The 49,752-nt window shown below is 45.8% G+C and carries 42 protein-coding genes; 24 read left to right on the top strand and 18 right to left on the bottom strand.

Annotation, left to right across the window (positions count from 1 at the left end; genetic code table 11):
* Positions 1-157 precede the first annotated feature (157 nt).
* The 3 genes from QUA50_RS19210 to QUA50_RS19200 all read right to left on the bottom strand — a co-directional run bounded on the left by QUA50_RS19210 (position 158) and on the right by QUA50_RS19200 (position 1,658).
* Positions 158-973 (bottom strand): PD-(D/E)XK nuclease family protein, encoded by an 816-nt coding sequence (locus tag QUA50_RS19210; protein WP_333265932.1) that lies wholly within the window; start codon positions 971-973, stop codon positions 158-160.
* Between the two features lie 110 nt (positions 974-1,083).
* Complete coding sequence (locus QUA50_RS19205) at positions 1,084-1,392, bottom strand: type II toxin-antitoxin system RelE/ParE family toxin (RefSeq protein WP_333265930.1); 309 nt, start codon at positions 1,390-1,392, stop codon at positions 1,084-1,086.
* Positions 1,389-1,658: a type II toxin-antitoxin system ParD family antitoxin gene (locus tag QUA50_RS19200; protein ID WP_333265928.1), complete on the bottom strand. Its 270-nt coding sequence runs from the start codon at positions 1,656-1,658 to the stop codon at positions 1,389-1,391. The genes QUA50_RS19205 and QUA50_RS19200 overlap by 4 nt, the downstream gene beginning before the upstream one ends.
* Before the next feature lie 155 nt (positions 1,659-1,813).
* On the opposite strand from QUA50_RS19200, the gene QUA50_RS19195 reads away from it, so the two are divergent.
* Positions 1,814-4,906: a type ISP restriction/modification enzyme gene (locus QUA50_RS19195; protein WP_333265926.1), complete on the top strand. Its 3,093-nt coding sequence runs from the start codon at positions 1,814-1,816 to the stop codon at positions 4,904-4,906.
* A gap of 316 nt (positions 4,907-5,222) precedes the next feature.
* On the opposite strand, the gene QUA50_RS19190 is transcribed toward QUA50_RS19195, so the two are convergent.
* Complete coding sequence (locus QUA50_RS19190; RefSeq protein ID WP_333265924.1) at positions 5,223-5,807, bottom strand: PAP/fibrillin family protein; 585 nt, start codon at positions 5,805-5,807, stop codon at positions 5,223-5,225.
* A 256-nt stretch (positions 5,808-6,063) separates the two neighbouring features.
* On the bottom strand, positions 6,064-7,740 hold the full coding sequence (locus QUA50_RS19185; RefSeq protein ID WP_333265923.1) for a glycosyltransferase family 4 protein: 1,677 nt from the start codon (positions 7,738-7,740) through the stop codon (positions 6,064-6,066).
* A gap of 412 nt (positions 7,741-8,152) precedes the next feature.
* Between QUA50_RS19185 and QUA50_RS19180 the strand changes: the two genes are divergently transcribed.
* The 9 genes from QUA50_RS19180 (at position 8,153) to QUA50_RS19140 (ending at position 18,553) form a co-directional block, all read left to right on the top strand.
* Complete coding sequence (locus tag QUA50_RS19180) at positions 8,153-8,392, top strand: DUF3134 domain-containing protein (protein WP_333265920.1); 240 nt, start codon at positions 8,153-8,155, stop codon at positions 8,390-8,392.
* 130 nt (positions 8,393-8,522) lie between these two features.
* Positions 8,523-9,638: a phospho-N-acetylmuramoyl-pentapeptide-transferase gene (mraY, locus tag QUA50_RS19175; RefSeq protein WP_333265918.1), complete on the top strand. Its 1,116-nt coding sequence runs from the start codon at positions 8,523-8,525 to the stop codon at positions 9,636-9,638.
* Positions 9,639-10,051: 413 nt separating this feature from the next.
* Positions 10,052-11,038 carry a glycosyltransferase gene (locus QUA50_RS19170; protein WP_333265916.1) on the top strand — a complete coding sequence of 329 codons (987 nt, stop codon included), beginning with the start codon at positions 10,052-10,054 and terminating at the stop codon, positions 11,036-11,038.
* A 500-nt stretch (positions 11,039-11,538) separates the two neighbouring features.
* Positions 11,539-13,398: an NAD(P)H-quinone oxidoreductase subunit F gene (locus tag QUA50_RS19165; protein WP_333265913.1), complete on the top strand. Its 1,860-nt coding sequence runs from the start codon at positions 11,539-11,541 to the stop codon at positions 13,396-13,398.
* A gap of 104 nt (positions 13,399-13,502) precedes the next feature.
* Complete coding sequence (locus QUA50_RS19160) at positions 13,503-14,222, top strand: carbonic anhydrase (protein WP_333265911.1); 720 nt, start codon at positions 13,503-13,505, stop codon at positions 14,220-14,222.
* A gap of 290 nt (positions 14,223-14,512) precedes the next feature.
* A complete protein-coding gene (locus QUA50_RS19155) occupies positions 14,513-16,027 on the top strand; it encodes an NADH-quinone oxidoreductase subunit M (protein ID WP_333265910.1) in 1,515 nt (504 codons plus the stop codon).
* A 301-nt stretch (positions 16,028-16,328) separates the two neighbouring features.
* Entirely contained in the window at positions 16,329-16,658 is a 330-nt protein-coding gene (locus QUA50_RS19150) for a NirD/YgiW/YdeI family stress tolerance protein (protein ID WP_333299489.1), read from the top strand.
* Positions 16,659-16,767: 109 nt separating this feature from the next.
* On the top strand, positions 16,768-18,090 hold the full coding sequence (locus QUA50_RS19145) for a CO2 hydration protein (protein WP_333265906.1): 1,323 nt from the start codon (positions 16,768-16,770) through the stop codon (positions 18,088-18,090).
* Positions 18,091-18,346: 256 nt separating this feature from the next.
* The gene (locus tag QUA50_RS19140) at positions 18,347-18,553 is read left to right on the top strand and encodes a hypothetical protein (RefSeq protein WP_333140518.1); all 207 of its coding nucleotides are present in this window, start codon (positions 18,347-18,349) and stop codon (positions 18,551-18,553) included.
* Between the two features lie 41 nt (positions 18,554-18,594).
* On the opposite strand, the gene QUA50_RS19135 is transcribed toward QUA50_RS19140, so the two are convergent.
* The gene (locus tag QUA50_RS19135) at positions 18,595-19,065 is read right to left on the bottom strand and encodes a hypothetical protein (RefSeq protein WP_333265904.1); all 471 of its coding nucleotides are present in this window, start codon (positions 19,063-19,065) and stop codon (positions 18,595-18,597) included.
* A gap of 181 nt (positions 19,066-19,246) precedes the next feature.
* Here QUA50_RS19135 and QUA50_RS19130 point away from each other — a divergent pair, with 181 nt between their 5' ends.
* From QUA50_RS19130 to QUA50_RS19120, 3 genes are all read left to right on the top strand, one after another.
* Positions 19,247-19,459, top strand: a complete 213-nt coding sequence (locus tag QUA50_RS19130; RefSeq protein ID WP_006631307.1) for a helix-turn-helix domain-containing protein — start codon at positions 19,247-19,249, stop codon at positions 19,457-19,459.
* 92 nt (positions 19,460-19,551) lie between these two features.
* Positions 19,552-19,770, top strand: coding sequence for a helix-turn-helix domain-containing protein (locus tag QUA50_RS19125; RefSeq protein ID WP_293135490.1), 219 nt, complete (start codon positions 19,552-19,554; stop codon positions 19,768-19,770).
* 155 nt (positions 19,771-19,925) lie between these two features.
* Complete coding sequence (locus QUA50_RS19120) at positions 19,926-20,120, top strand: hypothetical protein (protein ID WP_236506337.1); 195 nt, start codon at positions 19,926-19,928, stop codon at positions 20,118-20,120.
* Between the two features lie 48 nt (positions 20,121-20,168).
* Here the strand turns inward: QUA50_RS19120 and QUA50_RS19115 are convergent, their stop codons facing one another.
* From QUA50_RS19115 to psaA, 5 genes are all read right to left on the bottom strand, one after another.
* On the bottom strand, positions 20,169-20,336 hold the full coding sequence (locus tag QUA50_RS19115) for a hypothetical protein (RefSeq protein WP_333265901.1): 168 nt from the start codon (positions 20,334-20,336) through the stop codon (positions 20,169-20,171).
* A 60-nt stretch (positions 20,337-20,396) separates the two neighbouring features.
* The gene (locus QUA50_RS19110; RefSeq protein ID WP_333265899.1) at positions 20,397-20,936 is read right to left on the bottom strand and encodes a sunset domain-containing protein; all 540 of its coding nucleotides are present in this window, start codon (positions 20,934-20,936) and stop codon (positions 20,397-20,399) included.
* Between the two features lie 12 nt (positions 20,937-20,948).
* The gene (locus QUA50_RS19105) at positions 20,949-21,155 is read right to left on the bottom strand and encodes a hypothetical protein (RefSeq protein WP_333265897.1); all 207 of its coding nucleotides are present in this window, start codon (positions 21,153-21,155) and stop codon (positions 20,949-20,951) included.
* Positions 21,156-21,462: 307 nt separating this feature from the next.
* Positions 21,463-23,691, bottom strand: coding sequence for a photosystem I core protein PsaB (gene psaB / locus QUA50_RS19100; RefSeq protein WP_333057331.1), 2,229 nt, complete (start codon positions 23,689-23,691; stop codon positions 21,463-21,465).
* Positions 23,692-23,801: 110 nt separating this feature from the next.
* Positions 23,802-26,096, bottom strand: a complete 2,295-nt coding sequence (gene psaA / locus QUA50_RS19095) for a photosystem I core protein PsaA (protein ID WP_333265895.1) — start codon at positions 26,094-26,096, stop codon at positions 23,802-23,804.
* A 644-nt stretch (positions 26,097-26,740) separates the two neighbouring features.
* On the opposite strand from psaA, the gene QUA50_RS19090 reads away from it, so the two are divergent.
* From QUA50_RS19090 to QUA50_RS19075, 4 genes are all read left to right on the top strand, one after another.
* Positions 26,741-28,369 (top strand): hypothetical protein, encoded by a 1,629-nt coding sequence (locus tag QUA50_RS19090; protein WP_333265894.1) that lies wholly within the window; start codon positions 26,741-26,743, stop codon positions 28,367-28,369.
* Positions 28,370-28,454: 85 nt separating this feature from the next.
* Positions 28,455-29,423: an arsenosugar biosynthesis arsenite methyltransferase ArsM gene (gene arsM, locus QUA50_RS19085; protein WP_333265893.1), complete on the top strand. Its 969-nt coding sequence runs from the start codon at positions 28,455-28,457 to the stop codon at positions 29,421-29,423.
* A 259-nt stretch (positions 29,424-29,682) separates the two neighbouring features.
* Complete coding sequence (locus tag QUA50_RS19080) at positions 29,683-30,333, top strand: DNA (cytosine-5-)-methyltransferase (protein WP_333265887.1); 651 nt, start codon at positions 29,683-29,685, stop codon at positions 30,331-30,333.
* A 2-nt stretch (positions 30,334-30,335) separates the two neighbouring features.
* The gene (locus QUA50_RS19075) at positions 30,336-30,719 is read left to right on the top strand and encodes a DNA cytosine methyltransferase (RefSeq protein WP_333265885.1); all 384 of its coding nucleotides are present in this window, start codon (positions 30,336-30,338) and stop codon (positions 30,717-30,719) included.
* On the opposite strand, the gene QUA50_RS19070 is transcribed toward QUA50_RS19075, so the two are convergent.
* The 3 genes from QUA50_RS19070 to QUA50_RS19060 all read right to left on the bottom strand — a co-directional run bounded on the left by QUA50_RS19070 (position 30,716) and on the right by QUA50_RS19060 (position 32,510).
* Positions 30,716-31,408 (bottom strand): MAE_28990/MAE_18760 family HEPN-like nuclease, encoded by a 693-nt coding sequence (locus QUA50_RS19070; protein ID WP_333265882.1) that lies wholly within the window; start codon positions 31,406-31,408, stop codon positions 30,716-30,718. The two genes, QUA50_RS19075 and QUA50_RS19070, sit on opposite strands and share 4 nt — an antisense overlap.
* A 2-nt stretch (positions 31,409-31,410) precedes the next feature.
* Entirely contained in the window at positions 31,411-31,668 is a 258-nt protein-coding gene (locus QUA50_RS19065; protein ID WP_333265880.1) for a hypothetical protein, read from the bottom strand.
* Positions 31,669-31,778: 110 nt separating this feature from the next.
* Positions 31,779-32,510 carry a DUF262 domain-containing protein gene (locus tag QUA50_RS19060; protein WP_333265877.1) on the bottom strand — a complete coding sequence of 244 codons (732 nt, stop codon included), beginning with the start codon at positions 32,508-32,510 and terminating at the stop codon, positions 31,779-31,781.
* A 317-nt stretch (positions 32,511-32,827) separates the two neighbouring features.
* On the opposite strand from QUA50_RS19060, the gene QUA50_RS19055 reads away from it, so the two are divergent.
* Both QUA50_RS19055 and QUA50_RS19050 read left to right on the top strand, forming a co-directional pair.
* Positions 32,828-33,457, top strand: a complete 630-nt coding sequence (locus tag QUA50_RS19055; protein ID WP_333265875.1) for a thioredoxin family protein — start codon at positions 32,828-32,830, stop codon at positions 33,455-33,457.
* Between the two features lie 129 nt (positions 33,458-33,586).
* Positions 33,587-34,744: a DNA cytosine methyltransferase gene (locus QUA50_RS19050; RefSeq protein ID WP_333265873.1), complete on the top strand. Its 1,158-nt coding sequence runs from the start codon at positions 33,587-33,589 to the stop codon at positions 34,742-34,744.
* On the opposite strand, the gene QUA50_RS19045 is transcribed toward QUA50_RS19050, so the two are convergent.
* Both QUA50_RS19045 and QUA50_RS19040 read right to left on the bottom strand, forming a co-directional pair.
* Complete coding sequence (locus QUA50_RS19045; RefSeq protein ID WP_333265870.1) at positions 34,707-35,456, bottom strand: hypothetical protein; 750 nt, start codon at positions 35,454-35,456, stop codon at positions 34,707-34,709. The genes QUA50_RS19050 and QUA50_RS19045 overlap by 38 nt on opposite strands.
* On the bottom strand, positions 35,434-35,832 hold the full coding sequence (locus QUA50_RS19040) for a helix-turn-helix transcriptional regulator (RefSeq protein WP_333233785.1): 399 nt from the start codon (positions 35,830-35,832) through the stop codon (positions 35,434-35,436). The genes QUA50_RS19045 and QUA50_RS19040 overlap by 23 nt, the downstream gene beginning before the upstream one ends.
* A 65-nt stretch (positions 35,833-35,897) precedes the next feature.
* On the opposite strand from QUA50_RS19040, the gene QUA50_RS19035 reads away from it, so the two are divergent.
* The gene (locus QUA50_RS19035) at positions 35,898-37,538 is read left to right on the top strand and encodes a thioredoxin-like domain-containing protein (RefSeq protein ID WP_333265869.1); all 1,641 of its coding nucleotides are present in this window, start codon (positions 35,898-35,900) and stop codon (positions 37,536-37,538) included.
* A 289-nt stretch (positions 37,539-37,827) separates the two neighbouring features.
* Here the strand turns inward: QUA50_RS19035 and QUA50_RS19030 are convergent, their stop codons facing one another.
* Together QUA50_RS19030 and QUA50_RS19025 are read right to left on the bottom strand one after the other, a co-directional pair.
* Positions 37,828-38,628: a circadian clock KaiB family protein gene (locus QUA50_RS19030; RefSeq protein ID WP_333265867.1), complete on the bottom strand. Its 801-nt coding sequence runs from the start codon at positions 38,626-38,628 to the stop codon at positions 37,828-37,830.
* Positions 38,629-38,689: 61 nt separating this feature from the next.
* The gene (locus QUA50_RS19025) at positions 38,690-39,964 is read right to left on the bottom strand and encodes a type IV pilus twitching motility protein PilT (protein WP_333265935.1); all 1,275 of its coding nucleotides are present in this window, start codon (positions 39,962-39,964) and stop codon (positions 38,690-38,692) included.
* Between the two features lie 306 nt (positions 39,965-40,270).
* On the opposite strand from QUA50_RS19025, the gene QUA50_RS19020 reads away from it, so the two are divergent.
* From QUA50_RS19020 to QUA50_RS19005, 4 genes are all read left to right on the top strand, one after another.
* Positions 40,271-41,668, top strand: coding sequence for an amidase (locus QUA50_RS19020; RefSeq protein WP_333265865.1), 1,398 nt, complete (start codon positions 40,271-40,273; stop codon positions 41,666-41,668).
* 450 nt (positions 41,669-42,118) lie between these two features.
* Complete coding sequence (locus QUA50_RS19015) at positions 42,119-44,878, top strand: NHL repeat-containing protein (RefSeq protein ID WP_333265864.1); 2,760 nt, start codon at positions 42,119-42,121, stop codon at positions 44,876-44,878.
* A gap of 692 nt (positions 44,879-45,570) precedes the next feature.
* Positions 45,571-47,574: a cation:proton antiporter domain-containing protein gene (locus QUA50_RS19010; RefSeq protein ID WP_333265863.1), complete on the top strand. Its 2,004-nt coding sequence runs from the start codon at positions 45,571-45,573 to the stop codon at positions 47,572-47,574.
* Positions 47,575-47,949: 375 nt separating this feature from the next.
* Positions 47,950-49,608, top strand: coding sequence for an alpha/beta hydrolase (locus QUA50_RS19005; protein ID WP_333265861.1), 1,659 nt, complete (start codon positions 47,950-47,952; stop codon positions 49,606-49,608).
* Positions 49,609-49,752: the final 144 nt, after the last annotated feature.

The following is a 49,752-nucleotide window of genomic DNA, read 5'->3' as shown; positions in this document are numbered from 1 at the left end:
GTGTCTGCGGTTCGATAGCCTGCATTTTGCGGTTTGATAGCTTGTCTCTTTTAAGATACAAGGGGCGGGTTCACCAACAATCTTTCATTCACATCCACAATATCTATAAACCCGCCCCGACCGGGCGACTAATAGTTGGCATAGTAAAAAATTTGAATTAAATCGAAATTTCCTCAATGATAGCAAGATTTGGCAGCCAATCTGTGGGAGTTTCTACGGAAAGATTGGGTGAGGAAGCTTGGGTGTCTGCTGTGCGGTTGCAGCGAGTGGCGAATTGACAGGAATCGCAAAGATTGGAACTAATTTCTACTTGGGGTAAGAATTCGCCGCCTTCGGTATAGCGCTGTCGCCAGTCGGTTAGCTGCTGCAATAGGTGGGTTAAATCTTGTTTTGTGCGATCGTGTTCTGTTTGGTTGTAATAAAATGTGAGTTTTTGCGGCGGTTCTTCTCCTTGCAATTGTACAAACCAGTATGTCATGGAAACTTGTTCGGGGGAATAGTCGCTGGTTTCTACTAAGACGTATAAATAGAGCCGAGTTTGCCAACTTTCGGCTATCCATTTTGATTTTTGAGGGCGGGGATAGGTTTTCCAGTCGAGAATTTGGGCGGAGTTTGGTTCGGCTATTAGCAAGTCATAGATAACGGTGAATAGGTAGTCTTGGAAAATTAGGGTGCGGGGGTGTTCGGCTTGGCGGAAAATGTTGTCGCTATTTTCTGAATTGGCGAAAAGTTCGGGTGCGGTGTTGATAAATGCTGCCACACATCGTCCCAGTTCGGGGTCTTGTTGGATGATAAATTCAATGGGAAGTCCGAGTTCTCGCTGCTGCATTAATAGGTGAAAGTGGCTTCCCCATGTGAGTTTTTCTTTGTGTTCTGGGGAGGCGGTGGTGGCGAGTAGTTCGAGGTAGCTGTGTTGAAATTTGCGGGGGCATTCTTCGAGGATTTTGAGTTGGGTTTGGGAGAGTCGGAGCATTTTTGGGTGTGATTTTGTTGGGGTTTTGGTATGGTTTTGTTATACCGCTTATGAAAAATTCGTAACAGTTTGTGCGCCCAAATTATCTCTTGTTCTGAGATGAATTAAATTCAATCATCAACATCGGTGAACAGGGCTGATAAATCTCGATAACCACTGACAACTCGAAATATTTCTACATCCTGTCCGATCGGCATATAGAGTATAAGATAGTTATCCATCGGGAGACTGCGTAGACTTGGTAAAATCTCGTCTCGTTGTCGTCCAAGGTTGGGAAACTGAGCAATTTTGGCAAATTTTGCGTCGAGATTGCTTAAAAATCGATCGGCTTTATCGAGTCCCGATTGACGAGCGATGTAGTCTGCAATTTGCTCGATATCTTGAATTGCAGGTTCGGTGAGGCGAAATCGTGGAGTCATGCTTCTGATGAAGTGTAGCGCGATCGCAAGTTGGCGCGGATTTGTGACATTGCGGTTGCACCGTCTACGACTTCACCGCGTTGGGATGCAAGATGTCCAATTAGTGCGTCTCGTTGGAGTTCTTGCAGTCTTCCTTGATAAATGTCTTCCTGTTGTTCAAGCAGTTGAATGGCTGCGAGGATGACTTCGATCGCACTTTTGTATTTGCCAGTTGTGAGTTGACGCTGCACGAGGGCTTCGACTTCAGGTGACAAAACAATTTGCATAGCGCTTGAGAGGAGAAGTGTTGATTCTATTGTAGGCGATTCCCTACGGGATAGCTGCGCTCGCGCGTACTTCAGTTAGATTTTTTGGATGAAAGGGCGATCGCCCTACACTTACCATTATTATATAATGATTCATACCGTTAACCGCGAAGCAAATGCGTTTTGATACCTACATCCAGTCAATTCAGAGCAATCTATTGCGGGGAAGCGAGCGCACCCATTACCCAACTATCAAGAATTTACTCGATAATCCGGCGGCTAGTTTGGTAGCAATCATAGAAGAAAAAGGTAATAAAGCTGGTGTTCCAGATTTTACTGTCAGGCGCAGGGATTTACTCGTCGGTTATGTGGAAGCTAAGGATGTCGGGTTAGATTTGAATCCTGTTGAAAAAACAGAACAATTGCAGCGATATCGAGAATCGTTAAACGGTAATTTAATTCTCACGAATTATCTAGAGTTTCGCTGGTATGTTGAGGGGAAAGTCAGATTAACAGCAGTTTTAGCCGAAAGAACAGGAAACGAAATTACTCTCTGCAATTCTGACAAAACTCTTGAATTAATCGAGGGATTTCTTAATTTCGCCGGTGCAGCCATTAACAGTCCTGAAGATTTGGCAAAGCAGATGGCGCGCTTAACTAAATCAATTTTACTCGCTACAGAATCAGCTTTGCAAATCGAAACTGAAACCGGAGAATTACATCAACTCAAGCGCGGTTTTAATGAGATATTGCTGCCGGATCTCAACGATGCGGCTTTTGCAGATATGTACGCTCAAACTATTTCCTACGGTTTATTTGCAGCGCGAGTCGGTCACGCTCAAAATCCCGGAAATCAAGTTTTTGACCGCCGGACAGCGGGTACGTACATCCCAGCCACTAATCCGTTTTTGCGGCGATTATTTAACAGTATTATCGAGACGGATTTACTCAGTAAAATTAATTGGGCAATAGATGATTTAGTCGAGCTACTAGGGCGAGTTGACATGACTGCTATTCTGGAAAACTTTGGTAGCCGCACTCGGCAATCCGATCCAGTTGTTCATTTTTACGAAACCTTTCTGGCAGCTTATAATTCAGCTTTGCGGAAAAGTCGCGGCGTTTATTATACTCCTGAACCCGTTGTTTCGTATATTGTTCGCTCTGTCGATGCTATCCTGAAAAACCGTTTTAATCTACCTTTAGGATTGGCAGATAATAGCAAAAATCCAGATACGCAACAGCCGCGAGTTCAAATTCTCGATCCGGCAACGGGTACGGGTACTTTTCTTTACGGAGTTGTCGATCGCATTTATCAAAATTTGGCAGATATGGGAATATCTGGGAGTTGGAATCAGTATGTACAGGAGAATTTATTAAACCGATTATTTGGTTTTGAGTTGTTAATGGCTCCCTATGCCATAGCACATCTCAAACTCGGTTTGCAACTGCAAAATCTCGGCTATGAGTTTAGCAGCAAACAGCGTTTAGGAGTTTATCTCACGAATACTTTAGATGAAGCTTTAAAAAAATCAGAGGTTCTCTTTGCTCAATTTGTGGCGCAAGAAGCTAATGAAGCTTCAGCAATTAAGCGGGATGTCCCGGTGATGGTTGTGTTGGGAAATCCTCCTTATTCTGGTCATTCTGCTAATAAGAGTGAATGGATAGCAGGATTGGTAAAAGATTACTATTATGTTGCTGGTGTACCGCTGAAAGAGCGCAATTCTAAATGGCTGCAAGATGATTATGTAAAATTTATTCGTTTTGGACAGTGGCGAGTTAGTCAAACGGGGTTTGGTGTTTTGGCTTTTGTGACTAATCACGGTTATCTCGATAACCCGACTTTTCGGGGAATGCGTCAAAATTTGATGCAAACTTTTACTGATATTTATGTTTTAGATTTGCACGGTAATTCTAAAAAGAAAGAAGTTTCTCCTGATGGTTCATCTGACCAAAATGTGTTTGATATTCAGCAGGGAGTCAGTATTGGCATTTTTATCAAAGAACCTGGTAAGTCTACTCCGGCAAAAGTTCATCATGGGGAATTATGGGGAAGTCGAACTTCTAAATATGAAGCTTTAAATTTCCTAGATGTTGACTCAACTGAATGGAAAATAATTCATCCTCAATCACCTTTTTATTTATTGGTTCCGCAAAATCGAGATTTATTTGCTGAGTATAACGAGGGCTGGAAAATCACAGATATCATGCCTGTAAACTCAGTTGGTATTGTAACTGCTAGGGATGATCTGACAATCAAATGGTCAGTTCAACAAGTAAAAGAAACAGTTAAAGATTTTGTGTCACTTCCTGTTGAGGAAGCTAGGAAAAAGTATGAACTGGGGAAAGATTCGCGAGATTGGCAAGTATCACTTGCTCAAGATGATTTACGCAGCAATAACCTTGAAGACTCTAAGATTGTCCCTATCTTATACCGTCCTTTTGACAAACGCTACACCTACTATACGGGAAAGACGAGAGGCTTTCTGTGCATGCCTCGCTTTGAAGTAATGCGTCATATGCTGACAGGTGAAAACTTAGGAATGTATATGTGCCGTCAGATCGTAAGCGAATCATGGCAGCATTCTTTAGTAACCAATAATTTTACTGATGATTGTTACGTTTCTAATAAGAGCCGAGAGCGCGGTTATCTGTTTCCTCTCTATACTTACCCCGATACTAAAAACGAACAAGGTAATTTATTTACCGATCGCACTCCCAATTTCTCCCAAAACTTTCTCAGTGCAGTTCGTCAAAAACTAGGCTATGTACCAACTCCCGAAGCAATCTTTTATTACGCCTATGCTGTCTTTCACAGTCCTACCTACCGCCAGCGTTATGCAGAATTCCTGAAAATAGACTTTCCCCGCTTACCGTTAACTTCCGACAATGAACTTTTTCAAACACTCGCCAATAAAGGTGAGGAATTGGTAGCACTGCACTTGATGAAATCGAAAAAATTAAATAAGGTAATTACTAAATATCCTGTGAGTGGCGATAATGCTGTTACTCAAGTTACTTACAATGAATCAGAACGGCGGGTTTATATTAACAAACAGCAATATTTTGAAGGTGTTTTCCCCGAAGTTTGGGGGTTTAAAATAGGTGGATATCAAGTATTAGATAAATGGTTGAAAGACCGCAAAAAAGCCAATCGCAGTTTATCTTTTGATGAGGTGTTGCACTATCAGCGCGTCGTGGTTGCTTTGAAAGAGACAATGCAAATTATGGCTGAAATTGATGAGGTGATACCGGATTTTCCTTGGGAATAGCTATCCCTTTGGGTTCCCAGAAACCGGGTTTTTGCGAAAATATTCGTTACACCACAAAAACCGCAAAAAACCCGGTTTCTTTGATTTTGATGCGGTGTTTATCGAATTTATTATATAAGTAAAGTCTTGTAGGGGTGGGTTTTACAGACAATAATTATCTCAAATCGATAATCTTTTAAACCCGCCCCCACCCAAGGGCAAATCCCATCTACCTGTAGGGTCTGTTTATGAAGCAATTGGGCCGGGGCGGGTTTTTGAGATTGTTGGTTTGAGGCGATGATGGTTGGTAAAACCCGCCCCTACAGCCAATAATAAGTCACTCTTTTGTCAATACAAAAACACTGTCTTTATTCCCCCGTCCAATCCGCAAATCTTTATCCAAATAAGTAATATCCAGCCATCCCTGCTGTTCGCGAGTATCCAGCCCGAAATCTACAGCAGCGAACTTTTTCCCAGACTCAATCTCATCGATAAACTTCCCCGGATATTCATAGCCAATCAACCTGCTTAAACCTACTATAGACCGCTCAAACTTCACCTGCACTCGCCGTTCGGAAGTAGGCTCAAATCTTGCCGCTACACTGACAATTCCTTCCAGATAAGGCAATCCGTAAAGTTCGCCAATGTTGTAAATTTTAGATTCTTTGACGCGGATAGATTGATAAATTTGACCCAATTTCACCAATGGAAAACTGTCGAGATTCAGGAGTTCGCGGCTGGTGGTGTACAATAACCGCCAATCACCATTTAAAAGCTCTCCGGCTTCCACAGGGCGTGGTGTGGGGTTGTAATCTTCCAATTGGGCGATCGCACTTAAAATCGCTTGTCTGTCGCTAGCCGTAGCCAGCAAACCTCGATTCTTACCAGCAATTATCTCTAAGAGTGCAGATTTTCTCAGCATGATTTTTTAAGAAGGAAGAACACGGATTTTGACACGAATACACGGATTAATTATCGAAGGTGAGGCAAAAGTCAGACCGATCTTTTCTTCTGTCTCAAGCGAGAGGGAGGAAATTTTGTGTAGTAGCGATATTAATCGCCGAGTCCGCAGAGTATTAAGCTGTTGTGCATTTAAATAGAATGTCAAAAAACAATCTAATTCTTGTGGGGTGGGCCGTCTAGCCCGCCCTGAATATGCAATTTAAATGCGTGACAGCTTAACAACTAATTACTAAGATACCAAATTTCACCAGATAGAGCAAAGTCCGATACAGGTCGGCTAATTGTTGCTCGTTTTTAACGTAGCGTCGGATAAGTTCTCCCACGCCGATCGCACCTTCCTGCTTAATTGTGTCCAATATCTCCATCTGAATGCTAACAGATGTTCTCCTATCCTCACCAAAACTGGTAAACCTAATTGTCTGTACCTGCTTGAAAAGTTCTGGTGTGGCGATCGCACCCAGATTCAACATCATCTCCTTGCTTAAACTTCTAGTCGCATAATTACCCAATACCCGAAACGGATCGTCGCCTAGGGGATAAGGCGGCTTCCCGGGTTTTAAAGGTGCTGACTCCGGTGCCGCAAGGCGAATTTCTGCTAATTCCCGCCACAATTGTTCGTAAGCAGCAATTACTACTTTCCAATCATAAATTTCCCTCGCCCTTTGTCTGGCATTTTCCCCCATCCGCTTTCTCAATTCGGGGTTTTCAATTAATTGGCACAACGCGCGGGTGCAAGCATCAATGTCAACTGCTGTGGCGAGGGAAGTGTGACCCATGTAAGTCGGCCAATTTAAGCTGCCATCAAGATAATTTAGGGCTAAATCTAAACAAGATTCCGGCGGCGGGATGAGTGTGGGAATGCGGAAGCCGTCTATTTCGTGGCGTACAGATTCTTTGTATCCGTTCCAGTCGGAGACTATGGCGGGCAGTCCGTTCGCCATGGCTTCTATGGGTGTGAGTCCGAAGGATTCTTGAATGTTGTCGGACAGCGAAATGAAAATGTCTGCCGCCGACCAAATATTTATTCTAATTTCCGGGTGTCTCCCATCTAAAAAAATAGCATTCACCGACGGACAAAATATTTGTGCGCTATTTTTAAAGTCGGGTTCTTCTCTCGGATCTTCTATCCAACCGGCTTGAATTAAGTGGATTTTGGCTTTTGTCTGTTGTGCGGCCCGTTCTAGGGCGATGTACATGGGTACCGGATGAGCTTTTGCAGAAAAAGTCAATCGACCGACAAATAACACCACAATATCTTCGGGAGAAATGCCGAGTTCTTGTCGCAGTTGGCGGCGACTATTAACTGCTTCCACACCCTGCGGAAACGCGCTGCAATCGACTCCGAGGGGAATAACGGGGAATTTGACCAAAATTTCCGGTTTACCGCCGTTGCGCTGGGCTAAATATTCAGACCACTCCGTCATAACTCCTTCTACTGCTGTTTTCACGGCGGTAGAGGTGCAGATCAGGGCGTCCCAAGGCTGCATGGGTGCGGCGATCAAATCGCCGATCGCCTCCATGATGTATTTTGTACCGATGGTGTGAGTAACGCCGCAAACGCTGTAGGCCCGCTGATCGACAAATCTGCGCGCCCACACCATCTGCGACAGAACCGGATCGGGTCGGTAAATTGTGCCCGGTTGAGATAGCAAATCCGGTCGTTTCATGGGAATCCAGCGGACTTTTCGAGGTGTTTGCAGCCAAGGTTGGATGTGCGAACAAAACTGTTTAAAGGTTGTTTCGCTATCGGCGCAACAGTAGAGAGAGTCGGCGGTTCCGTGTTGGACTAAGCTTTTGAGAAACCCTTCTCCGGCTGAATGACGCCCCAGAAGTTTTTTGCCTCCGGTGTGGTATCCCTCTTTGTTGTATAAAACCGCTGCCGTTGTATCCATTCTGAGATTTATTGCTTGAGAGTTGACTGAAGAAGCCAGAGGGCATTCGGGCTCAGGCTTTGATGAAAATCCAGGAGACTGTTGTGAATCAACCCCTTGCCGTTAGGGAGGCTTGCAGAACAGGATCGCCCTGTGTCTGGCGATATCTTAAAGACGATCGTCTTAGAGTACAATGCTTACGGCTAAAGAAGGATTGGCAAGAGCGGATTTTAGTGCTATCCTCATGCCCATGCTTGGGGGCGATCGCCTTTTGGGTCTCCCATCTTATCCGATCCGGAACCAAACAGTGCCTGTGGTATAATGCTTTAGCCTTGCTAAATGCCCGATTTGCAAGTGCTCGATCGCAGCAGCAGTTCGCCGGCAAAACGTTACCTCTACTCGATCGCGTCTTTGTCATTAAAAACCGATAATCATGTACAACCCATCTCTGCGTCAAATTCCTCGCCATTTACCTGCGGATGTAATTCCATTAAAACAGCAATCTTCTCTTTTAGACTGGTTGGAATCTAACAATCGCCTGTTAGCAAGGGATGTCCAAGAACCCGACTATCTGCACGAAGAAGAAATTTCTGAACTGATGGCAGTTGACGACAGTCCTTACGATGATTTAGAAGAGGAAGTAGAAGAGGATGTGAGTATAGGCGAAGAATAACGGGTAGAAGGGTGAAGAAATCAACCGGAAACAGGGAATAAAAACTCAGAGATTTCTCAATCTCCTGTATCGCACCCTATTCCCCAATTGTCAATTGCTTATTCTCAAATAGTGTGTGGTGAGGAGTGTTATGGATAACTTTTTGGATGAGAAAATCCCTTTAAGTCTGCCTTTAAAACTTACAGGCAAGAATTTATTCATGCTGCTGGGTTTGGGGCTCGGCACTGTAGCGATCGGTTTAGATGTAGCAGCGGGTAGATTTTTGAATTTACCTGCATCGCTATTTATGCCGCTAGTTGTTTGTGCTGTAGTTGCGTCGGGTTTGGGCTATGCAGTTGTGCCCGTACTCCAGCAACTAAAAGCAGGACAAATAATTCGCGAAGACGGCCCCCAAGCCCATTTGAAAAAAGCGGGAACCCCGACAATGGGAGGCATCTTTTTTATACCAGCAGGGGTAGCAGTCGCTTTACTTTGGTCTAAGTTTAACTCAGATGTTGTTGCCGTATCGGCTTTAACTTTAGCTTACGGTTTCATTGGCTGGCTCGATGACTGGCAAATTCTGCGGCGCAAGTCGAACAAAGGTATTTCACCTCGGATGAAATTGGCTTTGCAAATAGGTTTTGCTGCTCTATTTTGTCTGTGGCTGATGTTTCATCAACCTGCAATTTCTACGAATGTTGCTTTGCCTTTCGGTTGGGTATTGCCATTAGGTTTGCTATTTTGGCCTCTGGCGGGTTTTGTGCTAGTTGCCGAAAGCAATGCTACTAATCTTACCGATGGTGTTGACGGTTTGATGGGAGGTTTGGGGGCGATCGCACTTTTGGGATTGGGCGCATCTGTAGCCTCAACTTCGCCAGAATTAATGATATTTTGCGCTTGCATTAGCGGCAGTTGTTTCGGTTTCTTAGCACACAACCGCAATCCAGCCAAGGTGTTTATGGGCGATACAGGTGCTTTAGCTTTGGGGGGTGCGTTGGGTGCGGTAGCTTTATTAACAAATAGCCTTTGGATATTATTAGTTATCAGCGGAATTTTCTTTGTTGAAACGCTGTCAGTAATTGCTCAAGTAGGTTATTACAAAGCTACAAAAGGCCCGGATGGAATCGGCAAGCGTCTGTTAAGAATGGCTCCGCTGCACCATCATTTAGAGTTGTGCGGCTGGTTGGAAACTCAGGTTGTTGGCATTTTTTATATAACTAACGTGGCGTTAGTGTTAATGGTTCTGATGTTTGCGGGGAAGAGTTGAAAAGAGATTGCGTGACGGATTGCACAGGGGATGTAAGAGATATTTTCTACTATTTCAAAGAAACAGGCAAGATGCCTGTTCCACAAGAACTGAATGCAGTTGTGGAACAGGCATCTTGCCTGTTTAAGGGAAAGAAACAGGCAAGATGCCTGTTCCACAAGAACTGAATGCAGTTGTGGAACAGGCATCTTGCCTGTTTAAGAGTCCGAAGTTATAATTTTGACAAGTTATATCCCCGTTAATGCCATAAAACTTAATAACGGTTTTTAATTATTTGAAGAACCGCGAAGACGCTTATAGGACAAAGGAAAAACTACATTTGCTTATTTATCTTCCTTAGCGTCCTTAGCACCTTCACCGTTCGTTTAATCTTACTCAATATTAGTTATGCTATCGTTTACGGTTGTGGGTGAATGACTAAAACGTTTTTACCGCAAGTTTCGGTGGTTGTGCCTGTTTACAACGGCGAGGGGGATTTGCCGGATTTAATTGAGTGCCTGCGATCGCAAACTTATCCGCCACAAAGTGTAGAATATCTCATAGTAGACAACAACAGTCGCGATCGCACTTCAGCAATTATCCAAACAGCTACAAACTTGAACCCCCCCTCAGTCCCCCCCTTAGTAAGGGGGGGAGGCAATTTGGATAGAATAATTATTCGCCACCTCACCGAAAATCAGATTCAAAGTTCCTACGCCGCCCGCAATCTTGGAATTCGCGCATCCACAGGCGAAATCATTGCCTTTACCGATGCAGACTGTCGCCCGGAATCTGACTGGCTGGAAAATTTAGTTAAGCCATTTGTTGACTTAGAAGTAGGAATTAGCGCTGGGGAAATACTGGCATTGCCCGGTAAAACTATCTTAGAACAACACGCCGATCGCCAAAATACTTTATCTCAAAAACATACACTCGCTCACCCTTTTTGTCCCTACGGCCAAACCGCCAATTTAGCTGTACGCAAGCAAGTTTTAGAAACAGTAGGTTTGTTTCGCCCGTATCTCACCAGCGGCGGCGATGCTGACTTGTGCTGGCGGATTTTGCGGGAAACATCCTATAAAATGTATTTTGCCGAAAATGCGATCGTCCGACACCGCCACCGTTCTACAATAAAACAGTTGCAAAGTCAATGGTATCGGTACGGCGAATCTAATAAATATTTGCACGAACTCCACGGTGTCGATTTGATGCGAGAATTGACAGCACCGGAATATTTTTATCGGCTGGCTAGATGGCTGTTAAAGGAATTGCCTGTGGCTGCTGCCAAAAGTGCGATGGCCCAAGCCGATATGGTAGATTTGTTGAATACGCCGATCGGTCTAGTGAATGTTAGGGCAAGGGCGATCGGACAGCGCCAAGCCAAACTTCCTTTAGCAGCTTGGCAGATTGAACGATTTTAATATTTCAGACCATAAGCATTTCACGGGCGGGGAGGATGCCCAACTCCTACTCCCCACAAAAAAATTGAATTCTTTGTGGAACAGGCATCTTGCCTGTTCTAAATAAGCATTTCACGGGCAGGCAGGAAGCCCAACCCCCACTCCCCACAAAAAAATTGCACGATTTTGAGGAACAGGCTTTTGGGCCTGTTCCTCAAAATCGTGCAAGATGTGCGTGCGACAAATATTCGTGTGTACACAATCCTCCCCTATATATACCTATAAGTAGAGTTTATCGGTACAGATAAATATGCTGAATCAGAAATATGAAAATTTAAGGCAATACTTAATATAAAATTAATAAGTCTATTCTGAAGCGCTAGGTTTGACGAGGGGAAGAAACTCAGAGGCAAACCCCAAAATTTTCTTTACTTCTGCCTTCGGGCTTTCACTGCTGTCGTCAGCGCGATCGGAATTATTCTCATAATTTTAAATTTTTGTAACCTTTACAAGTAATGCCAATGGCTCAAATCTTACTCCAGACGGTTTGGTTTATACCTTGCTATCCACTCATCGGCGGAGTTCTGTCGATGCTGTGGTTTCCAGCAGTTACCCGCCGCACGGGGCCAAGACCATCCGGTTACGTGAACGCCATATTAACCTTGTTCGCTTTCTTACACGGCGTCATCGCCCTCGCAGCTATTTGGAACCAACCAGCGCAACACCAGTTGATTCCCTGGCTAAATGTAGCAGGTTTAGACTTAACCATTCCCGTAGAAATCTCTGCTGTCACCGTCGGGGCGACAGTTTTGATTACCGGACTGAACTTGCTGGCGCAGATTTATGCTTTCGGTTACATGGAAATGGACTGGGGCTGGGCTCGGTTCTTTTCCCTGATGGGGCTGTTTGAAGCGGGGATGTGCGGCTTGGTACTGTGCAATTCCCTATTCTTCAGCTACATGATTTTAGAAGTTCTGACTTTGGGCACTTACCTGTTAGTCGGGCTGTGGTTCAATCAGTCTTTGGTGGTGACAGGAGCCCGCGACGCTTTCTTAACAAAGCGGGTGGGTGACTTATTCCTGCTGATGGGGGTAGTCGCAATTCTGCCGCTGGCTGGAACTTGGAATTTTGACGAGTTGGCTGTTTGGGCCCAGACTGCAAAGCTTGACCCCACTGTAGCGACGCTGTTGAGCTTGGCTTTGATTGCCGGCCCGATGGGCAAATGCGCCCAGTTTCCCTTGCACCTGTGGCTGGATGAGGCGATGGAAGGCCCGCTGCCGGCGACAATTTTGCGGAACACCGTAGTTGTGGAAACTGGTGCTTGGATTTTGATTAAGTTGCAGCCGGTGATTGCTTTGTCGCCGATCGGACTGAAGACAGCTATTATTGTAGGCGCTGCGACGGCGGTTGGTGCTTCATTAATTGCGATCGCCCAAATTGACATCAAGCGCACGCTTTCCTATATAGTCAGCTCTTACATGGGCTTAGTATTTATCGCCGTCGGCACCGGACAAGCCCAGACAGCCCTGACATTAATATTTGCCTACAGCTTGGCGATGGGTTTGCTGGTGATGAGCATCGGTTCGGTAGTTTGGAACAGCATCACCCAGGATGTCCGATCTCTCGGCGGTTTGTGGGGAAAGCGGCCAATATCGGCAATATCGTTTATTGTCGGTAGCGCTGGATTGGTGGGACTACCGCCCTTCGGCTGCTTCTGGGCTTTAGAAGACTTCACATCAGGAGTGTCGGAAGCTCACCCTTCCTTGTTAGCAATAGTGCTGTTTGTCAACGGTGTAACTGCTTTTGGCTTGGTGCGCGTCTTCGGTTTAGTTTTTGGCGGCAAACCAAAGCAAATGACCGAACGTTCGCCGGAAGTTCACTGGCCTTTTATCTTGCCGATGACTGTTTTAATGGGCTTTACTTTGCACGTTCCGCACTTGCTGGCTGCGTGGCATTTATTGCCGGGGGCAAGTTTGAATTATACCGCAACTGGATTGCTAGTTTTGTCAACGGCGATCGGCATCGGTGCCGGAGCATTTGTTTACCTGAACGACAAATGGGAAAAACCGGTACGAATTGGATCTGAAGCTTTGCAAGACTTTTTTGCTTACGACTTTTACACTGCCAAACTTTACCGGGTGACTGTGATATTTGCAGTCGGTTTAGTTGCTCAAATCATCTCCTGGTTCGACCGCAATATTGTTGACGGATTCGCGAACTTAATCGGTTTTGCAACGGTTTTCGGCGGCCAAAGCCTCAAGTACAACGTTAACGGTCAAACTCAGTTTTACGCCCTGACAATTCTGTTCGGCGTTGCAGTTTTGGGACTGCTGATAAGCTGGCCGCTGCTAGCTCGCTTGTCGCTGATTGTAGGCGGGTAAAGAGATATAAATTTAAAGATTTTAGGTGATAGTTTTCATCTAAAATCTTAAGAACATGAAGTCTTGAACAAAGATTTCTAACTCGTTCAAATAAGGCAGCATAAATGACCTCAAACAACAGACAATTCAATCTTTCCCGGCGCAATTCCCTCAAATTTGTCGCAGGAGCCATTGGTACAGGGATACTCGCAGCAGGAGCAGGCGCTGATTTGGCTGCACCCGAACCAGCAATTGCTCAAAATGACATGACTCCCGATGCAGCTTTGCAAAAGTTAATGAGCGGGAACAAGCGGTTTGTTGAAAAAAAACGCCGAGGTTTTAACCAAAACTTATCCGATCTCGCCCAAGTTGCCATATCTCAAAAACCTTTTGCTGCTATTCTCGGCTGTTCGGATTCCCGTTTCCCTTCCGAGATTATTTTCGACCAAGGATTTGGAGATTTATTTGTCTGTCGAGTCGCCGGCAATGTGGCGACTCCCGAAGAAATTGGCAGCCTGGAATTTGGCACGTTGGTGTTGGGAGCAAAAGTGCTGATGGTAATCGGGCATAAAAGGTGCGGTGCGGTAGAAGCTACCATTAAAGGTGCTCAAGTTCCCGGTCAAATTGGCAGTTTGCTCGACGCCATTAAGCCTGCTGTAGAAAGCTCAAAAAACCAAACGGGCGATCATCTAGAAAATGCTTCAAAAGCAAATGTTATCCTGCAAACTAGAAAATTAAAAGCATCTCCAGTGATCTCTCAGTTAATTCTGGAGAATAAACTGAAAGTGGTGGGTGGCTATTACGATTTAGATACGGGTCTCATCAATAGGTTGGTTGAGTCTTAAACAGTTAACAGTTAACAGTTAACAGTTAACAGTTGACAGTTGGTAGGGGCTGTGCCCCCGTGCCCGCCCCCAGAGTTAGTTGACCTGGGACAGTTGACAATTGACAGCAAGGGGTTTTAACAGCCTACAATTGACAGTTGACAATTGACAGCGAGGGGTTTGTAACAGCGAAAAATTGAAATTTGACAATTGACGCTTGATAACTATCAACTATCAACTCTCAACTCTCAAAGATTGACTATCAACTATCAACTCTCAATAGATTCTTTACTCTTTACTCTTCACACATTATGCTTAGTGCCTTGCTCTGGTTGCCCGCGTTGGGCGCTGCGGTAGTCGGGTTCCTGCCCGGAAACATAAATGGGATGCGCCTGCGTTCAATAGCCTCAGCTTTTGCTGCTGTTGTTTTCCTGTTGAATATCTGGCTGTTAACTCAATTCGATCCAGCAAATTCGGGACTGCAATTTCAAGAATATTTGCCTTGGATTCCACAATTAGGTTTGAGCTACAATTTGGGCATTGACGGCTTGTCATTGCCGCTGCTGGTTTTAAGTGCTTTGCTGACGCTATTAGTCATTTACGGCACGGGCGAAAAGATGGAGCGCCCCCAGCTTTACTACGCTTTGATTTTGCTAATCAATGCTGGTATTGCCGGAGCTTTGATGTCTCAAAATTTGCTGCTGTTTGTACTGTTTTACGAAGTAGAATTAATTCCTTTTTACCTGTTGATTGCGATTTGGGGCGGAAAGCAGCGGGAATACGCTGCCATGAAGTTTTTGATCTACACGGCAGTTTCGGGACTTTTAGTGCTGGCAGCATTTTTGGGTGTTGCTTGGCTGAGCGGTTCTTTAAATTTCGATTACAGTGCGATTACCACTCAAGAATTGCCGAGAAATGTGCAGTTAATCCTGCTAACAATTTTGCTAATTGGGTTGGGAATTAAAATTCCCTTGGTGCCGCTGCACACTTGGCTGCCGGATGCTTACGTGGAAGCTTCGCCAGCAACAGCAATTTTGCTGGGAGGGATTCTGGCGAAGTTGGGAACTTACGGTTTAGTGCGGTTTGGCTTGCAGATGTTTCCCGAAACTTGGTCGATTATAGCTCCCGGTTTAGCGATTATCGGGACTGTGAGCGTGATGTACGGTGCTTTGAGCGCGATCGCCCAAAAAGACATCAAGCGCATGGTAGCCTATAGTTCGATCGGGCATATGGGCTACATCCTCGTTGCCTGCGCTGCGGGTACGAAGCTGGCATTAATCGGTGCAGTCGGGCAAATGGTAAGCCACGGCTTAATTTTAGCTTTGCTATTTTATTTAGTAGGCATCATCGAAAGCAAAGTCGGCACGCGAGATTTGGACGTGCTCAACGGTTTGATGAATCCGATGCGGGGTTTACCCACGGCTAGTTCCCTGTTAGTTTTGGGCGGCATGGCAAGCGCCGGCATTCCGGGTTTGGTGGGTTTTATTGCCGAATTTTTAGTATTTCAAGGCAGTTTCTCTATCTTTCCAATTCCCACTTTAATCTGCATTTTAGCTTCGGGTTTAACAGCCGTTTACTTTGTGATTCTGCTCAACCGCACCTGTTTTGGGAAGTTGGACAATGCCACGGCTTACTACCCTCCAGTTACGTTTGCTGAAAATATGCCGGCGCTGGTTTTGGCGGGCATCATTTTTGTGTTGGGAATTCAACCTGCTTGGCTGCTCAAGTGGAGCGAATCTACTACAAATGCGATCGTTGCAACTCTGCCTGCAGACAGAAATGCTCAAGTAGCCAAAATAGCTATACTTGGAAAACTTGGAGCTTGAAATCGCTTTTGACCTCAAATTCGGATGTGGCGAAGCGCCCGTCATCCGAATTCGAGGTCAAACTGCACAAACGAAGTCCGCGCAACGCGAGACTAAGATAGCTCAGCGATTAAAATAGGTTCTGCACTTGCCTTGCGTCCGCCTGTGCGGCCGTACAAATATCTACTCGTTACTAGGCTCTGCCTCCAATTTTCATGAAAGATTTTGGACGCAGAGCCTCCAGATAAATACCAGGAGACGATTGCTCGTGAAACCGAAAAAACTTTTCCGTGTATCCGCAGTTACAACCCTTCTTTTAGTAGTGGCAACTTCTGCTTTTGCACAAGCTATAACTCGAATTCGTGATTTGCCAGCGAAAACAGGAATTACCATCTCTGGCCGAGTAGTCGGTTTTGGAGAAGCTGATGAAAATGAGTGGATTATCGAGGACAGCAGCGGTCGAGTTAGAGTCGATGCCGGCCCGCGCAGGTGGCGCAATATTAATCTATCAGAAGGGGAAACAATTACCGTTGTTGGCGAGATGGATGACGGCGAATTTGATGCTTTTTCTATTACAAAATCCAACGGATCAATTATCGAAATCCGCTCTCCACAAGGCCCGCCGCCTTGGGCTGGAGGGCGGGGAAGATAACTGTAAAAAGCAGCGCTATCTTTCCGAAAAGCCTGAGATTTGGGATAACCTAATTCCCGAAGAGAGCAATTTATAAATAGGCAAATTCATTCAAAAAAAGTAACAAACAATGGTACAAACTCCTAGGAAATCGGCAAATAAACTACCGCCTTCCAAACACGAATTTGCCGAAATAATTCACATACTGGAAGCGGGCGGCGCTATGATTCCAGATACGCCGGAAAATCTGATGCAAATCATCGCTATTTGGAAAGCTTACGCGGTGCCGATGGACTTTTACTGGCGGGATTTGCTTTACATCGCCGAACGAGTATTTTTACACCCGCTTCCTTTCTTTAAATACTTTTTACCGCAAGAGTATTTAGATTTACAAAATCACTATGCAGGCGACGGTGCAGATTTGCGGATTTGGCGAGGTACTGGAAGTGTTCACCCAGAACTTTTGGAGTTCATGGAGAAGGGTGAAACTGGTAAACTCCCGCGACTGTTCCACCATTTGTGGCACGATCGCATTAACATGGAATTTGCCGAAGAGTGCATGAGGTCAATGCTTTGGCACCGGGGCTTATACGTCCCAACCAATCAATTCGATCCTTATTTGGACAGTGACGAATATAAAGCTAATGCCGATCGCGCAATTAAAGCTTACTTCAAAAAAGACCCGTTCATGCTGGCAATTCACAAAGCATTTCCCGAAATGTTTTTAGAACAGTGCCGCCAAATGTCTTATTACAGCAATCTCGGTTTATTCTGGGAAGTAATGGCACCGGTGTTTTTTGAAGTTTCCGACTTGTACGACGAAGGGAAAATTACCACAGTCCCGCAAGCGATGGATTTCCTAGTAAATGGGATATTTGCGATCGCCGGAAGGCCCATTTACCACCATGTCCAAATCGACGGTGAAACCTACGAAATCATCCCCAAATCTAAAGGTTTTACTTGGCTTTACGAAGCAGCGTTACCTTACGTGGAGGCTGTATTTTATCGCACTTCGCCCTTCCGAGGCACCAAATCTTACAATGCTCAAGCGAAGGAAGTTCCTGACGACCAAAAAGACTTCCACTACGGAGTGCTTTATGCAGACAAATTCCCGGTAGGTACGGCGGGGATTCCGCCGACTTTGCTAGCACAAGATATGCTGCATTTCCTGCCACCTTATTTGATGGATTTCTACAAACAGCGCTGCCGCGGCGAAGATGATATCCTAAATCAAATTGGGGTGACATTCCAGCGATCGATGTACTGCGTAACTTCGGCGGTGATTCAAGCGTTACGGACTGCTCTTTTGTATCCTTTAGATGACCCGAATCCAAAGCATTTGAAGGCAAATCGGGCTTTCTTTGAGTCTCAGATCGATCGCTTCTGTCGCCCGGAATACGGCATGAAATATGCGGCGAAGCTCAAGAATATTCAGACTTCGGATTATAGGTAAAAGATGTTTGCGGCAGACATCTTAGCTTCCAAGTCCGCCAATCCGTTAGTCCGCCAGGGGTTGAAACCCCTGGCTCAAAGTTAAAGTCGGTTGAAACCGACTAGAAAAAATGAGAGCTTTTTAATCAGTTTCAAAAGTAGTATAATATTAGATTAGTTCGCATCATAATTATTCATCTCTCTCTCTCTTCTCTTCCTCTGCGTTCTCTGCGTTCTCTGCGGTTTAACCATTCCGATATAAAAAATAACCAATAACTATGGACAGCAAAGAGCTAGCCAAATATATCGAAGCAACCGATGGGATTTCCAAACCTTGGCTGTTGGTGCAACTGCGGCTGAAAAAATTGCAAGAAAGGCGATCGGAGATTTCTGCTGAAGAGTATATGACAGAACTTACCGACATTCACAAAGATTTAATGAATCTGGGGGAATGGTGGCTGGGTATCGAGGATGAAGTGTTTTAAAATTTAATTGAAAGTTCAACTAGGATTAAGTCGATCGCACTTTAAAATTTCTCCATCAAATCTTTTTCTTGAGCATAGACACCTCGTAGCTGTTGCAGCGCCGCCCCAGAAATGACCGATTTAACAGTAGCTACCAATTGGCCCCACTCTAGCAAGCTGTCAACTGAAACAGCTTTTTTGAACTTGTGGGTGTAGAATTTAGTCCAAAATGCTGGTGCTAGCTTGCTTTTCCAGCGTTTGTACCATCTGCCAAAATCTTGAAGTGCGATCGGCTTTACTGCTAAAATCGGGGGAAAATCAGCGTAGCTGACAAAGCGGCTGATGCCTTTGGCGTGCACGTAAACCATGTAGCGACAGCATTCGATGCGGTAAATCTCGTCGGCTGCGATATTGAACAGGAGTGCGACTGTTTCTTCGGTAACAAATCTCGCCAGCGGATGCAGGATTGGCGATTTATGAATTATTCTGGATTCTGCGATCGTTCGCGATTTTGCCGGAGTTTCTGATATCATGGCTAGTACACCTCTGGATATGGTTAGTAGACTTCTGGATATGGCAAATGCACTTTTTGATAGAAAGAAATAATCTGTCCAGATGAGGTTTTAAAGACGATCGCCCTTTAGTTTTCCAGGCCGGGGGGCGATCGCTCTTTACATATAAAATTGTACGACGCAATTGCATCAACTGTCAAGCATGGGTTTAGTCAGGCTAAAAATTCGGGAACTAGCGGCGGAGAAGGGCTGGACGCTTAAGGAAGTATCCGATCGTTCCGGGGTAATTTATAGCACAGTCAGAAGCTATGCTCGTCGTCCTGAAATGGCAATGGTTGACTTTACTTGCCTGCGGAAGTTAGCTCGGACTTTTGATGTGATGATTGAGGATTTGGTTGAGGTTTTGGAGGAATAGGTCGATCGCCCTTTAGTTGTCCAGACCAGAGGCGATCGCTTTTTCAGATATCTAATATTAAACGACAGCAGATTGTCATTTGTCAAGTCAGTATGAGCAAAGGCTTAGTGAGGTTGCGGATTCGGGAGTTTGCGGCCCAGAACGGCTGGACACTTAAGGAAGTTTCCGATCGATCGGGCGTTGGTTACAGCACCATCAGAAACTACGCCCAATGTCAAGGCATGACAACCGTTAATTTTGCCTACTTGCACAGGTTGGCTCGCACGTTTGACGTAATGATTGAGGATTTGGTGGAGATTTTGGAGGAATAGGTCGATCGCCCTTAATTTGTCTAGACCGGGGGCGATCGCTTTTTTGTATTTTTTACACTATAGCATGATTAACTGTAGTTAGTCAAACATTATTGCAGTTAATCGGATTGATGATGGTAACATCAAGGAAAGTTATTAATCGTTGATTATTCTTCGTGGCAAAAACTAATACGGCGATCGCGGTCAGTTCCGTGATTAAGGAAGTCATTCAAAAACAAGCCCAAGCGACCAGACTAACTCAGAAGGAAGTCGTGTACTTGGGAATGCTGGCAATTGATGCACTCGATAAGGAAAGCCGCCAAGAATTGGCTGACAAGGTGCATCAGATGCAGGTGAATGGGGAGATTTGAAGCTGAAGAAAACCAGGTCAACAGTTTCATCTTTACCGCTAAAAGCGACTAAACTTTACCCACGGTCGATCGGATGAAGGATGTCACATCAACAATCTCGGCTTGAGAATATTGCTTGCGTATCACCTCAATTTTCTTTCTTTTGCTTTCAACGTAGAGTTGCACAGTCAATTGGGCGATCGAGTAAATCCACCATAGCAAAAAGGGCGATATCAACTTCTGGCTTCTTCCTTGAGCAATCCGTTCTGGTGCAGCGCGGTTGTTGAGATGCTATGGCTACCTCGGTGCTTTACGCCAACCATTGGCTTTAGCCTCTGACTCTGTGCAAAACCATCTCTCACCCCTAGCTGGATCGATAACTGTTGATTCGTAATCTTCCATGCCTGGAAGGTGATAAACTTTATTGCCTGTATCGATCGAGATGTTGCCTTTGATAGTACATCCTGGTTTGGCGATCGATGTAATTGGAGAGAGAGAACGACTGCGACTCAACTGCATTGTAAAAAGCACAATGACAGCCAGAATCCCAATACCAAAAACTGTTTTGAGTACACCCCGTTTCTTTGGTTTCTGGTTTGTGGGCTGATGTCGAGGTGCAACACCTTGAATTGATGCTCTAGTTGCACGTACTTTCCCGTCTGTTTCAGCAACTCGATCGTATAAAATCGTATCTCCGACTTTTGGGCGACGACTTGCTTCCTTCAGCGCACTGATCTGCAAGAAAACTTCTTTACTGCCATCATCCGGTTTAATGAAGCCAAACCCCCGATCGTCTTTCCAGGTTGTCAGTTGCCCTTTATTCAGAACAGGTTTCATAAAATTGAACTTTTATTCCTGCTTAACAGACTCAGCCAACCGCTTCGCATTCTCTCGCCGATGAACATTAATCGGACTGTTGCGAATATCAGCTTCTACCATAGCCGTTAGTTCATCTAAACTGAGAGTTAGAGCCTCAAGCCGTTGACAGACACCTAGAAGATTTCTCATAGTCTTTTGGATTACTTCACGATCGGGGAGTTTGGGTGTTTCACTCATGGCAGGTGAAAATCTCTTTTGGCTTCCCGGATAGTGGCTTCGCATCGCCCTCAACTTGTGCTTGCTCAATCGTTTGAGCTACTAGATTCAGCATAGCAGAAAAAGCTGTTGGCTGTGATTCAGAAATCCGCACCAACAATGTGTAAAAGCGAGAGTAAGGATTTCTTAATAGTGGCTATATTTTCCTGCTGTAACTTCGCTATAAAACAATATTCTTCACTCTCCATCCTCAACCAAAATACCTAAAAAAATCCCCCGCCAGAAGGCAGGGGATTTCATTTAATTACCTAGAAACCAGAGTTCAGAGTTATCCGAATTTCCCGGCTGTCGAGGCAATTACAAAGGCCGCGTAAGTGAGGACGTTGCCCACAGTAAAGTGAACTAAGCCAACCAAACGACCTTGGACGATCGACAAAGCAACAGGCTTGTCTTTCCAGCGAACCAAGTTAGCCAAAGGAGTGCGCTCGTGAGCCCAAACCAAAGTCTCGATCAACTCTTGCCAGTAACCTCTCCAAGAGATCAGGAACATGAAACCAGTTGCCCAAACAAGGTGTCCGAATAAGAACATCCAAGCCCAGACTGACAAGTTGTTAGTACCATACGGGTTGTAACCGTTGATCAACTGAGAAGAATACAGCCAGAGGTAATCGCGGAACCAGCCCATCAGGTAGGTAGAAGACTCATTGAACTGAGCCACGTTACCTTGCCAGATACCCAGGTGCTTCCAGTGCCAGTAGAACGTTACCCAAGCTAGGGTGTTCAACATCCAGAATACAGACAGGTACATCGCGTCCCAAGCAGAGATGTCGCAAGTACCGCCACGGCCGGGGCCGTCGCAAGGGAAAGCATAACCGAAGTCTTTTTTGTCCGGCATCAGCTTAGAACCGCGTGCATCCAGAGCGCCCTTGACCAAGATCAAGGTGGTGGTGTGCAAGCCTAGTGCGATCGCGTGGTGAACCAAGAAATCGCCAGGTCCGATCGCCAAGAACAGAGAATTAGTACCGCTGTTAATCGCATCCAACCAGCCTGGGAGCCATACGTTGCCGTAGTTGGGCCAAGCGGTAGAAGCAATGCTGTCGGGGTTAGACAACAGCACGTCCATGCCGTAGAGAGCTTTTCCGTGAGCAGCTTGGATGAACTGTGCGAACACTGGTTCAATCAAGATTTGCTTTTCAGGAGTTCCGAAAGCAACTACAACGTCATTGTGAACGTACAAGCCGAGAGTGTGGAAGCCCAAGAACAGCGACACCCAGCTCAAGTGAGAGATAATCGCTTCTTTGTGCTGCAACACGCGATCGAGCACGTTGCCTTTGTTTGCTTCAGGATCGTAGTCCCGCACCAAGAAGATAGCTCCGTGGGCGAAAGCGCCGACCATGATGAATCCAGCAATGTACTGGTGGTGGGTGTAAAGCGCAGCCTGAGTCGTGAAGTCCTTACCTATAAAAGCGTAGGGAGGCATCGCGTACATATGCTGTGCTACCAAGGAGGTAATTACGCCCAAAGCAGCGAGGTGAAATGCCAGTTGGAAGTGCAGCGAGTTGTTGTAGGTTTCATACAAGCCTTGGTGAGGCAAGTTGAACTGCCCTTCGCTCTTGCCGCCGACCAAACCAGCCTTAGAATCCAACATCTCTTTGATGCTGTGACCGATACCGAAGTTAGTCCGGTACATATGACCGGCAACGATAAACAGAACTGCGATCGCCAAATGGTGGTGAGCGATGTCTGTCAGCCACAGGGATTCTGTTTGAGGGTGGAAGCCGCCCAAGAAAGTCAGAATTGCGGTTCCAGCGCCTTCGGAAGTACCGAAGACATGGTTCGCTGCATCTGGATTCTCGGCGTATACGCCCCAGTTACCACTGAAGAACGGAGCCAAACCAGCCGGGTGAGGCGGGGTAGACAGGAAGTTGTCCCAACCTACGTGCTGTCCGCGAGATTCGGGGATAGCAACGTGAACCATGTGACCAGTCCAAGCCAAAGAGCTGACACCGAACAAACCAGCCAAGTGGTGGTTGAGGCGAGATTCAGCATTTTTGAACCAAGACAAGCTGGGGCGGTACTTGGGCTGGAGGTGCAACCAACCTGCGAACAGGAAGACAGCCGCCAGCAGTAGCAAGAAGATAGCTCCTTGATACAGGTCGGCGTTTGTCCGAATCCCTTGGGTGAACCACCAATGGTAGACACCGGAGTAAGAGATATCCACCGGGTTAGAAGCGCCCCCTTGAGTGAAAGCTTCTACTGCAGGAGCGCCGAACTGCGGGTCCCAAATCGCGTGAGCGATCGGGCGGACGTTTAGAGGGTCTTTAATCCACTGTTCAAAGTTACCTTGCCATGCTACGTGGAACAGGCTGCCCGAAGTCCACAAGAAAATGATTGCTAGGTGGCCGAAGTGAGAAGCAAAAATCTTTTGGTAAAGATTTTCTTCGGTCATGCCATCGTGGCTTTCAAAGTCGTGTGCTGTGGCAATCCCGTACCAGATCCGCCGTGTGGTCGGGTCTTGGGCAAGGTCTTGGCTAAATTTTGGAAATTTCGTTGCCATAAGCCTTGATTAATCCTGAATCCTGAACAAAATTGAAGGGATTCGGTTCGGAGTTTGGATTCTCGATTGGAGATTCCTCCCAAATCGAGAATCCAAAACCTAGGGGTAGTTTACCCTACCGAAATGATTCGCGCTAGGAAAAATGCCCACGTAGTGACAATTCCTCCTAGGAGGTAGTGAGCTACACCCACAGCCCGACCCTGAATAATGCTCAGAGCGCGAGGCTGAATCGACGGAGCTACCTTGAGCTTGTTGTGAGCCCAAACAATCGACTCAATCAGTTCTTGCCAGTAGCCGCGGCCGCTGAACAGGAACATCAAGCTGAAGGCGAAGACGAAGTGTCCAGCTAGGAACATCAAACCGTAGGCCGACAGTGCCGAACCGTAGGACTGAATTACCTGAGAAGCTTGCGCCCACAGGAAGTCCCGCAACCAGCCATTGATCGTGATCGCACTTTGTGCGAAGTTACCGCCGGTGATGTGAGAAATTTCGCCATTTGCATCGACGGTTCCCCACACGTCCGACTGCATTTTCCAGCTAAAGTGGAAAATCACGATCGAGATGCAGTTGTACATCCAGAACAAGCCTAGGAACACGTGATCCCAACCAGAAACTTGGCAGGTGCCGCCACGGCCGGGGCCGTCGCAAGGGAACCGGAAGCCCAAGTTGCCTTTGTCAGGAACCAAGCGAGAACTGCGTGCAAACAACACGCCTTTCAAAAGAATCAGGACTGTAACGTGAATGGTGAAAGCGTGGATGTGGTGGATCATGAAATCCGCCGTACCCAACTCGATCGGCATCATCGCTACTTTGCCGGCGACTACTACTGCACCGCCGCCAAAAGCATGGCTAACGATTTCCGTAGCATTAGGCGCTGTTGTGCCCGGAGCCAAAGCGTGGATGTTTTGCACCCACTGGGCAAATATCGGACGCAACTGAATCCCGGTATCCGAGAACAAATCTTGAGGACGACCGAAAGCGCGCATCGTGTCGTTGTGAACGTACAAACCGAAGCTGTGGAAGCCCAAGAATATACAAACCCAGTTCAGGTGGGAAATGATCGCATCTCTATGACGGATCACGCGATCCAACAAGTTGTTGACATTTCCAGCGGGATCGTAATCCCGAACCATGAAGATTGCTCCGTGAGCGGCTGCTCCAACAATCAGGAATCCGCCAATCCACATGTGGTGGGTGAACAGGGATAGCTGAGTCGGGTAGTCGGTCGCGATGTACGGATACGGAGGCATCGCGTACATATGTTGGGCGACGATGATGCTCAAAGAGCCCATCAGTGCCAAGTTAATCGACAGTTGCGCGTGCCAAGAATTAGTCAGGATTTCGTAGAGACCTTTGTGACCTTCACCAGTGAAGGGGCCTTTGTGGTTCTCTAGGATTTCTTTCATGCTGTGGCCGATGCCCCAGTTCGTCCGGTACATATGACCAGCGACGATGAATAGCACTGCCAAAGCTAAGTGGTGGTGTGCTGTATCAGTCAGCCACAAACCGCCTGTGGTGGGGTTCAGACCGCCTTTGAAGGTCAGGAAGTCTGTATATGCGCCCCAGTTGAGGGTGAAGAAGGGGGTTAAACCTTTAGCGAAACTCGGGTAGATGTCAGCCATCAAGCCCGGTGTCAAAATCCACTCGTGCGGCAGGGGGATGTCGGCAACTGTTTTGATCAGCTTACCGCCGACTGTCAGCGGTGCACCTGCATCGATCGCGTCCATGCAAGCATTGATCGGCAGAGCAACGTGAATTTGTTGTCCTGCGAAGCCCAAGCACCCGCAGCCTAACAAAACTGCCAAGTGGTGGTTCATCATCGATTCCACGTTCTGGAACCATTCCAGTTTCGGAGCGCGGACGTGATAGTGGAACCAACCGGCAAACAGCATCAAAGCTGCCATTACCAGGGCGCCGATCGCAGTGCAATATAGCTGGTATGAGTTAGTGATGCCGTTGGCGCGCCACAGTTGGAATAGACCAGAGGTGATCTGAATCCCGTGAAAGCCGCCGCCTACATCTGCATTTAAAATTTCTTGACCAAAAATCGGCCAGACCACTTGAGCGCTGGGCTTGATGGCTGTAGGATTTGTCAGCCAAGCTTCGTAATTGGAAAATTTAGCGCCGTGGAAATATGCGCCGCTCAACCATACGAAGATTACTGCCAAGTGGCCGAAGTGAGCGCTAAAGATTTTGCGCGAAACGTCTTCTAAGTCACTTGTATGACTGTCAAAGTCGTGAGCGTTAGCGTGGAGGTTCCAAATCCAAGTGGTGGTTTTTGGCCCCTTAGCTAGAGTGCGATCAAAATGACCGGGTTTTGACCACTTCTCGAAAGAAGTTGGAACCGGATTTTTATCGACTACTACCCTAGCTTTTACCTCTCGCTCTGGAGGACTAATGGTCATGAAGACTCTCCTCTCGGTAAGACAAGGAACGAGAACTGAACACTGTACCGGACACTCCCCACGCTTGATGAGGCGGGGGATTCTCGAAAAAGCCGACAATTCACTGCACTTTACTCTTTGCAGAGCTAGACGCAGGTGCATCGTTTTCCCAAGCATTTTGCTTCTGTGAAGAAGCCAGTTTCCCAGTGTCGCTAACAATGTGACTGGGTACTGCCAACTCTTCTCACCAGATGAGCCGCCGATCGCCTCCTTGATTCAGACTTGATACGGCTGCTCCTTTTGAGGGAGTTTTATGAATTATAAGCTTGCTAGAGGAGTATTAATCGCTTGTTAACAATACTTAAAAAACGCTCAATTCTTGATGTAATAACGCCTTTAAATCCCACAGTCGCTCTAAAAAGTCAAGGGGTACTGCCATTAACTTTACAAAACTCAAAGATAAGGTAATTTAGGAATACTCATTTGTAGAGATATGTTTGGGAAAAAGGCTGCAGCAATTAAGAGTAGGAGACGATGGGTTGCCCGCTGCTGCCTCAATCCGGGTTCCTACGCGGCTTTGGAATTCCAAAGCCGGCAATTCCCCAATACTAAATTCATTTTTGGGCTATAGTTCCCTATGAGAAGGCTTCTAGGAGTATGGTTGCGTGATTGGGATCAATTGGCACAGAACGGTTGCGGGCAGGCTGCTGGCATTGTTCGCAGTAGCAGTATTAATTTTGGGTTTAGCAAGTTGTGGCGCGGGCAATCCCGAATTGCCCAAATCAGAGAACAAGAGCGGCTCAGCTACAGCCCCAGTAAACAGAATCTCAGAGGTTTCTCCCCCAGAAGCCATTCAACAACTGCGTCAGGCTCTAGATATCTACCAGCCTCAAATTAGTATTTTGAATCCAAAACCTGACGAAGTGCTTCAGGATATAAATGTGTCTGTTCAGTTCCAAGTGAAGGACTTGCCCATTTTCAAAGATGCAAACTTGGGTTTGGGCCCCCACCTGCAAGTTTTATTAGACAACCAACCTTATGCAGCAGTTTACGACATCAACCAACCTTTAACGCTCTCCGACTTAGAACCCGGAACCCATACCCTGCAGGTGTTCGCGGCCCGCCCTTGGGAAGAAAGCTTTAAAAACGCAGGTGCCGCGGCTCAAACCACCTTTCACGTTTTTACCAAAACAGACGACAACAATCCCGTGAGAACATTGCCCGTATTAACGTACAACAGCCCCCAAGGCAGCTACGGGGCAGAACCCATCCTGCTCGACTTTTACTTGACAAATGCCCCCACGCACGAAGTGGCGCAAGAAAATTCCCAAGATGAAATACTCGATTGGAAAATTCGAGCCACAGTCAACGGCCAAAGCTTTGCGATCGACCAGTGGCAACCTATATATCTTAAAGGATTCAAACCAGGGAAAAACTGGGTACAGCTAGAATTAATTGACGAACGCGGAAATATCGTCAAAAACGCCTTTAATAATACAGTCAGACTGATCGATTTCCAACCGCTCGGCCAAGAGCCTCTTTCAAAATTAGTGCGGGGCGAACTAACAGTAGCAGAAACTCGCGGCATAGTCGATCGTACCTACCAAGCGCCCGAACCGACACCAACCCCAACCCCCGAACCACAACCGACACCTGCATTAGAAAAAACACCAGTTGTCCAACCCTCACCAGCGGTTCCAGAAACCCCAGTTACCCAACCGAGCTCAGAGCCAGCAGTCGCTCCGGCAGTTGCTCCGGTTCAAGTAATAGAACCCACACCGACAGCAACCCCCCAACTCGAAGCGCCAAAAATTGTAGAACCAATTCAAGTAATAGAACCCACACCGACAGCAACCCCCCAACTCGAAGCGCCGAAAATTGTAGAACCAGTTCAAATAATAGAACCGACACCGACAGCAACTCCACCGTTAGAAACCCCGAAAATTGTAGAACCAGTTCAAATAATAGAACCGACCCCAACAGCAACTCCCCAAACAAAAAAACAGGAATATAAAGGATACTACAATCGGTTCCGCAGTTTCTTGCATCAAGAACCCCAACCTGCTAATCCTTCACAGCCACCAACCCTGCCAGAAATAACAGAAAAAGCTCCAGTACCAAAAGTAATCGCTCCCGCGACCCCAGAACCGTCTTCCAATCTTGTACCGCCAACGCAACCAGTTGCCACTGAAACTCCTAGCCAACCAACCAGCGAATCAGCCCCTCCCAAAACAACAGTTTCCGAACCCGAAAACCAGCCTAAATCCGAACAAAAAGTCGAATTTGCCACCTAACAAAAACCTTCTGCATTCATCTGCGTTCATCCGCGTAAATCTGCCTACATCTGCGGTCAAAAATCAAAAATTAGGACACTAAAAAATGACCTACCTCGAAACAGCAGCCAAATTCTACAGCGATGTTGCCGAAACACCCCAAATCGGACTTTGCTGCGTCCAAAGCAGCCCCTTGCAATTGCCAGGATTAAACATTCCCGAACAAATGCAAGAAATGAATTACGGGTGCGGCACAACCGTTCACGCCGCCGAACTTGTAGGCAATCCCTTCGTGCTTTATGTAGGCGTCGGCGGCGGCTTAGAAGCACTACAATTTGCATATTTTTCGAGACACAAAGGAGCGGTTATTGCCGTCGATCCGGTTCCAGCAATGCGAGATGCTGCTGCACGAAACTTGCAAATTGCCGCCAGAGAAAATGATTGGTTCGATGCGAGTTTTGTAGAAATTCGTGAAGGCGATGCTTTTGCGTTGCCAGTGCCGGATGCTTCTGTAGATGTTGTCGCCCAAAACTGCTTGTTTAATATCTTTGAACCCGCAGATTTAGCTAAAGCATTAAAAGAGACTTATCGGGTATTAAAACCCGGTGGCAGATTGTTGATGAGCGATCCGATCGCAACTCGGCCAATTCCCCAACATTTGAAGGAAGACGAACGCTTGCGGGCCCTGTGTTTGTCCGGCGCTCTGACATACGAAGAATACGTTCAACACCTTGTAGACGTTGGTTTTGGGCAAGTCGAAGTGCGGGCGCGCCGTCCTTACCGATTGCTGGACAAACACAATTATCAATTGGATGGGGATTTGCTGTTAGAAAGCCTGGATTCGGTGTCTTTCAAAGTGGATGTACCGGATGACGGAGCTTGCATTTTCACCGGCAAGACGGCGATTTATGCAGGGTCTGAAGAGCTGTTTGATGACGGGGCCGGTCACGTTTTGCAGCGGGGCGTGCCGGCGGCGGTGTGCGATAAAACTGCTGGGAAGTTGGGGGGATTAATGCCCGATAAGGTGTTAATTACGGATTCGACTTGGCATTATAGCGGCGGCGGTTGCTGTTAGGAGAAAAAACGACGGTTTAAACTGCGCCTACACAAACGAAGCCCGCCTACGCGGACTCTTAAGAACCCGCGCCGGCGGGTTTTGTGTCTGTAGCCGCGATTTCCAATGGCCCGGCATATTTGCCAGTCTGGTATAGAGCGGTTTTCAACCGCATGAGGTACAATCAGTAAAAGTAATGTGCTAACTCGCTGTCTTGTAGTTCGCAGTCAAATACGCTAGACTACCCTGTTGGGTCGCGTATCCTAACAAGAGGGAGTTAATGACTAGAAGCATCTCTACAGTAGATTTATTTTGTGGTGCTGGAGGACTAACGCATGGGTTTGAACAAGCAGGTCTTCCAGTCAAAGCTGGATATGATATCGATCCCGCGTGTAAATTTCCATACGAACACAACAACAAAGCCAAATTTATATTACAAGATGTCGCAAATATCAGCGGTTCTGATTTAAGAGAACATTTTTCTACAAGTAGTATAAACATTTTAGCAGGATGCGCTCCCTGTCAACCATTTTCAAGTTATTCAAGACGCTACAACGATCAACAATTGAAGTGGAAACTATGCCGCGATTTTGCTCGTCTGATTGAAGAATGCCAACCAGATGTTATTTCTATGGAAAATGTACTTCAGTTAAAACATCATTCAGTGTTTTATGAATTTATTAATCAATTGAAAAAGTTAAACTATTGCTTTGAATCTTATGAAGTTAACTGTCTAGATTATGGAGTCCCTCAATCTCGAAAGCGATTGGTGTTACTTGCTTCAAAATTTGGCAAAATTAATTTAATTCCAGCCACACATCACCCAGAACGATATAAAACAGTACGACAAACTATTGAACACCTTGAACCCCTGCGGGTCAAGCTTCTAAAAGAGATTGGCTACATAGATGTAGTAAACTTTCTGAATTAAACATGCGTCGTATTCGTGCTTCCAAACCTGGAGGAACTTGGCGAGATTGGCCTAAAAACTTAATCGCAGAATGCCACTTAAAAATAAGCGGTAAAACTTATCCCGCAGTATATGGTAGAATGGAATGGGATAAACCTAGTCCAACTATTACTACGCAGTGTTTCGGTTTTGGTAATGGTCGGTTTGGTCATCCAGAACAGGATAGAGCTATCTCTCTTAGAGAAGCAGCTTTATTACAAACTTTTCCACCAGCATATCACTTTGTACCCCCTGATGAACCAGTACCGATCGATCTAGTAGGGCGATTAATTGGGAATGCTGTTCCTGTTAAGCTAGGGATAGCAATAGCTCGAAGTATTTTAGAACACATCCACCAGGTAAATTAAGGAGAGTGTATAGATTTATCTAAATATTCTTCCTTGTCTAAATAGTCTTGAATATTTTGCAATATTTGCTGGAGGTATTCTATTACCTCTTCCTTGAACTTGAGCAAATCTTCAATACTGACCTTTTGTCCAACTTCTGCAAATGATTTATTGCCGTGGGCTAAATCGTTACGATGCTCCATGATATCCTCTAAGTGTTCACCGTGTTTAGTTTTGGAGTAGTCAGTATCAAAAGAAAATCCATAATTTCTAGCTGTTTCTGTAATCACCTTCCGAGCAACATTACCTGAAAATAATTCTCTACTATTGAAGCCAGAAGTAATAATATCAAGAGAAATATTTTTTATCTTAGAATGAACCTTATCGGGTGAGCGGTTCTTGAAGTTATAGATAACTATTTTTTTGGGCTCAGTTCTCAGAGAGTTAAAAGAAATTTTTTTACTACTTATTTCAGCAAATATCGCTTCTATGGCATTACGCATAGTTGATTCAACAAGATTGTATAGGAGTAAAAAAGCATTTGCTTTGAGTATTTTTGCCAGTTCGGAATCGATAGCTGTATTTTTTTGTTCACCATTCTCTGCTGACACGGGTGATTTTGTTGTTTCTTGGATAAGCGTCTCCAGAAATTCAAAATATTGATTGACTTCTAGGACACGGGTATGGAAATCTAAAAGAACTGTTTGCATAGTTAACGTAAAAGTTGAGCGCGAACATATTCAATACGTTTAATTACTTTTGGTTTGGAGTTGCTTGCATCTGAGGTAGTATATTCCTTGAATTCAGGTGAGTCAAGCCACTTCATTGACTTTGGTTCAAGATCGCTCTTTTCCCTCAAGGCAAGTGCCACACCTACAGAAATTGCCTCAAATCGAATTCTTGGTGTTTTTACATGACCTTTTGTTTTACTAAATCCATTGGGAAAGTATTTTTCAATAAAGTCTAGCATTTTGTGAAATTCAGAGCGCATACCATCTTTATCAATCTCAGCATGGTTATGTTCTTTGAGATATTCATTAAGAAACTCATCAACCCTTCTGTCAAAGTTTTTATAATTATTTAAGTAGGAAAAAAACGCAGTACAAATTCTTCAGGTTCGCGTTTGAGGACAAGTGCATCCGAAAATGGGCATAGTTTGCGAAATTTTGTATCTTTGCTAAGTTCTTCAAGAAGATTGACAAAGGGGCCAAGAGATATGCCTCTCCGCTTCTCCATATCATTTAATTGAACGCTACCTGTATTGATGCGTTCAAACAGATCCCGTCGCGTTTCTTCATCAGCTTTTTCAGTCAGCACAATCATGCGGATGGTAGCACGGTTGAAGCGTCTTTGTCTTGCCAATGGCAAATCGTTGAATTTAAAATTGTTAAGCCTTTTTAGCTTTTCTAGTCCACACAGCTTTAGCTCGTTATTGAGAAATCTGTCTAAAGTACGGATACGTTGGGTTCCATCAACAATTTCTAACCTAGCTAAATCATCCTCATCCTCTTCTTGCTTGGGTCGTAAATCAGCAACAAAAATATAGGGTATAGGTAGTCCTAGCAATATAGATTCAATAAACTTTGACTGTAAGGGTTCAGGCCAAATCATTTCCCGTTGATAGTCTGGTATATACAACTCATTAGTGTCTTCCTCCAACCCATCTGTGTATTTTTGGACAAGCACTTCCACTGGATATTCTTTTGTGTCATAGTCAACTACTTTTCGCTTTTCTCTAATTTCCACTTCTGCGGCTTCTCTTTGTTCATGTGTAATCTCTGGTTCCAGTGGTATTTTGGGGGCTTTGGACATTTTGATCTCCTGTTCGGGCAGCATGTTTGTATCAGAAGTACAGAAAAATTTGGGATTTGGGATTAAAGAGCAAGTATACATTGGTAGCCGTCGCCTTTGAGTGATTGAGGAGAAATCGAATATGAAATATTTTAGGCGTTCCCTGACAGAGCCTGAAAGTGGATGAATTCGCCATCGTGCCTTGTCCCCGTCTTGTGGTACAGGCACTCCGATTTGTACCAAAAACCCAGGTTTAATCAGCTTTCTTCCCATCCTGCCAAACTTCCCGCTAAATTAAAGAAGTAAAAAAATCATTCACATCCTACCCAGGAGATGCCATGCCCCGCGTCAGAGCACCAGAATTCCCCGGAAACTACCCCTGGCTGAACACCGAAAAACCTTTATCCATTGAATCCTTAAAAGGGCGCGTCGTCCTCCTCGACTTCTGGACATACTGCTGCATCAACTGCTTGCACGTCCTGCCCGACTTAAAATACCTCGAACAAAAATATAAAGATTCCCTCACGGTTATCGGCGTGCACTCGGCTAAATTTGAAAACGAAAAAGAAGTAGAAAACATCCGCCAAGCTATCCTCCGCTACGATATCGAACATCCTGTAATCGTTGACAGCGGCATGAAAGTTTGGCAAAGCTACGCGGTTCGCGCTTGGCCGACTTTAATGGTGATCGATCCTGAAAGTTATGTGGTCGGCTTTGTTTCTGGTGAAGGCAATAGAGAAGCACTTGACGAGTTAGTTGGCAAGTTAATTGCTGAATACAAAGATAAAAATGCACTCAAGTTTAAACAACTCAGTTTTAGCTTAGAAAAACAGCGCAAACCTGTATCAACACCGCTGGCTTTTCCCGGTAAAGTGCTGGCATTTGCGATCGCTGCAACGGAGGCAAAACAGCTTCACCAACAGGTCGCGCTTTTGGGCGAAATGACTCAGGAAAATGAATTTGTATAAAATTAACGGTGTCTTGGTTATTTTGGAAAATAATTGCAGGGAAAAGCAAGCATAAAATTTAGGAGAAGCAAGAGACGCCAATTGCTGAAGTTGGTTGACAATAGCTCCCTAATACTATAGTATTCGATTATGACATATAAGACTATTGACTTATTTTCTGGCGCGGGTGGCTTGACTACAGGATTTCACCTGGCTGGTTTTGAATCTTTATGTGCGATCGAGGTGGATGCGAAAGCTCTAGCGACCTATAAGCATAATTACCCAAACACCAGAATTGTTCATCAGGATATACGTGAGCTCAATCCTTTGGATTTGCGATTATGTTTGGGTTTGCAGAGAGAGGAACTAACAGCGTTGATAGGTGGCCCCCCATGCCAAGGATTTTCAAGAAATATTCCTGCTGACTATCGCTACCTCAGCGACTCTCGCAATCAGTTATATCGGACATTTTTAGAATTCGTACAGGAATTTAGACCCCTTTACGTTGTTATGGAGAACGTACCTGAAATCTTGAAAGCTTATGGTGGTGTAGTTAAGAATGAAATTACACAGCAACTTGAGTCGCAAGGTTATAAAGTCACTTATGGATCACTAAACTCCGCGCATTATGGAGTACCGCAGACCAGATCAAGGGCTTTTTTCCTGGCTAGTTTAGATAAACCACTTCAATTCCCTGAACCTACACACGCTGGCGACATTAGAAGCGATTACAGAGCTACTAAATCTTGTTACCAACTTAGTCTCTTAACATCAAACATTTCTTCAGTCGTCACAGTTAGAGATGCGATTGGAGATTTGCCGTCATTGAACGCAGGAGAGGAATATAATGCTGAAGTTTATCCTTTTCCACCCCAAACTGCGTACCAAGCAATGATACGTAATGGAAGTACGAAACTTTTCAATCACGTTGCTCGTGCTTTGAGCCCCATTCAAATGTCAAGAGTGCGTCTTCTTAGTGAAGGGCAAGATGCTAGAGACTTGCCACCAGAATTAGCTCCTAAAAAGCACTATAGCGGTGCATATGGAAGGCTTTACTGGGATAAACCAGCAAGAACTATCACAAGGTGGGTTTTCCATCCCGGATCTGGCAGGTTTTTTCATCCAACCCAAAATCGGACAATTACAATCCGTGAAGCTGCAAGATTGCACTCTTACCCCGATAACTTTAACTTTCTCGGAACATACACTGATATGGCTTCTCAAATCGGAGAATCAGTACCCCCACTTCTAGGTAAAGCAATAGCTGCATCTATTCTCCAAGTTCACTGTCCAAAGACTGTGTACTGAGTTGATCTTGCAAAGCTGAGAGAACAGTTTGCACATATCGATCAAGTGTAATACGAGTTCGCTGAACCCTAATGTGAACTGCTTCTGGAGGAATGGTTCTAGCTCTAAAAAGTTGCTTTTGATTTTTGTACCAAACTAACTCTAGCTTACCTGCAACATTGCCTTGTAGGCCTGCTCCCGGTCTTCCAGTAACTCTATCAACTGTCAAAGCCCAAGAAAAAGCATTTGGGTCAAGTGGAGTAAGAGGGAATTCACAGTAAATATATTCATATCCTCTAATGGTTTTCAGCAGTATGCCTTCATAGCTATTGGTAATGCCCTGTGCTGCTTGACTCGATATAATTTTCTCGTTCCAATGCTGAACAATAGCTGCTCCGAGTTCAGCAGGTGAGGATTGTTCCGTCAAACCAGGAAAACCAAGTTGGGCAGCCTTTTTGATAACATCCGCTCTCTGAATGACAAACAAAAATGTATTTACAACAGTAAGACTATTCAGTTGAAGAGATTTGAGTGACCAACCAGTTGCCGTCGTGGTGTCAACAGCATCATAGAGAAGTTTGCTACGTCCTAATGCTGGATCTGATAAAGGAATATGCTTGACATAATGAAAAATAGCTTCCCAAGTATAATCCTCTATCGAGCCTATAACTGGAGATGCAATGGTAGCAATAATGGCTTGCCTCAATCTTTCAATCTCGTTTTCCGTCAGCACTCAAGTGTTCCTCTACAACTCGTAAAAATTCACCCATTGTTATGTCCAGAGCATTTGTTATGTGACTAAGAACTCTAACAGATGGACTTTTCAGCCCTCGCTCAAGCTGGCTGATATAGGTTCTGTGCAGACCTGTGACTTCTGCCAGATATTCTTGTGACCAACGTTTCTCTATGCGACGACGTTGTATTTCTAGTCCTAAAGTTTGGTCTAGTTTGCTAGGCTGCATAGAGAGAAATAGTAAGGTTTTGAATACAAAAGTTCTACAGACTAAAGTATTCAATGTGGCGATATGAGCACTGAACTCGCCCCCCTCTGGTGGCAATGGCATCTTGGCTGTCTCCAAAAACCTTGGTTTAATCAGCTTTCTTCCCATCCTGCCAAACTTCCCGCTAAATTAAAGAAGTAAAAAAATCATTCACATCCTACCCAGGAGATGCCATGCCCCGCGTCAGAGCACCAGAATTCCCCGGAAACTACCCCTGGCTGAACACCGAAAAACCTTTATCCATTGAATCCTTAAAAGGGCGCGTCGTCCTCCTCGACTTCTGGACATACTGCTGCATCAACTGCTTGCACGTCCTGCCCGACTTAAAATACCTCGAACAAAAATATAAAGATTCCCTCACGGTTATCGGCGTGCACTCGGCTAAATTTGAAAACGAAAAAGAAGTAGAAAACATCCGCCAAGCTATCCTCCGCTACGATATCGAACATCCTGTAATCGTTGACAGCGGCATGAAAGTTTGGCAAAGCTACGCGGTTCGCGCTTGGCCGACTTTAATGGTGATCGATCCTGAAAGTTATGTGGTCGGCTTTGTTTCTGGTGAAGGCAATAGAGAAGCACTTGACGAGTTAGTTGGCAAGTTAATTGCTGAATACAAAGATAAAAATGCACTCAAGTTTAAACAACTCAGTTTTAGCTTAGAAAAACAGCGCAAACCTGTATCAACACCGCTGGCTTTTCCCGGTAAAGTGCTGGCATTTGCGATCGCTGCAACGGAGGCAAAACAGCTTCACCAACAGGTCGCGCTTTTGGGCGAAATGACTCAGGAAAATGAATCTGTAGATGAAACTGTACTGCCCGGGCCTGCTAATTCAGTCATACAAAACTTAGTCGGTTCTTGCTTATTTATTGCCGATTCCGGCCACAATAGGATTGTTGTCAGCACCCTTGAAGGTGAGGTGCTGCACGTTATCGGTAGCGGCAAACCGGGTTTAACTGATGGGGATTTTGAAGGGGCTGAGTTTTTTGCACCTCAAGGTATGGCTTTTGATGCGGAAAGTCAAATTCTATATGTTGCTGATACGGAAAATCATGCTGTCAGAAAGATTGATTTTACGACTCAACGGGTGGAAACTGTTGCTGGTACGGGCGAACAAAGTCACGAAATTTCACCCCGCAGCGGCAAGGGTTTAGAAACGCAATTGAATTCGCCTTGGGATTTAGAAAGAGTTGGAAATAGACTTTTTATTGCAATGGCGGGTTCCCACCAAATTTGGGAAATGCAGTTAGACACTGGTACGATCGCCACTTATGCGGGTATTGGCCGAGAATCCTGTGTAGACGGGAATCTTGCAGAATCTGCTTTTTCTCAGCCCAGTGGCCTGTCTACGGATCGATCGGAGTTGTTTGTTGCTGACAGCGAAATTAGTTCGATTCGCGCTGTGGGTATTGATGAAGACCCGAAGGTGCGTACAGTCTGCGGTAGCGGTGAATTGTTTGGTTTTGGGGATAAAGATGGTCGCGCTGAGGAGGTAAGGTTGCAGCACTGTTTGGGTGTTGAATACGCTCAAAATTACCTCTGGGTGGCTGATACTTACAATCACAAAATTAAGCGGATCGACCACCGGGGCGGTACGTGCAGAACAATGATTGGAGATGGTAAAGCAGGTTTGGTTGATGCTAAAGGTCTCAAGGCTCGATTTTTTGAACCTTCAGGGTTGAGTGCGATCGGGCCTCATTTGTTTGTTGCTGATACGAACAATCATGTAATTCGGAGAGTTGAGTTGGATACGCTGGAAGTCACAACTTTGGATTTCCCCAGTTTGTGCGCCCCGGATGTTTGTCTTCCTGATTAAGTCGATCGACCTTTTTTACTTCAGGCAGGGTTCTCAATTCTCGTGATTGCCAGATTGATTGTGTTAAAGTAGGGTGCTATTCGGCGCACCTTACCACAATTTTCAAGCCAAGTAAGTTAACCTAGCACGCAGAAACCGGTTTTTTTACCGAATCTGCGGCCTACAACAGGTCTTTTCGTAAAAAAACCCGGTTTCTAAACAATCGTGCATAAGTCTTATGTGGTTAATTCAATGGTGAGTTAACCCGCGATCGCCAGTATTAAATAATCACAAAAATCTTCGCCCAAATCTAAAATTCTGAATAGCTCAGCAGCCGCACTATTTTTTCATTATCGTTCAATTCGCCGACAATTCGCCGCACGGGTTTCGGCCAGATTTTAATCAAAGTAGGAGTTGCTGAAATCTGATCTGCCTCAGCTTGTTCTGGATGTTTCAAAACATCAATTACTTTTAAAGTGTAGGGACGATCGAGGCATTGCTCTAAGAACTGGTGTAAAGTTTCGAGGGTGCGTTCGGTGGTGGGGTTGCTGCCGGAAACAAACAGACGCAAAACGTACCCTTGAGTTTGTGGCGGTGGGGTAAGTGTTGTTGCTTTGGGAAGCCGAGTCTGCTGCGATTGCGGAAAGCCCAAGGGAGTTACTATGGAATTGCTCCAGTCCGATCGAGCTTCGGGGCTGGCATACTGTACAACTAAGTCGTGATTTTCCCAAAGTTCGGGGAATTGTTCGTGATAAGTAGCGATTGCCATCGGTTCGCACATTTCTTCGCTGCGGGGATGCCACACTAAGTCGCCAGTCCCAAAAATGGCGTTCAGCAGCGTTTGATGTCGCAGCACGGGGGGGTAAGCCTCGGCAGCAAGCCGCACCTGCCGATCGCCTGGATCGAGCCAGCAGTCAACGGTTGCCGTGTAGCAAGGTATCAGAAAATGCGGGGGCTCCGACAAACCGAGGATCTCCTGTAGAGCTACGCACAACTGCAAATGCCACCGAGTTTGCTTGTGGGGGTCTATGCAATAGATTAAGTCTCCCCCTGGTGTAAACAGCGCAATGCCTTTGAAAAATTCTGGCAAAATAGGGCGATCGACTTTCAATTCAGTACACCAATAAAAGTTAACAGTTAACAGTTAACTGTTAACTGTTAACACTCGACCTTTAGACTCGACCTCGCAGCATCTGAGCCATTTCGTTCGGGAACGGCGAGTTCTCTACACAAAGTTCTTCAGTAATTCGACCTTCTTGATAAAGACCGTAGAGCGACTTATTCATCGTCGTCATGCCTTCATAAGTATCTTTGATCATGATTTGATTGATTTCCTCATTCTGCCCCTTCATAATGTATTCCTTAACCACGTCGGTATTGATCATAACGTCGTGGAAAGCAGCCCGCTTCCCGTCTGTGGTTTTGCACAGCAGTTGAGCAATAATCGCCACTAGGGATTCGGAAATTGAAACCCGTATGGCATCCTGTTCTTCCGCCCCGAACATATCAAGAATCCGGTTCAGGGTCTTAACCGCACTGTTTGTGTGCAGGGTTCCTGCAACTAAGTGACCGGTTTGAGAGGCTTTGAGGGCGATTTCCACCGTCTCTCTGTCCCGAATTTCTCCTACTAGCAGCATATCCGGGTCTTGTCGCAGAGCGCCTTTGAGAGCGCTCATAAACTTGAGGGTGTGCCTGCCGACTTCCCGGTGCTTAATCAAGGATTTTTTGCTTTCGTGTACGAATTCTACCGGGTCTTCGATCGTGATGATGTTGTAGGCTTTAGTCTTATTGATGTAGTCGATCATCGCGGCCAAGGTGGTAGACTTACCCGAACCTGTCGGCCCTGTCACCAAAATCAGCCCTTTGTGGTAGCCGCATATTTTCCTAAATACCTCCGGCAGTTTCAATTCCTCCAGTGTCAGGATTTTGGAAGGAATTAGCCGCAGCACCATTGCCGGGCCGGCCAAGGAGTCCATGCAACTGATCCGAATGCGGACGAACCCGAAGTCGAAAGCGCCGTCAAAGTCTAGGGTTTTTTGGAAAATTTCAATTTCTTCATCGCTCATGCACTCGCGCAGCCAGCCAAAAAACGTATCTAAATCCGTCGGTGGATAGCCGATGTCGGCAATCTCGCCGCGGGTGCGGAAGCGGGGAACTTCGTTTACTCCGAGGTGAAGGTCGGATACTCCTTCTTCTTTGGCTCGGATTACTAGCTCTTTCAAAGTCGGAGCTCCGCCGCTGCTAGTGCTCGGGCCTTTAGGTGTGGCGAAGGATTGCGAGGCTGGTGCTGGTGCCGGTGGCGCTGCTGGTGCTGGTGCCGGTGGCGGTGCGGGTGGGATTCCTGCTGCTCTGGGGGGCATTCCGGGAGCAGGAGGGCGGGGCATTCCGGGTGGTGGGGGGGCTCCGGGTACGGGCGGGCGAGGAGCGGGCGGATGCTGTTGTGTCATATGCGCTACCTTAAGTTGGTGAGAAGGCTGACTCGAACAGATGATTTGTGGGAGTTGAACAATGCCGATCGCCATTGTGCGCGTCTTGCACAAAAGCTTAACTGTTGTACTCAGTCTATCCTAAGAGGGGGTCGTAGTGCTGCACGACTGAGGAACTCTTCTGCCAATTGGAGGATGCGATCGCTCTCGATATACGCCCTAATATGGATTCTCCACATTTTTGTATAATTTTTTTTAAGGAAAAGAGTTTTCCGCAATCTAGCAGTATAAATTGCTACTTTAGTCAAAGATTAAGGAATTAAACCGATGAATTCTGTCGATCGGGCTTTTACTCCAGCTTTGGAGTTGGCGGAGTCGATCCGCACCCTGGAAGTGTCGCCTTTAGAAATTGTCAATTTGTACTTGGAACGGATCGATCGATTAAACCCCGAGCTGGGCAGTTATTTTACTGTAACGGCCGAGCGGGCGATCGCCCTGGCTAAATCTCAAACCGAAAAACTAGCTGGGTTAAACAAGCCACAGGAATTGCCACCTTTTTTCGGAGTGCCGATCGCCATTAAAGACTTGACACCCGTTACCGGCGTTCCGTGTACTTACGGCGCTCAGGCTTTGCAGGGTAACATCTCTGCCTACGACGAGTCAGTAGTATGGCGGATCAAAGCAGCGGGATTTAACATTCTGGGCAAAACAGCCACCTCTCAGATTGGCTCGTTACCTTACACCGAACCAGAAGGTTTCCCGCCCGCCCGCAATCCCTGGAATTTAGACTATACGCCCGGAGGTTCCAGCGGAGGCTCAGCGGCGGCTGTAGCAGCGGGATTGTGCGCGATCGCCCAAGGTTCAGACGGCGGCGGTTCGATTCGAGGCCCAGCTTCCTGCTGCGGTTTAGTCGGCATTAAACCGTCGCGGGGGCGAGTTTCCTGGGCACCTGTCGGAGATTACCTCAGCGGCATTTCTGCCAACGGCCCACTGGCGCGCACTGTAGCTGACGCCGCCGCACTTTTGGACGTGATGTCAGGCTACACAACAGGCGATCCGTACTGGCTACCCGATTCAAATCCGACATTTTTAGAGGCTTCCCGTCAAGAGTCGGGCAAACTGCGAATTGCGTTTTCTACGACGATTTCCCCTGTGGGCGAGGCTGCGCCTATCTGTCAGCAAGCGGTACTCGAAACAGTAAAATTATTGACAGATTTGGGTCATGATGTCGAACCTGGATGCCCGGATTTTACGGGTTTAATCGAACCGTTTATCGCTATTTGGCAGTCGGGGGCGGCTGCAAGCGGCATTCCCGGCCCTGCTTTGGAACCCATGAATCGCTGGCTGTTAGAACAAACTATTTCCGCTGGGGAATATTTGCGGGCAGTGAATCAAATGCAGGTGATTTCACGGCGGATTGTGGGATTCTTTGAAAAATTTGATGTGTTAGTTTTGCCAACTTATATGCACTCGCCAATCCGGGTTGGAGAGTGGGCGGATTTGAGTTTTGAAGAAACTTTGCAGCGCATTATTAATTGGGTAGCTCCTTGTCCGCCGTTTAATGCTAGCGGTTTGCCTGCGATCGCACTTCCTGCTATTTTAGATAACAACGGTGTACCCGTGGGAATTCAAATTATCGGGCGGCCCGCGGCGGAAGCAACTTTAATTGCTTTAGCGGCGCAGATGGAAGCGGCGAAACCTTTCCCGGTTTTAGATTTTAAATAGAAAAGAGCAAGGGATAAAAGCACGTCTCCCTTTTTTAGGGGTATGCCAAATCAGGATTTGTGTGCGGGGAACTAGAAATCTGGTTTTTCGCATAAATTTCTATTGACTGTTGACCCCCTCGCATCCAGGATACCCGCCCCCGGATTCATCCGTCCAGAAATCAAAAACCTCTATCCGATAAAGGATCCCCCGAATTGATCTCGCGCAAGTCAATGCTTCAATTCTAAAATCTCAAATCTCAAATCTCAAATCTAAAATCGATTGACTGTTTGACATTTGAACAATATTGATGCAACGGCAAACGATAGGATTGAGAAAGGGGACAAATTTCAAGTTTAATTTGGGTAAACAAATATAAAACACTTCTTAATGTACTTGACATTTTGTGGAAAAACGCTAGAATCTTTTCAAATTTCTTCCCGATGGCGGGTGTAGGTAAAAAAATAGCTTATGTTTAACACAGCAGGACTGTCTGGAGAAAATCAGAGTCTGGGAAATGTTGCGGGTGTTTCACCGGAAATACTAGACTTATTTGGCAGTAAGTTCGATCGCTTAAATCAGATCGGCCCAAGCGCCGTCGGCGATACCAATATTTTATTTGATACCAGCTACCATTTAACTCAAAAACCCGATTTGCCTGCTGCTGCGACTGGTAGTGCGATCCTCTACGAGGGCTTCGCTAACGACCTTTTTGGCCCATCCACCGACTTCGGTCTCCCATCGTCAGTAAGCGACAATATTAAATTTGATAGTAGTCTAAAATCCCCGACCGCTACCTCCACTCAAGGTGAGATAGACGAATTGACAGGCATGGCTTTACCTGTTGGTGAGCTCTCCCTATCCCAAACTTCTTCCCTATTTCCTGATGAAAACTGGGCTTTCAATTTTAAAAATTACACCATCGAACACCAAGGTTTAAACACCCTCAACCTCAAAGTTGGTTACGGGTTAAAACCGGGAATTACCCCGAACGAATATCCAGATTTTGTTCCCATTTACCAAAGTATTGATAATTTCCTAGTTAACTACCCGAACGAAACAGATTTCTGGGAAATTCTCAACAAAAATTTGACGGAAAAGGTGCTAACTGAAAATCCGGTACTGACAGATGTTACGATTCAACTGGAAGTTTTGCCAACGGAGATATTGCCCTACGATCGCGCCAGTACAGTTTTCCGCAGTCAATCGGGCAGAATCACAGAAGATTGGAATTTTTCAGTCAAAGACTACGCAATCAATCACCAAGGATTGAACAAGCTCAATCTCGATATAGATTACCAGTACAAGCCGGAAATCGCTGCCAATGAATATCCCGATTTTGTGCCAATCTACAATAGCATTGATAACTTTTTAACCACATATCCGAACGAAACTGATTTTTGGGAAGTTGTCAATAAAAACTTGACTCAAAATATCCTCAACGAAAATCCTGCCTTGGCGGCAATTAAAATAGATTTCAACGTTCTGCCAAGCCAAACCTTGCCCTACAACCGCACCAGCAAAGTTACTCGCACTCAACCCAGCAATCCTCAAGGAACTTTCCTAGTTGGCAACAGCAGGGGAAATAATGTACTTCGGTTTGACGGCAGTACCGGCAATTTTCTAGGCGAATTTATTCCACCGGGAAGCGGCGGTTTGTCCAATCCAGATACGATACTTTTTGGGCCAGATGGAAATGGCGATGATAAGTCGGACATTTACGTTACTAGCGGCGACAAGCCCGGAAATTCGGGAGAACCGACAGCATCGGCGGTATTGCGGTATGACGGAATTACTGGCGGATTTATTGACAAGTTTATCGGCGATAATCCGAACACGGCGGTCGATGAAACTGGCGGATTGTTTCGCCCTTACGGTTTAGCTTTTGGCCCTGACGGTAATTTTTATGTCAGCAGTTTTTTGAGCGACCAAATTCTCCGATATAACGGCAAAACAGGACAGTTTATTGATGTATTTGCTTCGGGAAATCAGCAAGCGGGAGGATTGAATGGCCCGAACGGTTTACTGTTTGCTCCTGACGGCAATTTGTACGTGACAACGCAGGGGAGTGTTGCTCGCAACGGTCAACCAGATTTTAGCGCAGGTTTCCCCAGTCAGGTGCTGCGTTACAACCCGCAAACCCGGCAGTCAAGTATCTTTGCTTCGCCCGCTCCTTCGCCTCGGAGTCAGGGATTTGCAAGTCTTTTGGGAATGGCAATCGGGCCCGGTGACGGCGACCTTTATGTCAGCGATTTTGCTAACGATATCAGGCGCTACAATTTAACAAGTGGGGAATTGGTCAAGGTTTTATCTACCAATTATACTGACACTTCCCCCAGTAGCAATTATGTAGGTAGTTTGGCTTTTTCGCCGATCGGCAATTTGTTTGCAGTTGGCTTTGACAACCGCGCTAATGCTAACGGTGCCGGCGCTGTTTTGCGGTATAATGGCAAGACTGACGAACCGCTGCCAATATCGGGGAATCCTGGGTCGAGTAACAGTTCTATTTTTGTCCCTCCCGACAGCAAGCTACAGCGTCCAATAGGAATTGCTTTCTTTCCGTCCGATGCTCAACTGACGCAGAAATGGAATTTTACATTGGCAAATTACCCAATTAATCATCAAGGGTTAAACAACCTAAATATTGATGTAAATTATCAGTACCAAGACGGGATTCAAAATTATGAATATCCTGATTTTGTGCCGATTTACAAGAGCATTGACAATCTTTTAGTTAACTACCCGAACGAAACAGATTTTTGGGAAATTGTCAACAAAAATCTAACCGAAAAAGTGCTTGCTGACAATCCGGCAATTTCGTCTGTGACGGTTAATTTGGATGTTTTACCGACGAACCGATTGCCTTACGAGCGCAGCAGTACCGTTACTCGCACTCAAGATGGTAAATTAGGCGAAGCGTGGGATTTCCAAATTCCTAATTACTCGATCGATCACCAGGGTTTGAATAACCTCAATATTGATGTCAAATATCAGTACAAACCAGGAATTACGCAGGATGAGTATCCCGACTTTGTGCCGATTTACCAAAGCATCGACAGTTTCTTGACTAATTATCCCAATGAAACGGATTTTTGGGAAATTCTTAATAAGAGTTTGACGCAAAAGCTGCTAGCCGAAAATCCGACTTTGGATGCGTTGCAAATTAATCTGGAGGTTTTGCCGACTAACAGATTGCCTTACGAGCGAGCTAGCATTGTGTCACTCGCTTAAGCCTACCATTGAAAATTAGATGGAAAAATCTTGACAAGAAATACATACTTAGCTACCGTAAGGGTAAGGTTAAGTACGTTGCGTAGAAACCCGGTTTTTTCGTGTCCAAGACAAACCCATTTAAACTGTCTGTTGTGGTGAAAAACCCGGTTTTTTAAAGAAACCGGGTTTCTGAATTAGACCGAGTTTACCAAAGTTCATTTTGGGATATATGTCTGTGTCCCGCTGCATTTGATACCTAAATAGTGGTGGACGCAAATAGGATAAAAAACCAGGTTTCGGCGTTAAAGTCGATCGCTCACAACCTGTTATTTTGACTCTTAAGCTGGTTTTTGTGCCTTCACTGAAAAATATAATTTTTTATCTGAGTTCGTGCTGCGCCCAATTTCTAGTCAGCCAACCCATATTTTACCAATAAACCCAGTTGCTCCCGCCCAGTCATACTTAGGAAGGAGAATTAAATAACTTCCACTCTTGAAAGTGGGATGGGCTCTTATAGCCCGTCCACTCATGACGGGCTATAAGAGCCCATCCCACAATAACAATTAAAATTATAAGTTATTTAATTCGCGATCCTTATTACCAATTACGCTGTAAAATATTGAGAATACCTCTTTAGATCGATAGACATTTTGATTATTTCCTTTTAAATATGGTAGCAGTTCGCTGCCAATATGTAGGGTAAAAAATTTATGTTAACTTCCGGGCCAATTACCGCCCCCGTTCCCGTTTTCCTGGTTCTTTTAGCAATCATGCTACTCGCGCCGCTGGTATTTGAGCGCTTGCGACTACCGGGAATAGTGGGTTTAATTATTGCTGGCGTAATTGTCGGGCCCAACGGTCTCAATTTGCTGCAACGAGACGCTACTATTGTTTTGTTAGGAACTGTAGGATTGCTGTTTTTGATGTTCCTAGCGGGACTGGAAACTAGCCTTGACGATCTCAAACTGAATGCGGACAAAGCTGTCATATTTGGGCTGGCTACTTTTTCGCTACCGATGATATTGGGGACAGGGGCTATGCTGCTGTTGGGATATAGCTGGCTGGCTGCAATTTTAGTCGCTTCTTGTTTCGCTACGCACACGCTTTTAGCGCTGCCAATTCTCACAAAATTGGGATTGATGCGAACTCAGACTATTACTGCGACTTTGGGCGGGACTTTAATTACGAATGTGTTGGGACTGTTGGTGCTGGCTATTGTTGTCAAAGCTTACAAAGGAAATCTCACTCTCGAATTTTGGCTGTTTCTCATTCCATCTCTTGCTATCTACACTTTTGCTACTTTGTGGGGCGTTCCCAAAATCGGTCGCTGGTTTTTTAAGAAATTCGGACATGACGAAAATGCCGAATTTATATTTGTATTAGCAACCCTATTTCTAGTTTCTTACGCAGCAGAACTAATTGAAATTGAGGCAATTATTGGTGCATTTTTATCGGGGATTGCCATTACTCAAATTATTCCCAAAATGAGTCCGCTGATGAATCGGATTGAGTTTATTGGCAATACGCTGTTTGTGCCGTTTTTTCTGATTTCTGTGGGGATGTTAATTGACCCGCTAATTTTAGTGAAGCAGCCGCAGTCTTTGTTGGTGGCGGCGGTGATGATTTTAGCCGAGGTGGTGAGCAAGTTTTTGGCAGCTTGGCTACCGGGGAAATTATTTCGTTTTGAGTTTCCCAACATTATGGTAATGTTCGGTCTTTCTGTTGCTCAAGCTGCTTCTACTTTGGCGGCGATTACGGTTGCTTTTGAGATTAAATTGGTCGATCGCGTAACGGTGAACGGCATCATTGCCATGATTTTAGTAACTTGTGTCGCTTCTCCTTGGATTGTATCTCGGTGGGGTCAAGAAATGCAGCAGCCGGGGTCGAGTTTGCCGGCTGCTACTGCGGGAAAGCATTCATGGGGAGAACGAGTTTTAGTGCCTGTTGCTAATCCGAATACGGAAGATAATTTGCTGCGTTTGGCTTTGATTTTAGCAAAAACATCTCAGGGAACTTTGCTGCCGCTGCATATTTTGTCCGATCGCGGCGAAGCAATTTCGCCTTCCGATAAAATGCAGCAAACTCAACTTTTGACGGCTGCGGAAACTGTCGCCCATGCCGCTGCTTGTGCGGTAGAACCGATCGCGAGGATAGATGATGCGATCGATCGCGGAATCCTGCGGAGTGCAACCGAACGCGAGGCTAGTTTAATTGTTTGCGGTTGGAAGGGATTTTCCACAACTCGCGACAATTTTTTTGGCAGCATCATTGACACAGTGATCCGGCGATCGCCCGTACCCGTACTGATTGCTCGATTTCCCGATCCTCTCCAGAATACAGCCAGAGTTATTTTAGCGGTAACTGAGGGCGAGTTGACGCAGTTTGGATTTCAGGAAACCGTGGATATTGCCAAGAGTTTAGCCGAGGAACTCAAGGCGAGTTTGCAAGTGTTGTTGGTGGCGACAAAACGGGAACAAAGCAACAAAAGTGCAGCGGAGGTGGAAATTCTCTCTGAGATACCAGTAAATCGGGCGCGGGGAAATTTTATCAAGCTAGTTTCGCAGAATTTGTTAGAACACGATTTGCTGATTTTAACAACAATTTCTCAGCAACAAAATTTGTGGGAAAAACCGGGAACCCTCAAAGAACCGGAAGCGATCTCCCGGGCTCACCCAAATATTTCGATTCTTGTTGTTTATTTTCCTGTATCTTGAGGAATATTTTAACCGCAAATTATGTTATGAATCTGCATTCATCTGCGGTTAATATTTAATCCTAATCCATCCGATGCAACCGTCCATGAGATAACTAACTCGCGAAGTTTGTACTTTTTCTGCTGCAGGTTAATATCAAATCCGTAAATACCGACACTATTCATCTCTCTCTTCTCTTCCTGGGCGCCCTCTGCGCCCTCTGCGGTTTAAGCATTCAAAAACAACCCGCCTAAAGCCCGGGCGATCGCACTTTTCCAAACAAATTTCGCTCCCACCCCGATGGAGGCAATTTCTCGGCATCTAGGACAATTTCTCGGTATCTGGGAGAATTTTGAGAATATGGTGATCTATCCTCTCTAGTTCAATAACGTAAAAATGAGCATCAGACCAAATTTCAGATGGTTTTCTTCAGTGGCGAGTGTTTTGGGTTCGATTTCGATTAATCCTTTCAGCGGCGCGACATCCTCTGCAAAAGCTGCAGAAACGGTTGTTGTCCGCAAAGGTATTTTAGAATCGTCAATATCGGTTGCGGATTTGCGCGAACTCGCAGAAACAGGAAAAGTCCCCGCCAAACTGCAAGCTTATGCCAATCTCCTGTCTGAGGAACAGCGGAGTAAAGTTTTTCGGGCGCTGCAAGCGAAAATTCCCCTAAATGCAGTCGGCCTGAGCAACTTGCTAAATACGGGCATCGGCACTGCCATCCTGACGGATTTGACTACTGTGATACCCAGGCGCGACGGTGGGGGTGTGGAAGCGCTGCGAGCCGCTCTGGTGCAGGGAGCAAAGGCGCCGGAAGGCTTATCGGTATTGAGCTTCATAGAAGCTTATCCCAGCTCGCGGGTAGTGGTGGATCTCGATCGAGCTTTCGCAGTTTTGGGAAATATGAACGCAAGTTTTTGGCAAACTCAGCGCTTTATGGCGGCGATCGCACCTCAGTTAGCAGCGGTTAAACCCGCGTTTAAGCTGCCTTTCGATCCCGCCCAGCGGGGCCCTAATGTTGTCCAGGTACGGGCGCTAGATTTGAACGATAGCGCCCGCAATCGACCTATTCCCGTTGATGTGTACTGGTCGGAAGCTGCGACAGCCGACAAACCGACGATCGTCTTTTCTCACGGGTTGGGTTCCGTCCGCACGGATTTGCGCTACTTAGCCGAGCATTTGGCGTCTCACGGCTATGTGGTAGCAGCTTTAGAACATCCCGGCAGCAACGAGACTAATACCAATGCTGCGATGGCGGGGGAGTGTCCGTTGCTAGCTCCTCAAGAGTTTTTAGACCGTCCCAAAGACATCAGTTTTGTACTCGACGAACTGACAAAATTGAACCAAACTGATGATAACTTCCAGGGGAAAATTGCGATCGACCGATCGGTAATAATTGGCTATTCTTTCGGCGGCGCCACAGCCTTGTCCGTGGCCGGCGCCGAACTGCAATTGAGCGGACTCAAACAAAGGTGTCAGGGGGATTTGATTGGGTTCAGCTTGGGCGAAGGCATTCAGTGCGCGGCGGCCGGATTGCCGGAAGAACGGTATCAATTGCGGGATGGGAGAATTAAAAGGGCGATCGCCATGAATCCGATCGCATCATTACTATTTGGAGAAACTGGTTTAAGTAAAATCAAGATTCCCACCTTAATAGTAGCATCTTCTGCAGACAAAACAACTCCCGCCTTAGCCGAACAAATTGCCGGCTTTCCAAAAATTCCATCTCCCAAATGGCTAGTTGGTTTTGTAGGAGGAACCCACTTAAGCGTCAAAGATCCCAGTACAACTTTACACCAAGTTCGGAGACCTAGCACAGTAATTACCGGCGATGAAGTTGTCGGCGACCAAGCTGCTAGCATACGCAATTATATTAAAGCTGTAAGTTTGGCTACCGCCGCTCAACTAACTGCCGAAGCTGACAAATATGCAGTTTTTCTAACACCAGAATACGCGCAATTTGCTTCAACACCGGCAATCCCGGTGCGGCTAGTAACAGAAATTTCCCCGGAAATTAATACAGTCGTGCAAACTTTTATTCAAAGGAATAAGTAGTGATTAGTGATTAGTGATTAGTGATTAGTGATTAGTCATTAGTTATTAACTAATACGATCTTCGGTCGTATCGGCTCAATAAGTAGGGGTAGCAGAGAAAAAAAAGTAAGCAGGATACACAAAGTGTTGTAAAATAGGACACAT

Source organism: Microcoleus sp. M2_D5, from assembly GCF_036701935.1.
Classification (GTDB): Bacteria; Cyanobacteriota; Cyanobacteriia; order Cyanobacteriales; family Microcoleaceae; genus Microcoleus.
This window is presented reverse-complemented; position numbering and strand designations above follow the sequence as displayed.

Excerpts from the sequence above, each read along its gene's own strand:
- QUA50_RS19185 (WP_333265923.1), bottom strand. The coding sequence starts at position 7,740 with ATGGATACAACGGCAGCGGTTTTATACAACAAAGAGGGATACCACACC.
- QUA50_RS19160 (WP_333265911.1), top strand. The coding sequence starts at position 13,503 with ATGACCTCAAACAACAGACAATTCAATCTTTCCCGGCGCAATTCCCTC.
- QUA50_RS19170 (WP_333265916.1), top strand. The coding sequence starts at position 10,052 with ATGACTAAAACGTTTTTACCGCAAGTTTCGGTGGTTGTGCCTGTTTAC.
- arsM (WP_333265893.1), top strand. The coding sequence starts at position 28,455 with ATGACCTACCTCGAAACAGCAGCCAAATTCTACAGCGATGTTGCCGAA.
- QUA50_RS19025 (WP_333265935.1), bottom strand. The coding sequence starts at position 39,964 with ATGACACAACAGCATCCGCCCGCTCCTCGCCCGCCCGTACCCGGAGCC.
- QUA50_RS19200 (WP_333265928.1), bottom strand. The coding sequence starts at position 1,658 with ATGCAAATTGTTTTGTCACCTGAAGTCGAAGCCCTCGTGCAGCGTCAA.
- QUA50_RS19195 (WP_333265926.1), top strand. The coding sequence starts at position 1,814 with ATGCGTTTTGATACCTACATCCAGTCAATTCAGAGCAATCTATTGCGG.
- QUA50_RS19210 (WP_333265932.1), bottom strand. The coding sequence starts at position 973 with ATGCTCCGACTCTCCCAAACCCAACTCAAAATCCTCGAAGAATGCCCC.
- QUA50_RS19110 (WP_333265899.1), bottom strand. The coding sequence starts at position 20,936 with ATGAAACCTGTTCTGAATAAAGGGCAACTGACAACCTGGAAAGACGAT.
- QUA50_RS19080 (WP_333265887.1), top strand. The coding sequence starts at position 29,683 with ATGACTAGAAGCATCTCTACAGTAGATTTATTTTGTGGTGCTGGAGGA.
- QUA50_RS19140 (WP_333140518.1), top strand. The coding sequence starts at position 18,347 with ATGGACAGCAAAGAGCTAGCCAAATATATCGAAGCAACCGATGGGATT.
- QUA50_RS19155 (WP_333265910.1), top strand. The coding sequence starts at position 14,513 with ATGCTTAGTGCCTTGCTCTGGTTGCCCGCGTTGGGCGCTGCGGTAGTC.
- QUA50_RS19190 (WP_333265924.1), bottom strand. The coding sequence starts at position 5,807 with ATGCTGAGAAAATCTGCACTCTTAGAGATAATTGCTGGTAAGAATCGA.
- QUA50_RS19135 (WP_333265904.1), bottom strand. The coding sequence starts at position 19,065 with ATGATATCAGAAACTCCGGCAAAATCGCGAACGATCGCAGAATCCAGA.
- QUA50_RS19105 (WP_333265897.1), bottom strand. The coding sequence starts at position 21,155 with ATGAGTGAAACACCCAAACTCCCCGATCGTGAAGTAATCCAAAAGACT.
- QUA50_RS19015 (WP_333265864.1), top strand. The coding sequence starts at position 42,119 with ATGTTTAACACAGCAGGACTGTCTGGAGAAAATCAGAGTCTGGGAAAT.
- QUA50_RS19060 (WP_333265877.1), bottom strand. The coding sequence starts at position 32,510 with ATGTCCAAAGCCCCCAAAATACCACTGGAACCAGAGATTACACATGAA.
- QUA50_RS19010 (WP_333265863.1), top strand. The coding sequence starts at position 45,571 with ATGTTAACTTCCGGGCCAATTACCGCCCCCGTTCCCGTTTTCCTGGTT.
- psaA (WP_333265895.1), bottom strand. The coding sequence starts at position 26,096 with ATGACCATTAGTCCTCCAGAGCGAGAGGTAAAAGCTAGGGTAGTAGTC.
- QUA50_RS19050 (WP_333265873.1), top strand. The coding sequence starts at position 33,587 with ATGACATATAAGACTATTGACTTATTTTCTGGCGCGGGTGGCTTGACT.
- QUA50_RS19205 (WP_333265930.1), bottom strand. The coding sequence starts at position 1,392 with ATGACTCCACGATTTCGCCTCACCGAACCTGCAATTCAAGATATCGAG.
- QUA50_RS19180 (WP_333265920.1), top strand. The coding sequence starts at position 8,153 with ATGTACAACCCATCTCTGCGTCAAATTCCTCGCCATTTACCTGCGGAT.
- QUA50_RS19070 (WP_333265882.1), bottom strand. The coding sequence starts at position 31,408 with ATGCAAACAGTTCTTTTAGATTTCCATACCCGTGTCCTAGAAGTCAAT.
- QUA50_RS19165 (WP_333265913.1), top strand. The coding sequence starts at position 11,539 with ATGGCTCAAATCTTACTCCAGACGGTTTGGTTTATACCTTGCTATCCA.
- QUA50_RS19035 (WP_333265869.1), top strand. The coding sequence starts at position 35,898 with ATGCCCCGCGTCAGAGCACCAGAATTCCCCGGAAACTACCCCTGGCTG.
- mraY (WP_333265918.1), top strand. The coding sequence starts at position 8,523 with ATGGATAACTTTTTGGATGAGAAAATCCCTTTAAGTCTGCCTTTAAAA.
- QUA50_RS19020 (WP_333265865.1), top strand. The coding sequence starts at position 40,271 with ATGAATTCTGTCGATCGGGCTTTTACTCCAGCTTTGGAGTTGGCGGAG.
- QUA50_RS19145 (WP_333265906.1), top strand. The coding sequence starts at position 16,768 with ATGGTACAAACTCCTAGGAAATCGGCAAATAAACTACCGCCTTCCAAA.
- QUA50_RS19005 (WP_333265861.1), top strand. The coding sequence starts at position 47,950 with ATGAGCATCAGACCAAATTTCAGATGGTTTTCTTCAGTGGCGAGTGTT.
- QUA50_RS19040 (WP_333233785.1), bottom strand. The coding sequence starts at position 35,832 with ATGGGAAGAAAGCTGATTAAACCAAGGTTTTTGGAGACAGCCAAGATG.
- QUA50_RS19075 (WP_333265885.1), top strand. The coding sequence starts at position 30,336 with ATGCGTCGTATTCGTGCTTCCAAACCTGGAGGAACTTGGCGAGATTGG.
- QUA50_RS19065 (WP_333265880.1), bottom strand. The coding sequence starts at position 31,668 with ATGCTAGACTTTATTGAAAAATACTTTCCCAATGGATTTAGTAAAACA.
- QUA50_RS19055 (WP_333265875.1), top strand. The coding sequence starts at position 32,828 with ATGCCCCGCGTCAGAGCACCAGAATTCCCCGGAAACTACCCCTGGCTG.
- psaB (WP_333057331.1), bottom strand. The coding sequence starts at position 23,691 with ATGGCAACGAAATTTCCAAAATTTAGCCAAGACCTTGCCCAAGACCCG.
- QUA50_RS19125 (WP_293135490.1), top strand. The coding sequence starts at position 19,552 with ATGAGCAAAGGCTTAGTGAGGTTGCGGATTCGGGAGTTTGCGGCCCAG.
- QUA50_RS19130 (WP_006631307.1), top strand. The coding sequence starts at position 19,247 with ATGGGTTTAGTCAGGCTAAAAATTCGGGAACTAGCGGCGGAGAAGGGC.